General features: G+C 55.7%; 55 protein-coding genes, 1 tRNA gene and 3 pseudogenes (2 of these 59 running past the window's edge). 29 read left to right on the top strand and 30 right to left on the bottom strand.

Going from position 1 to position 57127, the window contains the following annotated elements; translation table 11 throughout:
* From ACM3N8_RS05365 to ACM3N8_RS05355, 3 genes are all read right to left on the bottom strand, one after another.
* A protein-coding gene (locus tag ACM3N8_RS05365) for a winged helix-turn-helix domain-containing protein (protein ID WP_290017231.1) crosses the window boundary here: on the bottom strand, positions 1-209 show its 5' portion. The gene continues 601 nt to the left of window position 1, outside the view; only the first 209 of its 810 coding nucleotides appear in the window; it begins with the start codon at positions 207-209; the stop codon falls past the left edge of the window.
* Positions 210-230: 21 nt separating this feature from the next.
* A complete protein-coding gene (locus ACM3N8_RS05360; protein ID WP_290017230.1) occupies positions 231-803 on the bottom strand; it encodes a TetR/AcrR family transcriptional regulator in 573 nt (190 codons plus the stop codon).
* Positions 804-1216: 413 nt separating this feature from the next.
* Positions 1217-2122 carry a LysR family transcriptional regulator gene (locus ACM3N8_RS05355; protein WP_290017229.1) on the bottom strand — a complete coding sequence of 302 codons (906 nt, stop codon included), beginning with the start codon at positions 2120-2122 and terminating at the stop codon, positions 1217-1219.
* A gap of 162 nt (positions 2123-2284) precedes the next feature.
* Between ACM3N8_RS05355 and fdhD the strand changes: the two genes are divergently transcribed.
* From fdhD to ACM3N8_RS05340, 3 genes are all read left to right on the top strand, one after another.
* Positions 2285-3091 carry a formate dehydrogenase accessory sulfurtransferase FdhD gene (fdhD, locus tag ACM3N8_RS05350; protein ID WP_290017228.1) on the top strand — a complete coding sequence of 269 codons (807 nt, stop codon included), beginning with the start codon at positions 2285-2287 and terminating at the stop codon, positions 3089-3091.
* Positions 3078-5366, top strand: a complete 2289-nt coding sequence (locus tag ACM3N8_RS05345) for an FdhF/YdeP family oxidoreductase (protein WP_290017227.1) — start codon at positions 3078-3080, stop codon at positions 5364-5366. The genes fdhD and ACM3N8_RS05345 overlap by 14 nt, the downstream gene beginning before the upstream one ends.
* Positions 5367-5763: 397 nt before the next feature.
* A complete protein-coding gene (locus ACM3N8_RS05340) occupies positions 5764-7116 on the top strand; it encodes a tyrosine-type recombinase/integrase (RefSeq protein ID WP_416015598.1) in 1353 nt (450 codons plus the stop codon).
* 85 nt (positions 7117-7201) lie between these two features.
* Here ACM3N8_RS05340 and ACM3N8_RS05335 read toward each other — a convergent pair.
* The 13 genes and pseudogenes from ACM3N8_RS05335 to ACM3N8_RS05275 form a co-directional block, all read right to left on the bottom strand.
* Positions 7202-8574: pseudogene (locus ACM3N8_RS05335) on the bottom strand (tetratricopeptide repeat protein).
* A 132-nt stretch (positions 8575-8706) separates the two neighbouring features.
* On the bottom strand, positions 8707-8883 hold the full coding sequence (locus ACM3N8_RS05330) for a hypothetical protein (protein WP_416015597.1): 177 nt from the start codon (positions 8881-8883) through the stop codon (positions 8707-8709).
* Complete coding sequence (locus ACM3N8_RS05325; protein WP_416015595.1) at positions 8880-10583, bottom strand: hypothetical protein; 1704 nt, start codon at positions 10581-10583, stop codon at positions 8880-8882. The genes ACM3N8_RS05330 and ACM3N8_RS05325 overlap by 4 nt, the downstream gene beginning before the upstream one ends.
* Positions 10584-10585: 2 nt before the next feature.
* A complete protein-coding gene (locus tag ACM3N8_RS05320; RefSeq protein ID WP_416015594.1) occupies positions 10586-11104 on the bottom strand; it encodes a hypothetical protein in 519 nt (172 codons plus the stop codon).
* Between the two features lie 115 nt (positions 11105-11219).
* The gene (locus tag ACM3N8_RS05315) at positions 11220-11723 is read right to left on the bottom strand and encodes a hypothetical protein (RefSeq protein WP_416015592.1); all 504 of its coding nucleotides are present in this window, start codon (positions 11721-11723) and stop codon (positions 11220-11222) included.
* On the bottom strand, positions 11716-12198 hold the full coding sequence (locus ACM3N8_RS05310; RefSeq protein ID WP_416015591.1) for a hypothetical protein: 483 nt from the start codon (positions 12196-12198) through the stop codon (positions 11716-11718). The genes ACM3N8_RS05315 and ACM3N8_RS05310 overlap by 8 nt, the downstream gene beginning before the upstream one ends.
* A gap of 282 nt (positions 12199-12480) precedes the next feature.
* A complete protein-coding gene (locus ACM3N8_RS05305; RefSeq protein ID WP_416015590.1) occupies positions 12481-13221 on the bottom strand; it encodes a DUF4123 domain-containing protein in 741 nt (246 codons plus the stop codon).
* 2 nt (positions 13222-13223) lie between these two features.
* Positions 13224-15317, bottom strand: coding sequence for a type VI secretion system tip protein VgrG (locus ACM3N8_RS05300; RefSeq protein WP_416015588.1), 2094 nt, complete (start codon positions 15315-15317; stop codon positions 13224-13226).
* Between the two features lie 11 nt (positions 15318-15328).
* Positions 15329-15616 carry a type VI secretion system PAAR protein gene (locus ACM3N8_RS05295; protein ID WP_416015586.1) on the bottom strand — a complete coding sequence of 96 codons (288 nt, stop codon included), beginning with the start codon at positions 15614-15616 and terminating at the stop codon, positions 15329-15331.
* 208 nt (positions 15617-15824) lie between these two features.
* Positions 15825-16343, bottom strand: a complete 519-nt coding sequence (gene hcp1 / locus ACM3N8_RS05290) for a type VI secretion system effector Hcp1 (RefSeq protein WP_104014546.1) — start codon at positions 16341-16343, stop codon at positions 15825-15827.
* 227 nt (positions 16344-16570) lie between these two features.
* A complete protein-coding gene (locus ACM3N8_RS05285) occupies positions 16571-17371 on the bottom strand; it encodes a LuxR family transcriptional regulator (protein ID WP_416015584.1) in 801 nt (266 codons plus the stop codon).
* Positions 17372-17490: 119 nt separating this feature from the next.
* Positions 17491-17895: an H-NS family nucleoid-associated regulatory protein gene (locus tag ACM3N8_RS05280; protein ID WP_416015582.1), complete on the bottom strand. Its 405-nt coding sequence runs from the start codon at positions 17893-17895 to the stop codon at positions 17491-17493.
* 106 nt (positions 17896-18001) lie between these two features.
* The gene (locus ACM3N8_RS05275; RefSeq protein WP_416015581.1) at positions 18002-19045 is read right to left on the bottom strand and encodes a CopG family transcriptional regulator; all 1044 of its coding nucleotides are present in this window, start codon (positions 19043-19045) and stop codon (positions 18002-18004) included.
* Positions 19046-19437: 392 nt separating this feature from the next.
* On the opposite strand from ACM3N8_RS05275, the gene ACM3N8_RS05270 reads away from it, so the two are divergent.
* A complete protein-coding gene (locus ACM3N8_RS05270; protein WP_416015579.1) occupies positions 19438-19650 on the top strand; it encodes an AlpA family phage regulatory protein in 213 nt (70 codons plus the stop codon).
* A 284-nt stretch (positions 19651-19934) separates the two neighbouring features.
* Entirely contained in the window at positions 19935-20867 is a 933-nt protein-coding gene (locus tag ACM3N8_RS05265) for an inovirus-type Gp2 protein (protein WP_416015577.1), read from the top strand.
* 200 nt (positions 20868-21067) lie between these two features.
* Here the strand turns inward: ACM3N8_RS05265 and ACM3N8_RS05260 are convergent, their stop codons facing one another.
* Positions 21068-21412 carry a helix-turn-helix domain-containing protein gene (locus ACM3N8_RS05260; protein ID WP_041216040.1) on the bottom strand — a complete coding sequence of 115 codons (345 nt, stop codon included), beginning with the start codon at positions 21410-21412 and terminating at the stop codon, positions 21068-21070.
* 281 nt (positions 21413-21693) lie between these two features.
* On the opposite strand from ACM3N8_RS05260, the gene ACM3N8_RS05255 reads away from it, so the two are divergent.
* The 13 genes and pseudogenes from ACM3N8_RS05255 to ACM3N8_RS05195 all read left to right on the top strand — a co-directional run bounded on the left by ACM3N8_RS05255 (position 21694) and on the right by ACM3N8_RS05195 (position 27733).
* Entirely contained in the window at positions 21694-22047 is a 354-nt protein-coding gene (locus ACM3N8_RS05255) for a hypothetical protein (protein WP_194758941.1), read from the top strand.
* A gap of 11 nt (positions 22048-22058) precedes the next feature.
* Entirely contained in the window at positions 22059-22211 is a 153-nt protein-coding gene (locus ACM3N8_RS05250) for a hypothetical protein (RefSeq protein WP_042034774.1), read from the top strand.
* Between the two features lie 11 nt (positions 22212-22222).
* Positions 22223-22897 carry a hypothetical protein gene (locus ACM3N8_RS05245; RefSeq protein WP_416015575.1) on the top strand — a complete coding sequence of 225 codons (675 nt, stop codon included), beginning with the start codon at positions 22223-22225 and terminating at the stop codon, positions 22895-22897.
* Between the two features lie 85 nt (positions 22898-22982).
* Complete coding sequence (locus tag ACM3N8_RS05240) at positions 22983-23546, top strand: lecithin retinol acyltransferase family protein (protein WP_416015573.1); 564 nt, start codon at positions 22983-22985, stop codon at positions 23544-23546.
* Positions 23547-23579: 33 nt separating this feature from the next.
* Positions 23580-24011 (top strand): DUF2787 family protein, encoded by a 432-nt coding sequence (locus tag ACM3N8_RS05235; RefSeq protein ID WP_416015571.1) that lies wholly within the window; start codon positions 23580-23582, stop codon positions 24009-24011.
* A gap of 322 nt (positions 24012-24333) precedes the next feature.
* Complete coding sequence (locus ACM3N8_RS05230) at positions 24334-24516, top strand: hypothetical protein (protein WP_416015570.1); 183 nt, start codon at positions 24334-24336, stop codon at positions 24514-24516.
* 208 nt (positions 24517-24724) lie between these two features.
* Positions 24725-25222, top strand: a pseudogene (gene radC, locus ACM3N8_RS05225) (RadC family protein).
* The gene (locus tag ACM3N8_RS05220; RefSeq protein ID WP_416015568.1) at positions 25219-25410 is read left to right on the top strand and encodes a hypothetical protein; all 192 of its coding nucleotides are present in this window, start codon (positions 25219-25221) and stop codon (positions 25408-25410) included. The pseudogene radC and the gene ACM3N8_RS05220 overlap by 4 nt, the downstream one beginning before the upstream one ends.
* A 24-nt stretch (positions 25411-25434) precedes the next feature.
* Positions 25435-25773 carry a hypothetical protein gene (locus tag ACM3N8_RS05215; protein ID WP_416015567.1) on the top strand — a complete coding sequence of 113 codons (339 nt, stop codon included), beginning with the start codon at positions 25435-25437 and terminating at the stop codon, positions 25771-25773.
* Between the two features lie 272 nt (positions 25774-26045).
* Positions 26046-26423, top strand: coding sequence for a hypothetical protein (locus ACM3N8_RS05210; RefSeq protein WP_416015565.1), 378 nt, complete (start codon positions 26046-26048; stop codon positions 26421-26423).
* Positions 26424-26468: 45 nt separating this feature from the next.
* A complete protein-coding gene (locus ACM3N8_RS05205) occupies positions 26469-26831 on the top strand; it encodes a hypothetical protein (RefSeq protein ID WP_416015564.1) in 363 nt (120 codons plus the stop codon).
* 26 nt (positions 26832-26857) lie between these two features.
* Complete coding sequence (locus tag ACM3N8_RS05200) at positions 26858-27178, top strand: hypothetical protein (RefSeq protein ID WP_416015562.1); 321 nt, start codon at positions 26858-26860, stop codon at positions 27176-27178.
* Positions 27179-27190: 12 nt separating this feature from the next.
* The gene (locus tag ACM3N8_RS05195; protein WP_416015560.1) at positions 27191-27733 is read left to right on the top strand and encodes a hypothetical protein; all 543 of its coding nucleotides are present in this window, start codon (positions 27191-27193) and stop codon (positions 27731-27733) included.
* 254 nt (positions 27734-27987) lie between these two features.
* Here ACM3N8_RS05195 and ACM3N8_RS05190 read toward each other — a convergent pair whose 3' ends face one another.
* The 4 genes from ACM3N8_RS05190 to ACM3N8_RS05175 form a co-directional block, all read right to left on the bottom strand.
* Positions 27988-28329 carry a hypothetical protein gene (locus tag ACM3N8_RS05190; protein ID WP_339330479.1) on the bottom strand — a complete coding sequence of 114 codons (342 nt, stop codon included), beginning with the start codon at positions 28327-28329 and terminating at the stop codon, positions 27988-27990.
* 89 nt (positions 28330-28418) lie between these two features.
* Positions 28419-28628 (bottom strand): hypothetical protein, encoded by a 210-nt coding sequence (locus ACM3N8_RS05185; protein ID WP_416015558.1) that lies wholly within the window; start codon positions 28626-28628, stop codon positions 28419-28421.
* The gene (locus ACM3N8_RS05180) at positions 28571-29155 is read right to left on the bottom strand and encodes a molecular chaperone (protein WP_416015556.1); all 585 of its coding nucleotides are present in this window, start codon (positions 29153-29155) and stop codon (positions 28571-28573) included. Before ACM3N8_RS05180 ends, ACM3N8_RS05185 begins: the two co-directional genes overlap by 58 nt.
* Positions 29156-29202: 47 nt before the next feature.
* The gene (locus ACM3N8_RS05175) at positions 29203-30492 is read right to left on the bottom strand and encodes a winged helix-turn-helix domain-containing protein (RefSeq protein ID WP_416015554.1); all 1290 of its coding nucleotides are present in this window, start codon (positions 30490-30492) and stop codon (positions 29203-29205) included.
* A gap of 552 nt (positions 30493-31044) precedes the next feature.
* On the opposite strand from ACM3N8_RS05175, the gene ACM3N8_RS05170 reads away from it, so the two are divergent.
* The 6 genes from ACM3N8_RS05170 (at position 31045) to ACM3N8_RS05145 (ending at position 37535) form a co-directional block, all read left to right on the top strand.
* Complete coding sequence (locus ACM3N8_RS05170; protein ID WP_416015552.1) at positions 31045-31647, top strand: fimbrial protein; 603 nt, start codon at positions 31045-31047, stop codon at positions 31645-31647.
* A gap of 3 nt (positions 31648-31650) precedes the next feature.
* The gene (locus ACM3N8_RS05165; RefSeq protein WP_416015551.1) at positions 31651-32370 is read left to right on the top strand and encodes a hypothetical protein; all 720 of its coding nucleotides are present in this window, start codon (positions 31651-31653) and stop codon (positions 32368-32370) included.
* A 33-nt stretch (positions 32371-32403) separates the two neighbouring features.
* The gene (locus ACM3N8_RS05160; protein WP_416015549.1) at positions 32404-33108 is read left to right on the top strand and encodes a molecular chaperone; all 705 of its coding nucleotides are present in this window, start codon (positions 32404-32406) and stop codon (positions 33106-33108) included.
* Positions 33109-33199: 91 nt separating this feature from the next.
* Positions 33200-35629: a fimbria/pilus outer membrane usher protein gene (locus ACM3N8_RS05155; protein WP_416015548.1), complete on the top strand. Its 2430-nt coding sequence runs from the start codon at positions 33200-33202 to the stop codon at positions 35627-35629.
* A 23-nt stretch (positions 35630-35652) separates the two neighbouring features.
* Positions 35653-36678, top strand: coding sequence for a fimbrial protein (locus ACM3N8_RS05150; RefSeq protein ID WP_416015546.1), 1026 nt, complete (start codon positions 35653-35655; stop codon positions 36676-36678).
* Positions 36679-36812: 134 nt separating this feature from the next.
* A complete protein-coding gene (locus tag ACM3N8_RS05145) occupies positions 36813-37535 on the top strand; it encodes a hypothetical protein (protein WP_416015544.1) in 723 nt (240 codons plus the stop codon).
* Positions 37536-37671: 136 nt separating this feature from the next.
* Here ACM3N8_RS05145 and ACM3N8_RS05140 read toward each other — a convergent pair.
* The 3 genes and pseudogenes from ACM3N8_RS05140 to ACM3N8_RS05130 form a co-directional block, all read right to left on the bottom strand.
* A pseudogene (locus ACM3N8_RS05140) lies at positions 37672-38527 on the bottom strand (IS3 family transposase); the annotation flags it as partial.
* A gap of 442 nt (positions 38528-38969) precedes the next feature.
* A tRNA-Thr gene (locus tag ACM3N8_RS05135) sits at positions 38970-39045 on the bottom strand.
* Positions 39046-39130: 85 nt separating this feature from the next.
* On the bottom strand, positions 39131-39871 hold the full coding sequence (locus ACM3N8_RS05130; RefSeq protein ID WP_290017226.1) for a phosphatase: 741 nt from the start codon (positions 39869-39871) through the stop codon (positions 39131-39133).
* Positions 39872-40337: 466 nt separating this feature from the next.
* Between ACM3N8_RS05130 and ACM3N8_RS05125 the strand changes: the two genes are divergently transcribed.
* The 4 genes from ACM3N8_RS05125 (at position 40338) to ACM3N8_RS05110 (ending at position 47663) form a co-directional block, all read left to right on the top strand.
* Entirely contained in the window at positions 40338-40991 is a 654-nt protein-coding gene (locus tag ACM3N8_RS05125; protein ID WP_043134650.1) for a TetR/AcrR family transcriptional regulator, read from the top strand.
* Positions 40992-41039: 48 nt separating this feature from the next.
* A complete protein-coding gene (locus ACM3N8_RS05120) occupies positions 41040-43364 on the top strand; it encodes an acyl-CoA dehydrogenase (protein WP_290017225.1) in 2325 nt (774 codons plus the stop codon).
* 174 nt (positions 43365-43538) lie between these two features.
* Positions 43539-46601: an efflux RND transporter permease subunit gene (locus ACM3N8_RS05115; RefSeq protein ID WP_290017224.1), complete on the top strand. Its 3063-nt coding sequence runs from the start codon at positions 43539-43541 to the stop codon at positions 46599-46601.
* A 15-nt stretch (positions 46602-46616) separates the two neighbouring features.
* The gene (locus ACM3N8_RS05110; protein ID WP_241280356.1) at positions 46617-47663 is read left to right on the top strand and encodes an efflux RND transporter periplasmic adaptor subunit; all 1047 of its coding nucleotides are present in this window, start codon (positions 46617-46619) and stop codon (positions 47661-47663) included.
* Between the two features lie 64 nt (positions 47664-47727).
* On the opposite strand, the gene pyk is transcribed toward ACM3N8_RS05110, so the two are convergent.
* Together pyk and ACM3N8_RS05100 are read right to left on the bottom strand one after the other, a co-directional pair.
* Positions 47728-49167 carry a pyruvate kinase gene (gene pyk, locus ACM3N8_RS05105; RefSeq protein WP_043134654.1) on the bottom strand — a complete coding sequence of 480 codons (1440 nt, stop codon included), beginning with the start codon at positions 49165-49167 and terminating at the stop codon, positions 47728-47730.
* 162 nt (positions 49168-49329) lie between these two features.
* A complete protein-coding gene (locus ACM3N8_RS05100) occupies positions 49330-50187 on the bottom strand; it encodes a MurR/RpiR family transcriptional regulator (RefSeq protein WP_042872984.1) in 858 nt (285 codons plus the stop codon).
* A gap of 346 nt (positions 50188-50533) precedes the next feature.
* Here ACM3N8_RS05100 and glk point away from each other — a divergent pair, with 346 nt between their 5' ends.
* A complete protein-coding gene (glk, locus tag ACM3N8_RS05095) occupies positions 50534-51502 on the top strand; it encodes a glucokinase (protein WP_290017223.1) in 969 nt (322 codons plus the stop codon).
* Between the two features lie 339 nt (positions 51503-51841).
* Here the strand turns inward: glk and ACM3N8_RS05090 are convergent, their stop codons facing one another.
* The 4 genes from ACM3N8_RS05090 to ACM3N8_RS05075 all read right to left on the bottom strand — a co-directional run.
* Positions 51842-53224, bottom strand: a complete 1383-nt coding sequence (locus tag ACM3N8_RS05090) for an ATP-binding protein (RefSeq protein ID WP_274452359.1) — start codon at positions 53222-53224, stop codon at positions 51842-51844.
* Positions 53224-53898, bottom strand: coding sequence for a response regulator (locus ACM3N8_RS05085; protein ID WP_043134657.1), 675 nt, complete (start codon positions 53896-53898; stop codon positions 53224-53226). Before ACM3N8_RS05085 ends, ACM3N8_RS05090 begins: the two co-directional genes overlap by 1 nt.
* A 114-nt stretch (positions 53899-54012) precedes the next feature.
* The gene (locus ACM3N8_RS05080; RefSeq protein WP_290017222.1) at positions 54013-56169 is read right to left on the bottom strand and encodes a type I secretion system permease/ATPase; all 2157 of its coding nucleotides are present in this window, start codon (positions 56167-56169) and stop codon (positions 54013-54015) included.
* A gap of 35 nt (positions 56170-56204) precedes the next feature.
* On the bottom strand, positions 56205-57127 hold the 3' portion of the coding sequence (locus tag ACM3N8_RS05075) for an HlyD family type I secretion periplasmic adaptor subunit (protein ID WP_290017221.1). It continues 442 nt past the right edge of the window; 923 of the gene's 1365 nt are visible here — the last part of the coding sequence; the start codon falls outside the window, past its right edge; its stop codon occupies positions 56205-56207.

The following is a 57127-nucleotide window of genomic DNA, read 5'->3' as shown; positions in this document are numbered from 1 at the left end:
AGATTGCTGTTCGATGACGTTAATCCGTTATCGTCCCAGACTTTTTTAAGCACCTCCTCGCGGCTGATGATCCCGGTATTTCGCAAGAAAAAATAAAACAGCGCATTGGCGGTGATGGACAATTGGCTATCCGGCTCAACACTTTCCCGCTGAGTCAAGGAACCATCGGTCGCGTCATAAATGAAGCGGGCATTGATGTGGTAGCGCATCTCGGCCTCAGCTCATGCACTTCACGTGGGAAGCGTCATATTATACAGGGTCTCCACCAGCGCCTGACGGTGCTCGGCGCTCATGGTGCGCCCTTCGGTCAATTCCGATAGCCAGATGCCGTCCGCGGCATAACGTACCAGTGTGCCGGTATGGCTATTATCCAGTTCATCGCCTTGCGCCAGATGCGTCAGCATCCAGTCACGCCAGCATTTTCGCAGCACCGGCTCATCCGGCATGGCCAGCGAGAGCACCATCAGCTGACGGCTCTCCTGGGTGTCCGTCAATTCAGGGGCGGAAAGATAGTGCAGGTAAGCGCGAGTAAAGCGGCCATAAGAAGTCGTATCCGTTGTCATCAGCGCTGAAATGGCGTCTTCCATGATGGCCAGCAGACGCGCAAACAGGGCAAAGATCAGCGCCTGCTTGTTGGGAAAATGGTGCAGCAAGCCACCCTTGCTCACCCCGGCTTCATAGGCAACTGCGTTCAACGACAGGGCGGCGATACCATCCCGGCCAGCAATGGTGGCTGCCGACTCCAGCAGTTGTCGATAAAGACGTACAGGGTCTTTTTTTCTATGTTGGGTTTCGATGCTCATGGCGCAATCATACCGACCAGACGGTATGATCATTCTTGATCGCCATCAATGTGAGGAAAGGGGGTCGGGAGTAAAAGTTGTTATTGTGTGGTGCTTCACAAATAACCTTTAAATAACGATAAAAGAGTCGGTTTAAATATTTAAATTGGATTCGATTGAGAGCTTTGATTGTCTGTTGATTACGACTTACTTATCTCCTTGTTAACGTATCTCCAATGAAGAATAACTATTTTAAGGAGTCGGGATCGGGATTAAGTTGTCATTTATTTACCTCATTTCAGCAATCATTTTTCTGAGGGTTTATCTCTTCGCTTTAATCACGGCGAGGCGGTTTTTTAGTGGGAAGGTATATATTTATGCCATCTTTGGCTATGGCGGAAATATAAAAAAGAAGTGTGCCTGTTGGCGTCACCTTATTTTTCAAGATTGTCGTCCGCCTCTTGCACCAGCTCAAGGAAGGCGCGTATGGCGGGGGTGATGCTGTGCTGGCGAGTAATAAAGACGGTGCTGCCGGCCTCGAGCGGCTCAAGAGGCTGGCAGACCAGATCCGAGAGCTGGCTGGCGGAGCGGGCGAGGCCAGCGCTGACGATGGCCCAGCCCAGCCGATGGCGCACCGCGCTCACCAGATGGAACAGGGAGTCTGTCTCCAGCACCACCTTGAGCGGGATCCCCGCCCGCTCGGCGGCGAGATCCAGGTATCTGCGAAACTGCATGGAGCGGCTTGGCAGCACCAGGGGTCTGTGTTGCAGACTGGCCAGGGTCATGGGCTCGGAGGAGGGGAGAGGCTCAGCCGCGTCTCGGTTCATCAACACGGCCATCCGGTTGTGACCCTGAGGGTAAACGTGGAAGGCGCGCCTGCCAGGTTCGCCCGGAGGCTCGTCAAACCCCAGGCCTATGTCGCACTGGTGCAGCGCCAACTGCGACAGCAGGGCCTCGTTGCTCAGCACCGACAGGCGAATGACGATATCGGGGTAGCGCTGCTTGCAGCGGGCGATGAGCGGCATTATGTCGACGTTGGACTGCGGCACTATGCCGATGCGCAAGGTGCCCGACAGCTCGCCGTGAAACAGCGCCAGCTCCTGCTTGAGCGCCTCCTGTTCCAGCAGCATCCGCTCGGCATACTGGCGCACCAGCTCGCCCGCCTCGGTGAGGGCGACGAACTGGCTGGTGCGCACCACCAGATCCGTGCCCAGGTTCTTCTCCAGCGCCGTGATGCTGGCTGAAAGGGTCGGCTGGGTGATGTGGCAGGCCTTGGCGGCCTTGGCAAAATGCCGATGCCTAGCCAGTTCGTGAAAATAGTGCAGCTGCTTGATGTTCATGGCGATCTTGCGGGTGAGCGGGTGGTGTTATTGCCAAAATTAATCAATTGAAAATTCATCGTCAATAGAGTGATTCTATCAGGAGATAGATTTAATTCATTGGTTTTGCCGGGGCGGTCTCTCTAAACTTGAATGCAGTTTGCATTTTTAGGCCAACCCTTCATGCCTGCGCCCTGCTTAGTCGACCCCCCTGCCAATCCACCTGTCTTGCCTTCGCTCGATCATCTGGTGGAGGAGGTGGCTGTTTCCATCAACATCAATGGCATCAACCACGCGGTGATGATGGCGACCCCGGACGATCTCGACGATTTTGCCGTCGGATTTCTGTTCTGCGAGTCGATCATCGGGCACAACCACGATGTGCACGATATTCAGGTATCCCCTGCTGAACATGGCTTTGTGCTGGATGTTACCATTGCCAACCGCTGTCTGGCACGGCTGCAGCTGCGTCGGCGCAGGCTGACCGGTGCGACCGGCTGCGGTATCTGCGGTGTGGAGGCGGTCGAGCAGGCATTTCCCGATCTTCGGCCATTGCCGCTGACGCCGCCTCTTGATGTTGCGCTGTTGGCCGAACTGCGGCCGCAAATCGCCCAGTGGCAGCTCAAGGGGCAACACTCCGGCGCCCTGCATGCGGCGCTGGCGCTGGATGAGCAGGGGCAGATCCTCCACTGCCGCGAAGATATAGGGCGTCACAATGCCCTCGACAAGCTGATCGGCCTCTTGCTGCGCCAGAAACGCCCCTGCGACACCCTGGTGGTGACCAGTCGCTGTGGCAGCGAGTTGGTGCAAAAAGCGGCGCTGTTCGGCGCTCGTCACCTCGTCTGCCTGGCGTCACCCAGCCAGCTGGCGGTCAGGTTGGCCCTCAAATACAACCTCAACGTCGTCCATATTCCCAAGTTTGATGCCCCGGTCAGCTACTCCAGCTATCGCCCGGCGGATCCCATCGGAGAGTGCCATGAGCCATATTGAAAAGCCTGCCAAAGCAGGCGGTTTTTCGTCCCTGCAGTCCACCATGAAGCAGGTGTTGCGCAGCCAGAAGACCCGCCAGAACATCAAGAATCTGTTGCGGGTCAACCAGACCGATGGCTTCGACTGCCCGGGCTGCGCCTGGGGCGACAACGATCACGGCGCCTTCCAGTTCTGCGAAAACGGCGCCAAGGCGGTGGCCTGGGAGTCGACCGGCAAGACGGTGGGGGCCGAGTTTTTTGCGGCCCACTCGGTGCGCCAGCTGGCCACCCAGAGCGATTACTGGCTGGAGTATCAGGGGCGGCTGACCGAGCCGCTGCGCTACAATCCGGCGACCGATCACTATGAGCCGATAAGCTGGGACGACGCCTTTAAGCTTATCGCCGATACCCTCAGGGGGCTCGACAGCCCGGACGAGGTGGAGTTCTACACCTCGGGCCGTGCCAGCAACGAGGCCTCCTACCTCTATCAGCTGTTTGGCCGCCTGTTTGGCACCAACAACTTCCCCGACTGCTCCAACATGTGCCACGAGGCGAGCGGGGTGGCGCTGACTCAGTCGGTCGGCATCGGCAAGGGCACAGTGGTGCTGGATGATTTTGACCGTGCCGAGGCCGTGTTCGTCTATGGCCAGAATCCGGGTACCAACCATCCGCGCATGATGAATGCCCTGCGCCAGGCGGCGCGAAATGGCTGCAAGATCGTCAGCTTCAACAACCTCAAAGAGGTGGCCCTCGAGCGCTTTGCCAGTCCGCAAAGTTCGCTCGAGCTGCTGACCCCGGCGGCCACCACCATCAGCCATCAATATCTGACGCCCAAGCTGGGCGGCGACATGGCCGCCATTCGCGGCATGGCCAAGTACATGCTGGAAGAGGCGCCACAGGTGGTGGATCGCGACTTCATCGCCCGCCACACCCGCCATTTTGACGAGTATGAGGCGCAGGTGCGCGCCACCGGCTGGGCCGAGATCGAGCAGCAATCCGGGCTGATCCGAGACGACATAGTGCAGGCGGCCCGGGTATTTGCCGCCAGCCGCAGCGTCATCAGCTGCTGGGCCATGGGGCTGACCCAGCATCTGCACTCGGTCGATACCATTCGCGAAATCGTCAACCTGCACCTGATGCGTGGCCAGATTGGCAAGCCGGGGGCTGGACTCTGTCCGGTACGGGGCCACAGCAACGTGCAGGGCAACCGCACCATGGGGATCAACGAGAAGCCGACCGCCGCCTTTATCGACCGGCTCGAGCGTCACCTGCGGGTGAGCCTGCCGCGGGCTCGTGGTCACAATGTCTATGAGGCGCTCAAGGCGCTGCACGAAGGCAAGAGCAAGGTGCTCATCTGCCTGGGCGGCAATCTGGCCGCAGCGGCCCCTGATACTGATTTCACCTACGGGGCCATGAAGAAGGCGCGGCTCAATGTGCAGATCAGCACCAAGCTCAACCGCAGCCATCTGCAGGTGGGCAAGGCGGCGCTGATCCTGCCCTGCCTCGGCCGCACCGAGCTCGATATCCAGCGCATGGGTAACCAGAAGATCACGGTGGAGGATACCTTCAGCATGGTGCACGCCTCGACCGGTGCGGCCGAGCCGGTGTCGCCGCTCTGCTTGTCAGAGACTGACATAGTGGCGCGGATGGCCCATACCACAGTGGGTAGCGAAATTGTCGACTGGCTTGCCCTGTGTGATGACTATGGGCGTATTCGCGATCTCATCGAGCAGACCATCGCCGGTTTCACCGATTTCAATGCGCGCATCCAGCAGCCGTGCGGCTTTCATCTGGACAACTCCGCGGCGCAACTGACGTGGAATACCGCCAGCGGCAGCGCCGAGTTTCGCGCCAGCACCCTGCCGCACTCTGTGTTGCCGGAGTGTACCCGCCATGCCGAACAGATGAGTGATCAGCCGGTGTTGCTGCTGCAGAGCCTGCGCTCCCACGATCAGTACAACACGACTATCTACGGCATGGACGATCGCTATCGCGGCATCAAGGGCCAGCGCAACGTGGTCTTCATGAACGGGGTGGATGCCCGCCGTCTGGGCTTTGCCGAAGGGGACAGGGTCGATATGGCGGCCATCTGCAGCGACGGGCGCGAGCGGATTGTTACCGGATTCAACGTGGCGATCTACGAGATCCCGCAGGGCAATATCGCGGCCTACTATCCCGAAACCAACCCGCTGGTGCCCATCGACAGCATAGGGGAGGGCTCATTTACCCCCACCTCCAAGTCCATCCCTGTGCTGGTGACGGCCACCCGTCAGCAGGACAATTTGTTGCTGATATAGACAAAGCCCTGGTTTGACATGCCAGCTGCTCGGTCAGGCAATCCTGTTCGCGTTGCTGGCCATAGAGGAAAATGAAAGGGCTCGTACGGCGGGGCATGTCCATACCGACCAGTACTATGCAAGCCTGAGAGTCGTACAAACAACAACGCCGCATAAGATATGCGGCGTTGTTGTTTGCGAGATCTGGTGCCGGTAATAGGAGTCGAACCTACGACCTTCGCATTACGAAGTCAATAAACTCATGTTTAACTCTGTCTTGATAGTTCCAATTATAAAAATATTTCATTTATATTCAGCGCTTTATTGGTGTTTCCTGTTCAATCTTGTCCAACTACATACAACCCTATATGATGCCAAGCGTGGTACCCCATGTGGTACCCCAATACGAGGTTTTAGGATGATTTCTCAAGATCGACAAGTCGCGGCAGCAGAGCTTAAAGAAGGGGCGACCGCAACCCGATTTGCTATCAGCTCTAAACATGGTAGCGGGTTATCACTCGAAGTTCGGGCCGGTAAGCAAAAGCGCTTCGTGTATAGATTTAGGCTACTGGGCAAGCAACAAACCATGGTCCTTGGGCTATACCCTGCGATGGGACTTGCTCAAGCTCGTGAGAGACATTGTATTGCGGTGGGGCAAGTCAAACAGGGCATCGATCCTCGTCAGGTTGTTGTAGAGGCTAGACAAAAGAACGAACAGATGCTCGTGCTTGATGAACTGTTTGAGCAATGGCTTAGCCACAAAGCCAGCGTAAAACGCCGTGATGGGATTCGATCTGAAATTAGCCTTCGGACAGTCACTGATTATCGTCGAATTTACCAAACACACTTGCAAAAGGACCTTGGTAAATATCGCATTTGCGATATCACCATGGCTGTCCTCCACCAACACTACCAGAAACTACAGAAGGTCTCTCTGGAAGGACTTCGCAAAGCAATGGGGATAATGAACCAAGTGATGGACGAGGCTATGCGACGGCAGCTTATCGAGATGAGTCCCACGTTGGCGCTCAAACCCAAAGTTTACAATGCGACCCCCAATCCACCTCGCGAGCGATGGCTACCAATCTCTGAATTACGAGCTTTGTGGCATGCATTGGAAGAGGGGGTCACAGGTGGCGGAGCTTTAGCTGCTGGTGGCCGTGGCATTGCCACTACTTCTGTGCTTTCCGGAAGTGTCGCTAACGCAATTAAAATGGTCATATTGAGTGCAGTTCGTCGAGGTGAAGTGATCTCGATGCAATGGGCACACTTGGATGGTGATCGCTGGACGATCCCTGAAACCAAAAGTGGGCGGCCGCACGTAGTTACATTGTCACCTTTGGCTCAGGAAATCATTACAGAGCAGCGGATGATAACATCGCCAACCAGTCCATATGTGTTTGAGTCGATGACAAAACGTGCCCATGCCATCACTGGTGATGCGCTTATGCGCGCTCTTGACCGGCTACAGAAGCGTAAGCTGGCTGAACTTGAGCCTTTTAGCGTGCACGACCTGCGGCGCAGTGTTGCAAACTGCTGTGGTATTGAACTTGGGGCTGGACCTCTAGAAATTGAGCATATGCTGAACCACCAGATCAGTGACAAGCTCCTACGAACTTATCAGGCTGGCGCTCTGCGTAACCCTGAAAAACTGAGGAGCCTGTTTCTTCGATGGGGGGAGTTTGTTAAACAACAAATATCCCAACATGAAGTGGAAAAATCACAGGATATTGGGGGAAACGTAATCCAAGGGAAATTCGGTAAACGTTGAGTTGTCGACTCAATTTTTCGCCCAAAATTTGTTGATATCGTTCACATACCAAAGAAGGAAGCGGCACGATGGCCGCATCCTTTTTTTACCCATTACGTGCCGCTGAGGCCATTTTGCTAAACCAATGCTCCGACAGCTTCTGAGCCTGCTTTACTTCTGGCTTGGTCATCATAGCCTCCAGCTCGTCACGAGCTTGTACTGCTTCGGTCATCCCTTCTGTCGCCGCCAGTGAGAGCCAGGCGTAAGCATGTACTCGGTTGCGAGGGGCGCCGAGGCCTTCTTCACGTAGTGTCCCCATTCGGTATTGGGCCATGCGGTCACCTTGCTGAGCAGCCAAGCGATATTGCTTAAGGGCCAGCGCGTAATCCTCTTTACCCCCTTGCCCCAGACGCAGCATTTCACCGTAGGTGTACTGCGCGGCAATGTGTCCTTGTTGGGCAGCCTTGGCATAACTGGCTCTGGCATGCTCCAGTGCCCCTTGCTTATGCTGTAGCTCCGCCAGCTCAAACCACGCCTTGGTTACACCGCCATCAGCAGCCAGCGTTAACCAGTGGAGCTGCTGCTCCTGGGCTACCTGTTGCAAGCTCAGTTGGTACTCGGCTTCGTGGGAGCCGTGACCAGCAGCCAAATCCAACCAGTAACGACCCAAGGCAAGGTCTGTGGGGACCTTTTCTCCCGCCAGAGAAGCCATGCCGAGCCAGAGTTCAGCCTCGGCAGAACCAGCATTAGCTGCTCGTTGATAGGCAGCAAAAGCATCAGCAGGTGCTGCCTGTTTAGCTTGCCGTAGCAAGGCATCTGGTTGCTCCTGAGCCGCAGCCTTGTCATTCCAACGTTGAGCCAGGTCTTGCCGTTTGGCTACCCCTCGCCCTTGCTCATAACGTTCGCCCAGCAGGTACTGGGCATCGCGGTTACCAAGCTCCGCAGCCTTCTCGAGCCACTTGATGGCATCTGCATCTGCGCCCGGTTGTTTGCCGTACCACTTGGCCAGGATCAACTGAGCTTCGGCATGATCCCGCTTGGTAGCCTGCTCGAACCAGTCGAGACATTCGCTCGCCAGTTTGCCCTGATGCTGCTCCTGGCACATCAGCCCCAACCGATAACTGGCATTCGTGTTGCCAAGGCGAGCCGAGCCGAGCGTTGCCACCACTGTGTGGCAAGCTCCGGATTTTTGGGCTCCCCGAGCCCTGCCTGGTACCAGGCTCCTACTTGCCAAGCAGCGTTAGCCCGGATCTTCTGATCGGCGGCCAAGGGCCCTGACTGCTCAGCAGCCTGTTGCATCCAGTGCATGGCGTTGGGGTAATCGGGTTGGTTGGCCAGTCGCTTGGCTAGCTCATATTGGGCGCGGCCATCCCCCTGCTGTGCGGCTTGGGATAACTTGGCGTCAGTGAGAGGCGCAGTGGAAGAACAGGCTGCAAGCATGCTGGCTGCAAGTGCCAGCCATAAGACTCGATGTGTCATGGGAAAATTCTTCGCAGAGTGAAAAGTGACGGATGAGGTACTGCTGTATTGCGGGCTAATCCGTTATGCTACGCAGCCACCTGATGGACACAAAGCTGATGCGGCGCCTTCCCTGGCCATTAGCCTTGCCTGTCAGGTGGTTTGCTGGAGGTGATTCTGATAGCTCTTCTGCCACTTGGAATGCTCGGCTTTATCGTCTCTGGCCTGCCAGAATGCACAGATACTCTCTGCCAATTCTGCGGCCATGGCATGATCGTTATCACGACGGCAAATCAGATACTGGGCCAGCCAGTTTTGATACTGCTTCACGCTGCGGCCTCCTCATCAGCTTCCACCGTCTCAATGCCACGGGGAACGAAGAAGTTGTTGCTGCGGAGCATCGTGTTGGCCTGAGCGTGGAGCGTAGCGTGCTTGAGCTCCTTCGAGCTGAAGTCATGCATGAAATAGTTGAAGAACGCGTCAACAACACGTGGAACTCGTAGCGATTCATTAAAGTTCAACACTATTTTGGCTGCTTGCACCGTCTTGCTCCAAGCCGGTTGATGCGCCACTATGGCATCTGCGTCCCTGCCAACCTGCTCAAGCCAGCCCCAACGTGCCTTGAGTTCATCGCGTTCACTACCACGAGCAACCTCGAGACGAGCCCCGTAGTCGAACAGCTTTTCTCCCAGCCAGATGCAGTAACAGTTCATATGCCGCTCGAACCCAGCCGGGGTCGGGTCGACCCGACCGGCCCACTTCTGGTAATAGTCGCTGAAATCCTGCACTGAGCGCCCAGCCAAATTGTCCAGCATGACGAAGTATTGAGCTACACGGGGGTTCTTTGCATCAAGAGTTCGGAAGTTGGGGAACGGCACCTGAGCCCGACGAGCTGTATCAAACATCTTTCTAAGCGGCACCCGGCAAAGCTCGGCACTGGGCCGCTGTTCGTTGGGCAGCAAGCCCCCAGTAACATCTTCGCTGATGCCAGAACAGAGTTCCTCCCGCCAACCAGATTTGAGCGGCCCAAGGGGCAGCAGTGGGCGATAGTCTCGCCGCTCGTGGGCAGCCACCAGATGCAGGGCTCGCTTGACGGCTGAATGGAGGGGCTTGTTATAGTCGATCACCTTGGCACCCGCCACCACGCCTAACGGCACACCAGCCGGGTTCTTGGTCAACAGACTTGCCCAGTCAGACACCTCAGCGACGGTATCCCCCATATCGAGCAGGCTACGCCGTGAACTGTCGAAGAAGCCCGCGAAGATCACCTCGACCTTGCTCTCCTCGTAACGGTACTCGTTGCCCACCTTGGTACAGACCGACTCCAGCAGCTCCTCGATAAAGCGCCGGGCCAGCGCCGCCCCCAGATCGGCCCCGAAGACAGACACCTGGATCAACTTGATGGGAAGCTGGTTCTCTTTCTTGCTGAGCGCAATGTTTTCTTTGAACCGGTTCTTGGCAAAATCGACCCTTGCATCCACCCCGGTCATAAACAAGTCGGCAACCCACGGGAGATCCCGGATGGGGGCAATGGCCTCGACCAGTGCTCGTTTGGCCGCATTTTTGGCTGTTGAGACGGATGCTTCGAAACTGCTCTTCAGGGTCAGCATATCGCCGAGCTTATTTGTCAGAACCTTGCTCCAATCCCCCTTGACAGCCTCGACCACCGTTTCTTTGGCCTGACCTTTCAGATCGTCAAGGTAATCGCCAGCCAACGCCTGCTGCCTTGCATCCAGAATGCTGTCTAGCCGCTCAGAGGTCGTATCGTTGAGCTCTGTGCCCAAGCCGGGAATGTAAACCTTGGCGTATGAATAGGACGAGATGAGTGGAGCCTTGATTTTATCCGGATGGGCTCGAAACAGACGTCCCACATTGGTCAGCCGCTGGATCTCTTCATCTGTGTAGATATTTCGCTTGGTTCCATCGAAGAAGAAACCTATTTGCAACGCCAGCGAGCAGGTGCCAATCCCTGCCTGATGAAGGCTCTCTTCTCGATCTACTCGGCACTTCAGATCATCCCTATCCACCATCACTATTTCCTCGTCCGATAGGTATCAATCACATCATTCATCACTGGTTCTGCCCATCCCCCCCATCGCACCATCACTTTGTTGTCGGGCAAAAATAGGACATGAAAGTTATCCTGCCCTTTTTCCCGCTTGGGCATGGGCAGAACAACGTTATGCACTTCTGGTCTATAACCAAGCTCGTCATACTGCTTACGGGTCATCGCCAATTCCCATTTGATCTCGACCGTATCGCCCTCAATCCGGTAGGGGCCCGCACTGCCGCCCCCGCCAGCACTGAATCCGTCAAACGCATCTGTGTTGCTCCCCATCTTGCCATTGACGTAGACGTAAGTGATGGGCCGGTCGATCACCGAATGGACCACGATAGCGGCCCCGCCATGTCGCTCCTGCAACAGAAATGTCCATCCCAGCCAGAGCACCAGCACAATGGCACTCAGCCAGCGTCCCCAGCGGGGCATCAAGTCCCACGCAGCCGTGGCCATCGTGGAGATAAATCGTGTCAGATTTCTTTCTACTGTCATGCTTGTCTCTTTTGTTATTCCTGGGCCGAATGCTCAACCAGCGAGCAGGTCCCCGCCTGATGAAGGCTCTCTTCTCGATCAATACGGCACTTCAGATCATCCCTATCCACCATCACTATTTCCTCATCCGATAGGTATCAACAATGCTATTCAGCTCAACAGGGCAGCTATGGGCCCAACGAATCATCGGGGTATTGTCAGGCAGCATCAATACACAGAAATCATCCTGCCCCTTCTCCCGCTTGGGCATGGGCAGAATGACAGAGTGTTTTTCTGGCCGCAGCCCTTCCTTGTCCAATAGGTCCCGCGTGGTGCTCAGCAACCAGTCGATTTTTACCGTATCACCATCGATCTTATAGGGACCCGCACTGCCGCCACCGCCAGCACCGAATCCATCAAAAGCAAGCGTGTTGCTCCCCATCTTGCCATTGACGTAGACGTAACTGATGGGGCGGTCAATCACCGACATGACCACAATAGCTGCCCCGCCATGTCGCTCCTGCAACAGAAACGTCCATCCCAGCCAGAGCAGTAGCACAATGGCACTCAGCCAGCGTCCCCACCGGGGCATCAGGTCCCAGGCCGCATTTATCATGGAAAGCCCCCATGAACTAGCCATGATGCGCTCTTGCCCTATACCAGTTGACCACCTCGCCGACTCGCCGCAATTCATTATTTTTCAACATGGCGAACACGCACAAAAAGGCGGCAGCACGCAACAAGTTGCACAGGGCGATAAATATAAACTCGGCAAGATAGATCAACTTCATCTTGGGATCATGAAGGTTCACCCAGCTATCGACACACTCCTGATATTTGAAGTCCAAGGAACCGACCTGCTCCTGATCCTGAATATCGGCACAGACCTCTTGGTTCTCTGCCTGTTTTCTTGCCTGCTGCAATCCATAGCCAGAAAGGGCGGAGCTAATATAGGTACTCTCTAGCAGTAGAAATAGTGCAGCCAGAGCGATCACAACGTATGCACTGCGCCCCCTTGCCATCAGCCATAAACTGAGGATGAAGAGGGTGGCATAGAGCCAGCCCTCCCACGACCAGTTGTCTGGCCTCAAAACCCATAAAATCTCATTGAACATGGGGCCTCCTTTTTAGCAGGACCAGCGACCCCATGATGATCACCATAAGGGTCACCCATTGGTAAATACTTTGACTCAGGGTAAAGAGAGCCCAGAAGGAAGGGATATATTTGGCTGAAAACAGAGCGTATATGCTGGGAAAGGCCATCAATAGCTGTAGACAGGATAACAGCCACAATCTGCGACTTCGCCTGGCGCAAAATGAAAAACACAAGGCCAAAGTCAGCGAAACAAATACATATAAATCACTATAAAGGGACATAAATCTCTCTTTTCCTCTGACTAACCGCAGCTCTGTTCAATCTCTTCATTGAGGGCTTTATTACCCCCCTCCAGCCATATCAGGGCCCAAAGTAGCCGGTCTGCCGCCGAGGCACCGCGCTTATCTGCCTTGCCCAGGGCCTTGAGCGCCTGAGTGGTACGCAGGCAGGCTGGGAATTGCGAAAAGGTGTGCCCTTCCCGCCACTGATTTAACAATCTGGGCAGATCCTTATCTCCCATCAGTGCAGCAAACAGGGGCTCGCTAAGCTGGATAGGCAACAGAGGCGCGACAATAGCTTCAATCTGATGCTCGGCCCAATTATCCTCACACTGCCATGTCCACCAACACTCTATTCCACCAAAGAGAGCGCCATACCAGGGCGCCTGACGCTCGGCCAGCATCAAAGGCAGCGCCTGCACTGTATAGAAACGCAGTAGTTGGCTATGCAGCCCCTTGGGCTCAACCACCATGCAACCCATTGCCAGTTGCTGCTGGAGTACATCCAGTGAACGCTGGCTGTGGATCAATCCCTGTACCAGTCCTTGCGCAACCATCTTCTCAAGCAAAGGGGCGGATGCTTGTTGGCAGTGCCAAAGCCACGGGCCCAGATTAATCAGTTCAAATACATCCGGGTGGATCAAGAGCGGGCGCAAGGCTCCGCCCTCGTTGGCTAGCAACGTCTCTCGTAATTCACCTTTCAACTCTGCGCCTTCGAACAACACGTAGCAGGCATCATCAGACCACAATTTGTCAGGTAGCATTATTATTCCCCCTGTACGACAGCATCACCCTGCCTCATTGCCCGCAGCATGCAAGGGATGCAGACAGGTTTCTCCATAGGCGGAAGCGTCTTTAACAAGGCTTCTGCACTCGTCTGTGTTGGTGTCATTGGTGCGACAATGACGTGTTCGGGAGAAGGCTCGGTCGCGACAGCTTTCGGCAATGAGGGGGCCTGACCACCCCAGCCAGAACCATTACCAGGACTACCACCGGAGTTCATTTTGATGGTAGGGCCGACCAGGGTGACGCCACTGGGGTCAACCTTCACAAAGCTGCCACCGACCTTAAGCGTCAGCTCGGAGCCCGCTTCCAGCACTATCTTGTTGCCTGCTTTGAAATGCACTTCTTGTCCAGCTTCCACCAATAGTGCCTGTGCAATCTTCTGATGAAGGGATGCATCAACGGTCAGCGAGTACTCGCCCTTGATCTGGTCGCGCTTCTCGCCCTCTACCGTCAGGTGGTCATTGGCCTTGATGCGGGTCACCCGCTCGTTGTCGATGTCTCTGTGTTCGTCATGCTTGATGTGCCAAGCCGCATCATTTTCGATGAGTACGTTCAGGTCTTTCTGACCATGGATGTAAATCTCTTCCTGCCCTGCCTGGTCTTCAAAACGCAGCTCGTTGAAACCCTCGCCCTGGTGGGTTTCGGTACGCAGCACGGTGCGGGTTTTGTTGGCAGGCAAGTCGTAAGGTGGCCGGTTGGTGGCGTGGAAGGTGCGCCCGGTGACGATGGGCTGGTCGGGGTCCCCTTCCAAAAAGCTCACGATGACGTCATGGCCGATTCGCGGGATGGCCATCATGCCGTATTGACCGCCCGCCCAGCCCTGGCTCACCCGCACCCAGCAGGAGCTCTGGTCGTTGCTCGAGCCATAGCGGTCCCACGGGAATTGCAGCTTGACCCGGCCATGTTCGTCGCAGTAAATCTCTTCGCCCTCGGGGCCTACCACAGTCGCAATCTGTGGTCCGTCGACCATGGGCTTGTGGGGCGCCTGTGGGCTGCCGATACGGGCGCGCCAAGTGGTGCTGGCTTTGACCACCCCAAACTCGTTGTGGTAGACGGTCGGGCCGCTGCCTCCTTCCTCTTCCAGCGCCTGCGGTTGTTCGCCTGTGTGACTGATATGAACGATTTGCCAGTCGGTGTTGAGGCTGCCGTTCGGATGCTCGGTCAGGGAGAAGCTTTGTCCCGGCAGCAGGGCTGCGCTGTTGGACTTGCCACTGCCCGCCACTGCGTCATTGCGCAGCGCATCCAGCCGGTGCTGGGTGAATGCCTTACCGCTCGGGTCTTGCTTGAAGCGGCCCGGATAGTCGAAGTGCTGGTAGGTGTCGCGCTGGTGCTCGAGTCCACTCCCCATCTTCTTTTGGGAGAGACTGTAGGCTGGGGTCTTGAAGCTGTAGTCCTTGAGCTCTACCTCTGCGGGACGAACCGATTCGCGGTAGTGGAATTGGCGGACATAGGGGCCTTGTTCCAGCGAGCGGTTGCCGAGGTTGAAGAACAGCTCTGGACCAGCGGTCAGCGCAGCTGCATCGTCGGCAAACACGATACGATGCTTGCCTTGCTCGAATTCATGGAAATAGAACAAGCCCTCTTCGGCAGCGAGGCGGTTAACGAAATCGAGGTCGGTCTCGCGGTATTGAACGCAGTATTCACGCTGGGCATGCTCGTTTTTCAGGGCAAAGGCGTAATCGGTGATGCCGTGTTCTTGCAGCAGGATGCTGAGGATTTCATCAGGCTTTTGCGCCTGGAAGATGCGGGAGTTTTGGCGCAATCCCAATCGCCACAAGGCCGGTTTCACCTCCAGGGTGTAACGGGTGCGGCGAAAACCACTGTCCCCTTGGGCAAACTCGCTCACTACGCCGCATACCCGGCGTTGCAGCTCGCCGTTGTACCACACCAGCAGCTCGCAGGGCTGGTCCAGCACAGCACCAAAGTCGATGTCCGGTTGATGGCTGGCGACGTCCAGCTTGAGGCTAAACGGGCTGTTCAAACCCTCTTCAAGTTTGAAGCTTGCCACCGCAAAGGCACTGTCAGCCAGTGCGCCAACCTTGACGGTAAATTGTAATCCTGTGCTCTGTGCCATGACTCTGTTCCTTATACTGCCTGCCCACTACCCGAACCAATCACCACACCACCACAATCAACCGCTGTACCGGTGACGGCGATGGGCTTGCCGTTCACCAATACCGACCCCACACCACCGGCAATGCTGCGCGGATGAATCGGGTTGTTGGGCTTGTCGTGCGGCGCTAGCGGGTCCCCCTGACGGGCCACTGGCTTGCCATCAAGAAAGACATCAGGGCTGGCGGCTATCACCGGGGTCGGTGGAAAGCCGTCGTGGTCGGTGCCAATGTCACCGAGCAATGCAATGGAGGGACACATAACGTAAAACCTCTTGTGTGCTTTGCCATCCCCCCGCACTTGCTACCACGGCAATCCCCATTACAACAGCGGCCAGACAGGGGGATGGCAAAACATAAAAGCTCCGGCAGCCAAAGACTGACCGGAGAAACACGGGATAAAGGCCGGAGCACACCGGCCACAAGATACAAAACGTAATACAAGGAATAGCGAAATCAGAAAGTAAGGCTTATGCCTCGCTAGGGGCGCGCCAGTCGTCAGAACCTGAGGTGCCGGCAACGGTGTGCTCCCAGTCAATCTTGCGGTACGCAAGAGAGACCTGGATAAGCTGGGTGAAGTCAGACTTAGCAGGGTCTTGGCAATGCGGCATCTTGCAGTCAATGTCGACGATGGTGGCATCGGTCAGCACGGTAGAGAAGAAGTGCTCTTGCTTACCTTCCACGGAAGTGCGGAACCACTTCAGGGTCACTTTCGGCAACATCTCGCCGGAGGCCAGGGCGTTGTACATCAGCGGCACGGCCTTGTTCAGCGCAACGGTGAATTTGAACGGCTTGTGGACACGCTGACCTGCAGGCTGACCGGATTGCGGGTCAGTCGGCACGGTGACAACGTGTTGGAATTCTTGTACCAGCATCTCGTCTTCGTGGCCCTGCACGAAGATGTTGCCGACGGAATCGGAGGTGAAGGCGGCGGCAGTGATGTTGCCCTGGGTTTTACCTTCAATGCTGATATAACATGGAGTTGGCATGTGTATGCTCCTAAATGGATGGGTGAAATGAGCTAGCACTCGACCAACCTTTAGCAGCGACCATGCCACTTCACTTAGTTGTTAATTATCAACAACTTATAAACACCCGCCACGACACAATTCCAATCGGCAGCAAGATGTTGCGCCAAGCAGAGCATCAAGCCAGCAAGAATTGTGTTGTCAGCATTAAACTCCACACATAGCGCAATAAATTGCGCCAATCAGTACTACTGACCACCCTCGTCAACATTTCCCACTAACGCTGCATCGATATTGAGCCGCACCAGCCCCTGCTTGAGCGCCCAGGATATCGCCTGGCTTTTACTGCTCGCCCCCAGCTTCTCGACGACCCGATTGAGGTGAAAGGTCACGGTTCTAGGGGTGATACCCAATATCTGGGCGATGTCACTGACTTGCTTACCCTCCGCTGCCCACTGACACACCTCCAGCTCCCGTAGACTCAGCGCCTCCCGAGGAGGCATATCGGACAAGCAAACCCGAGCTACCGCTTCAAAGACGTGCACCGACAGCCAGCTCAAGAATGGCGTGGCCGTCAGCCACTGGTGTTCCGTGCGGGATGTTCGGGTAATAAATGACAGCAACCCCACATGACCGTTGGCCCCATGCCAGGGGAAGGTGATGCCATCGCGTAATCCCGCCTCATGAGCCTGCAGCATCACCTCAAGCCCATCAGTATCCTGTCGGTCGCAACATTCGGTAATGAGGTTGGCCCACTGGATAGGCGTGCTCTGAGTCATCCCTTTGCGCACTACTGGGTCTACCGCAAAGAAGTGCTGCGCGTCATAGGTCTGCACCCACTCGGCTGGACAGCCATTGAAGATACGCACCTCGGGGCGCTGAATAGAACTTGGCGAAATTAACCCCAACCGAAAGTGGTCAAAGCCCATCTGCTGGCTGAGGGTGCGCAACAGCGTGACGATGGTGTGCTCGTCAGTTGCCGTATCGAACTGGGTGATGAGCGTCAGTGCGTCGGCAGTATTGAGGAAATGAAGCGGGGTGGTGGTCAAGCATTCAGCTTACAAGCAATAAAACGTTCTAGATTTTATCAAAAATCAAACAGATACAAAAGTGATACTATCGTCAATAATGGAGGCGACCATGCCAATAGCCGACATGGCCCACAGATTTAGATGAGGAACTCGTCCAGCTGACTGCCTTGCTCGATCTGCTCAGCCAGGAACTTGGGCGTGCGACCCTGACCAGTCCAGGTTTTCTCCACGCCATTCTCGACATAGCGATATTTCGGAGGGCGAGGAGCCCGCTTCACTTTAACCGCACCGGTTGACGTCGCAGGAGCACTACCGACCAACTCAGCCGGATCAATCCCGGCATCAGCCAACATCGCTTGGAACTCGGCCAGCTTATTCAGATGCTCCGCTTGTGCTGCCTGTTCTTTCTCTGCTTGCTCCAACCGTTCCAGATAAACAAGCTCAATCTTTTCGTGTGCTTCTTTTACCTGCTCCAGAGATAACTCACGCAGTGCTGCCCGCAAACTGTGCACATTCATTAACACCTTAAAAAATTCACTCATTGAATATCCTCATATTTTTCTTAAAAGAATCAACATTAAAAATACTGCAATGACAAATAGCCACTAATCGTAATTAAAATGAAAGTTGATGCTAGCTAAACTGGTATCAACTTTCATTGTTTGCATTTTCTATCAGTTCCTCGATTAGCGCTGACTTTGTCAATTTACGACGCGTCGCCATATCATCTAGTTTTTTCTTCACATCATCATTAAGATAGAATGATGATGGTTTAATCGTCTCTCTTTTCATTCTGGTTTTTTGTTGTGATGCAGCTTTTTTGAATCTCATCATAAATAATGCTTGTCGGTCTGGGTTCGTGAACATTAGATCCCATGCGATTACAAGTTGACGCCCAATGAACTCTTTGGGGCCGTCCTTACAGGCCCATAATGGTAATTGGTTATTAAATCCATTTGTTAATACGTACTCCCATGCCCACTTGTGCATATTCTGGTTCAACTTAACCCACTTGACCATATCAGTGAAATCCTTTTGGGCTCCCCATATTTCTGCCATGGCGGCTAGGTGCTTTGATTTCTCTGAAATACTGCAATCCCAACGATCAAAGAATCGAACAATATCGTTAAACCTATCTTTCTCATTGATGGATTGAGTTGAAATACATAACTGGTGAGACAATAGGTATCGCTCATGATAATTCTTATTTCGTGAAGTGTACATGTTAGGAGGCATGATTGGATTGAGCTTGGTAAGAGGTGAGAGCTTTAATTGTGACGTGCGACCGTCACGATAAGCAGCCTTATCAACTGAATACATGTGGAGCAGACTCCAAAAAAAGTCTATCGCTCGATCGTCCCTCTCTATAAATGTAAGTTTTTCCCGGTCAAGCATAAAGGATGCTGAAGCATTGAGTAAGGCCTTGTAAAAGGCATCTGGATTGTTTTCAGACGGTGGAATATCACCACCATTATATTCAATGTGATGAGTGAGCTTTTTTAGTTTTACTGTATTTTTTACCACCAACGCTATATCTTTTCGAAGAAAAACATCTTTAGATTGCTTGCTTTCAAATGCGTGAAAATCAGCATCCTTGTTAATTTTATAACAATAGTAAAAGTAGGCTATATCAATTGCTCTCTCGGCGCTATTGTCATCCCACTCAATACCATTAACGAAAAACCCAACCATAATCTACCCCGTAGAAATCAAGCTAGTAAACAGTGTAAATCTAGCAAAAATCAGGCTAATTTCAAGCGTTTTTCAGGCATCAATTTTATGAATTTAGTTGCGAATTAATAAGACTTGCATGTTCAAATTCACTTGATGAGGCTAAATGTGACTGACCATCCCTCTATCTTGTTTATCTAAAGATACAGAGCATGGCATATAAAAGACGGTCAGGGGGCCCTCAGGCTGGTGGGTGTGATAAATAAAATTTGGTTAGTGTTACCTCTATCTGCGCACATTTGCGCGTGCCGTGAATAAGCCATGAGACATCGATGCTGAAACCAAACGCTTAAAAATTACTGCGTGGATTATCTACTGAGCAAAACCCAACCCTAACACTCAGGAGTACATCCATGAATAACCCCATCAAAGTCCTGCGCATTAAAGACCTCATCAGTAAAGTCGGTATGGCGCGTTCTACCATATATGACCGCTTCAACCCAAAGTCGCCACGCTATGACAGTAGCTTCCCTAAACCCATCAAGCTGGGTTTGTCCGCTATTGGCTGGTTAGAGCATGAGGTTGACGAGTGGTTGGCCAACATAGCAACTCAGCGCCCCATCTAATTTATTCCTCTCTAATCCGCTCCATAAGTAGACATCAATTCTTACTGGCAATAATTGGCCGCACCCCCTCTTTTGTTGCCACGCTCTCTATATATAGCGAATAACAAAAACACCCCATAAATGCTTGGTCATCCAGACATTTCGTTTGGGTATTAATGTTATTTAATTTGCATTAATTTAATTTGCATTACTCATTACCCATTTAAATCACACTCCAATATTACCATCATCCTACATAGCCAGGTCTCCCAATAGACCTGGATACTGACTATAGAGAAACACATATGCCTATCGATATACTACCCTTCATCGACACCCTGAATAAGTCCACTCCGCCATACATTCTCATTAAGCGAGATGGCACCTACAATAAATTAGCTAGAAAGTTTCAGCGCATCATGGATACCGTGACTGAACACTATCGCGAGCATAGAGCACCTATTTCAGCACACCCCTCAGTTGAGTTGCTCTTGGAGCATCTCTACCCTTTTCGTGATTTAGATATATTTGACCACGACTTGTGTCTATCGGAGAGAGAGGAATTGGCTAATGAGCTAGATGGCGTTCTACGTGAGTTTATGGACAAGCTGCACTCACCCCAGCACAATAAGCGCCTGTGTAATCTCAGGCGCGATGAGGCGCGTAATACGCAGACATATCGTCACTACATAAACGACTTATTTGACATGCATGCTAAGTTGCTCTTTGTCAGAGTAGATATTCACTACGCTCAATCTATCAGTGCAGAGAAATCATTAGAGGAGGCCATCTCTGATAGAGACTCTTACTTACGCCACGTAAAGCGAGAGTTTCCGCATCTGATTGGATTCATCTGGCGGATGGAGTACGGCAAAGGCCGAGGCTATCACCATCATCTGATGTTTATCTTCAATGGCGCCAAGCTTCGCAATGATATTTGTCTTGGAAAGCAGCTCGGTGAGCTGTGGAAATCCCTCAGCCGTGAGCCCCGAACCTATTTCAACTGTAATGCTCGCAGAAATGAATACCAGCAGTGGGAGACGGATGGGATAGGGACTGTGACCTATGACGACACACATAAGAGGCAGTGCCTGCAGGACTATGCGCTGAGCTACTTGCTGGAGCATGACGAGCTGCTACTGGCAATGATGCAGGAGCGCCGTAAGAGCATCGGCAGGATGCAGCTACCGACACGGCATGGGCGCGGTGGCAGGCCAAGGATCCACCGTACCGAGTAATCGACGGGGCCGCCCGCGCATCCGCTGCTCAGCGTTGCCGGTGCTGCTCTAGTTCGATTTAAAAGGATCTCAGATAGATATTATCAGGGGGAGAGTAAACAGACATCGCTGTGAACCTGCTTGGGAGCGCCATTGCGGCCTCCCAAGTCATCGGCCTTGGCATCGGGTGTCAGTGAGTCACAGATGCTCACACAGAGGGACTAAGGCGCTAATCGTGCCACCAGCTTATCAACCACCTCCAACACCAGTTCTCTGTCAGCAGCCTTGAGTTTGGCTAACTGCTGGCTGAGCACAATGCCTTGCTCGGTAGGGCGGTTGCTGGTCTCACGCAGGAAGTCTGCCAGCTCACACTCAAACAGCTGGGCGAGCTCTGCCAACCGCACCACGGTCGGCACCACTTTTCCCCGCTCCATTCGGGAGACCGCTTCCATCCCGATATCCAGGTGCTCTGCGACTTGCTCCTGGGTCAGCCCCGCTTGCTGGCGTTGCCGTCCAATCGCTTTACCTACGCTCTTGGCCAGTTCTTCAAAGTTGACGTCTGTCATAAGTCCTCCAGTCAGCACGTATGCTTGACCATGGACTCGTTGACATTAAGGGTGTTTTAAGTTGAGACTGGGCGCCAGGGGTTGAGTTTGTTTGAATATATAGATTGAAATTGGAAAGGAGAGTCTTCTACACGGCATAAATTCCAACCCACTTTCGTCAGTGGCGCTTGGCTAACTGCCAGCGCACTCGCTGACATTACCTGTATTACCCCGCTTACCCGAGAGGCCTGCCTCATCGGTCAGGCACCCTTTTGCCCTTTTCATGTTACAGGAGACCACGCATGAAACGCTACCTTATCGCTGCTGCAGTGCTTGCTGCCTCAGCGGTTATCTATACCAGCGCCTCTGACGGCGCCAAGGCATCACCGCCAGAATTCAAACTCGACCTGTTCTACAACTCACTGGGCCGTCCCCAGTTACAGGTAACGTCCCTCAATGATGCAGTCACCATCAAGAAGATCCTCATCAACCGAGGAAAGTGTGTGGCTGTCGGCCCCTACGGAGTAGACCGCACGTTCCCGGTATCACTCAAATACAGCCAGCGTACCCAGCTCTCCCTGATCCCAGGCACCTGCAACTTGCTCGAAGCCACCGTGTTCACCGACCAGGGTGAAGCGGCTTACACATTCCAGTAGGAGAAGCATCCATGCCATTAATTCTGCTGTGGGTAGGGCTGGCGTTACTGCTGGGCTTTGTTGCTGCCGGTAACGGACGCTCATTCTGGGGCTGGTTCATTCTCGGGTTAATTATCGACCCCATTCTGGCCGGACTGCTGTACTGGCTTATTAGTAAAGACTGATGGAGAGACACATGACGACACTGTTCACCCGGACACTACGAGCGGCCACGCTGGGGCTCCTGCTCAGCTGTTCGATGGCAACCTTCGCTGCCGATAGCGCGCTGGAGATTGAGATAAAGGTGCCTGCCACCCTGAGCGGGAAGCTGAGTTACGCCAGCATGAAGTACTGGGTCGAGGTGCCTGGACAAGGGAATGTTGATGTATGGACCGATGATGAAGCTTACGCCGCCTTGATTGACTTGGTGGGGACACAGGTGTCGCTTGAGGGGGCCATGGTGACCTTCACCGATGGCAGCGTCTATTTTCAGCCCAAGCTGGCGAAACCCTCGACCGGATTTACGGTGCGAAAAAATGACGAGGTGAACTTCGATGTGCTGCTCAATGGTGAGCTACTGACTCATCACGACAGTTATGCCGGTGTCGATGTGGCCCACCAGTTTGCGATACAGGGTGGTCAGGTTGCGCTGGTTGAACTGTTCAGCGGGGGAGTGGGGTGCCCCGTGCTCTACCAGTTGGTTGTGGCCAGACAAGATTCACCCACCATGATATCGACCGAGTTTGGGACCTGTAGCGACCTGGGCAAGTTGAGCCCCGAACCCAACGGCTTTACCCTCAATCTACCCGGCAACCCCAGCGAGCGCTGGGTATGGGATGCAAGTAGCCTGACGCTACGGAAGCAATCCTGACCACCAGCCACCACACACTCACCACCATCAGGGCACCTTCGGGTGCCCTGTGTGTTTATGCCGCATCTCGTTTAAGGAACTGTCCATGCCATTACCACAACCGGGGGACCACCTCGTTTCCCCCCGTACCGGCTACCAGCACCACGGCCTCTATCTGGGAGACCATCAGGTCATCCACTACCTGGGGTTCGGTGCCGGTGAACTGTCCGGCCAGATAACCATCACCTCACTAGCTGAGTTTTGCCAAGAGCACGATTACCACATCCAACCCCATGGGGCTCGTGCCTACAACCGGGAGGAGAGTATCGACCGCGCCTATTCTCGCCTCGGGGAGACGCACTACAGCACGCTCTTTAACAACTGCGAACACTTCGTGCTCTGGTGTATCGAGGGCTTTCACTACAGTAGGCAGATTAACCAGCTCATCGCCACTGGCTATATCGCACATCAGGCTCTGCGCACCGTGGCGAGTCAGTCCACCACCTCAGCACTCGCAGGGCTGGCCACCAGCACCATGCTAAGTACGTCAACGCGCACAGTGCTCACAGCAACAGCGGGTTCGCTGCTGAGCACCACTGCTGTTCCCATCACACTTTCCCTCGCCGCCACTTATGGCCTCTACCGCGCCTGGCGTTGGCTCAGGGATTAACGGTTCTCACATTCGATACAAAAAGGACACACCATGATGACCATGCCATTTCACCTGGCAGGGATGGCCCTGTCGATTTCACCTGAACTACCTGACTTGCTGCGCAACGTCGTGCGGGAACAACGGCTCGACCTTACCCACCTCTCGACCCTGACCTTCAACTTTCGCAGCCCCGGCTACAGTGCCGAAACAGGTGGCGTCCATCCGGTAGAGCTGCGGCTTATTCGGGGATTACACGGCTGGGTCTTCGATTACATCACCGACTTCAGCTACCAGGGCCTGGGCCAGCAGGATGCCGAGCTCTGCAAGGAGCTCGACTTCAACCTCTCCTGCGACGAGCACTATCTGCAGGGCTGGGGGCCACTGCCCGGCGTGGAAGCGCGGGAACTGTTCGCAATGTGGCAGAGCAATTTCATTAGCTACGCCCGGTTGGAGTATTTCACCGTCACGGTCAGCGGGGATTAGGAGGTGTGTGATGACTAACGAACTGCCGCTCTCCCACACCTCACTCCTGGTAGCCCCAACGCCCGCACCGTCACGTTGCATCTGCGCTGGTCTGGTGTGCAGTGGCAATTGCTCTCCCTCACCAATGCCGAGGACTGGCACACCACGAGCCAGCTGGTGGATGAGCTTTGCGTTGACCCCAAGCGTCGGTGTTTCTGGCGCTGCCAGGCAGGACCGGTGCCACTCTCTGAGCAGCCCCGCGTGCTGAGTAGCTTTCTGAGCGACCTGCAGCGTACCTGCATCCATAGCGGCAGTGACCCCTTACCCCAAGAGGAGGCGCAAGATGCCCAAACAACCGATAGCCGTTGAACTTGAGGCCATCAATCGGGAGGGCGAGACGCAGGTAGTGCGTGACAGTGGCCTAACCGTACAGGGCTACAGCATCTATGTGCGGACCGTGGAAGCCAGCGGCCTTGCCCTGGCTACCTGGGTAGCAGACTTACGACACCATTGGTCCCGCCTATGAACTGGCAGAACGGCTGAGCCTCGCACTGGCTATCCCGCTAAACGTGTTGGTCCCCGAACCGCTGATGCCGGTGAAGCGGGAACCCGTAGCCACGGCAGGCCCCATCACAACGGCCAACTGAACTGCCCTTTCGAGCGAACCAACAACCTCTCTGCATTTAGCCCCGGCATGCCTCGCGCTGCCGGGGTCTTTCTTTTCAGGAGACACTATGCGTTATCACAAACTCAAAGCTGGGGAATGCCCCGGTACTTATGTCGTAACCGAACCTGTGACCGAGCAAGACCTGCTGCGTATCGCCAACCAGATTGCCCGCAAGCGTCTGGCCAAAGGCACTGCCATTACAAGTACCATAGAGGCCGCTGAGCGACTATAAACCCTGCTGCAGGACCGGGAACACGAGGTGTTTGGCGCACTGTTCCTCGATTCCCAGCATCGTGTACTGGCCTTTGAGGAGCTGTTTCGCGGCACCCTGGACAGCGCCAGCATCTATCCACGGGAAGTGGTCAAAAGGGCCTTGTTACTCAACAGTGGCGCCATCATCGCAGTGCACAATCACCCAAGCGGTGACCCTGAACCTAGCCAATCAGACCGGGTCTTTACCCAAGCCCTCAAAGAGGCCTTGGCACTGGTCGATGTGCGATTGCTTGACCATCTGGTGGTCGGTGCCGAGGGCGTAGTCTCGCTGGCCGAGAGAGGCCAACTATGACTCTGACCCTAGGTAAGTCAAACCTCACCGCCCTCGATATCCTCATCGAGCTGCGCTGCTGGCTTGAAGATAACGTTCAGATACAGGCCGAGCCCGCCATCGTGGCCCACCTACCCAACAGTTACCAACTCACCCAAGCCGACTGCATCGAGGCCATTGATGCGCTGCTGCATCAGCTACGCCATTAGCCAACCGAAGAAGGGGCAAACACCATGCGATTACCTAACCCCTATTCTCTGGAGGAAACGCTGGGCAAGCTGCGCCATGGCCTGGCAGCTACCTGCAACGAGGATGCGCTGGCGTTATTGGAGAAGGCCGTCACCAAGGCTCGTGATGACGGCCTTTATACCAAGCAGTTTGAAGAAACCTTGCTACATGGCTCCACCATCGAGATACGCGAATGTCTTAGCTGCTTTGGTGACTACTTCGAACGATCCAGAGACGCGCCGCCCTATTACCCGCATCACGATGCCGTCAATGGCATTGATTGTGCGCTCTACGCCATCCTGTTTGATGCTGCGCATCCCGACACATTCCAGGATCACCAATAACGAACCGTCGATCGCCCATTAACATTTATGCCGATCACGTTTCCGCCCGATACCCCGGATCATCAGGTTCAACACCATGATCCGGATATCCCGACACAACCCCCAGGGCTACCTCACCGAAGGTGGCCTTTTGCATTTCAAGGAGTCATCCCCATTTCTGCCTTCATGATTGACCGCCAGGATTACCTAGCCTTTGCCGTGCAGTTACACCGCTTTTGCAATGCCCCCATTACACCCTTGAGTTGCTGCGCACCCTCTGGTGGATACCGCCAATGGATGTCACCAGCATCTGGGCATGGCGGGTAGACCGGCTGGTACGGCTGGTGATGCTCGCCAATCGGCGGGCGGTCTGGCATCGCTATCAGCTGGGTCGTCAGCAGGACCACAAGGAACCACGTCAGCACCGCTCGACCAAGCTGAGTCCGCTTAAACCTGCCCATCGTTACCACCAGGCACCACTTACCGATGCCGAACTGGTGACGCTGTATAAATTCACCTGCTGCGCCCTGTACCAATCGAGCGAATGGACCGGTAGCCCTGAACAGGCCCCCCGGCTAGTGAAGGTGATACAGCAGTTGCAGCAGGCGCTGGCGCAAGACGTGCTGACCCAGTTGTCACTGTGGGAACAAGCCCCTTGGGGAGAGATGTGATGGCCAGAACCGTTACTCACTCCCTTCTTCATCAGGAGCAATACCATGATCGAATTCAACGACAGTTTTAGCCAGGCCGCCGTAGCGGAGGCAATGTGTGCCCATGCGGGACTTGCCAAGCTCATCAGCCAGCAGTTGATGCTGCCGGGCTTTGCCTATGCCCACGATGTGGAGGGGCGGCGAATTGGCGGTCCACTGGTTGCCCCCAACCCGGTGCTGCACAAGACCACGCTCTTTGTCAGTCCACGGGATATGCGTGAACACCTACCACGAGAGATTAATTTCGCCCGCTTTCGCCGCGCCTGTAATGCAGCGGGTCAGCCGGTTGGAGAGTGGCAACGGGTGATTGTTGGGGCTTACGTCAACCACGGCAGCAACGACGCGCCGGATTGGAGTAGCCACACGTGACCATGACAACGCCCACGGCATCCCCAATGGAGACAGAGGAAGCTCTCGTCAGGCTCCGAGCGCATATCGAGGAGTTCATTGCGCTGGAGCTGACCCACAAGCTCGATACGCAGTTGGCCAGTCTGGTGCATTCCGGCGTGCTGACTCTCGACAACTGGGATGGGGCAAATCTGGTCCTGCCTCGCACCGTCACTACCGCGCTACTGGAGGCCGCCGCCGAGCGGGTGATTTGGCATAGCCACCGCCGTCGCTATCAGCGAGACATCAACCGCCTCAAGCAAGCGCTGCAGACAATCCTCCCCCTAACCCCATGCAGCCCCTCAATCCGAGGGGCTGTTTGCATTTAAAGGAATTCCTCCATGTATGATCTGCGTGATTACAAGACCCTGTCTGCTCGACAGCTCACCGCAGCTATCGGCCAGCTCAATCACAACACCACGCCGAAGATAATGACCCACCTTGCATTGCGGGCCAGGCAGCCACTCCCGCTCAGTAATGGCCGCAGCCGGGCCAAGGCCCTTAAGCTGCTGCGCCGGGTCAAGAAGGCTAACAAGACTGGGCGTATCCCGCTTGAGCTCACTGTGACGGGCTGCCGCATCGACCGGGGTTGCCATCAGGCAGACCGCTACTACTACGACCGGACACTGCTGGCCCAAGGCTGGCAGCAGTACGACACCGAGGAGGATGTCTGGTACTTCGGTATCTGGATTAACACCGAGAAGCTGGAGACCTTTACCTATGCCGAGGGGGATACCAATCATCTGATTGCACCAAACGTCGCGGCGTTTCGTGCCGAACTGGCGCGACTCTACCAGCACCACCCGCAAGCCCCGGCGTTTATCAGCATCGACACGGAAGCGGGCGTTGTGACCCACCATTTTGAAGTCAAACCGGAGATGTGACGTGGCCAAACACATCACTATCAAAGTACCTAGAAAACATCCGCAAACCGGCGATCTCACCACCTTCGAGCTCAAGAGCCAGCGGATGGAGATCGACATCGGGAGATAGGTCGTGCCATTCCTCATTCACGGGCGGTGTATCGGCACCTCACTCATCCACATCCCGAGCGGCTATCACATCGCTCTGCTCGGTGGCTGACTCACAGGGCACTATCCTGTGGGGGGGGGGATAGATCCTGGCGTGTGGCTAGGCACTACTCGGCTGGGATCCTGCGCCAACAGCTTGCTGTTGCCTGCGGCCCTGAGTATTTAATGGTGACTTTGGACTCGTTTGCCTGAAGATTACTGTCCTGTAGGCGTGCCATAAACAGCTTGGCTGGTGTGGCGGCTAAATAAGCCAGCTCCTTCAAAAGAATGCTTTGAAAATTGACATCAGTGTTATGGCCCTTCGGCACAATCTGACTAGCAGATTTGCGCAAGGTATCGCTGATGTTGAGCGTTACGGTATCTGCAGCATTGGTCCCTTGACCGGCAAGCAACATGTCTAAAATAGAGGTCGATGCCACAAGAGCGAGCGTTTGATACCCGTTTTTCATCCTGTCGCTTCTTACAAGAATTTGTTCTTAATTGCCACCCCCCGAAGATGGCTGACTTAATCTCGGCAAGTAAATGGCAACTCAATCCGCTATGACTTAGCTGGTAGAACCTTGCAACTGACCGCACACTGGTAGTTGAGCTGACGACGATTGCCGTAGTCATCAACATAGATAAAGCTGGGTGTATTACCGAGCGTCTTGCCACTCAGACTCAGCGTGCTACTGCTGGTGGGCTCCAGTATCACCCCTTCAAAATCGGCAATGGCCTTTCCCTTTGCTGAAGTGGCGGCTTCGACCACAGTGACGTAATAGGGGTCGGGTTATCGAGCCGGTAGCTACTCCCTTCTGGATGGAGGGTCAGCTGCTCTTGCCATGGGGCTTTGCCACTGCCTGAAGGCACCAGCAGCGCTTGCGGGCGGTAGAAGAACATCACTTTTGTCGGCAGGATCAGTGGCAACACACTTACCTTACCACTCTTGAGCGGTATTTCCCGCAAATTGAAGTAGAAAAGGCTCTCCTTATCCTGCGGCAACAAATTGACCATCGGCAGGTAGATAACCTGCAGAATGGCAGAGCTGTCTGGCTCGACCCGCTGGATAGGAGGCAGCACGATAAAGGGACGGTTGATCTTGTGGCCGTACTCATCTTCTATCCAGGCCTGAGCCAGATAGGGTTGCTCTTTATTCTCGTTGGTCACCTTCATGCTGAGCGTATTGCTATCACCAGGGAAGATAACCCGGGTACGATCCAAGGTTATCGCTGCATTAACAGCCGATGTGGACAAGCTACAGATGGTCAACAGGGCCAGTTGCATCTTTTTTTTCATATTTTAACTTTCCCCCTTGGATCATTATTGAAGTTTGTCATTTGTCACTAAGAGAGCGTCTCAGGGGAAGAGGTGACCATCCCAGTAACGCCCAATCTTATACCTTGTGAGAGGGTGCCATCAAAAACTGATGAAAGCACTGTTACGCTCTTGCCATCTTTACTAGACATCAACGACCTGACAAATATGTCATCTTCCTCATATTCATTGAAAATGATATTGATATATTTATTGTTGTTTATTTCCCCCTGGTCAATAGATTTTATTTTTATTGACTTGTTATGGAGGCTAACAAAGAAATCGGACTCATCTTTACCCACTTGAATGTGGTTAACTCGAAACACCTTGGTAAAGTGAAATACGGGTTTTGTTTTATTGTCATAAAACAAAACATCTTGAATTAATGAAGATGGCAACTTGAACTTAGGATGACCACTAGGATAATGAGTTGAGTTGATAACCATTTCCCCAATATAGTCAGGCTTGTTATCTTTGCATGAACTATAAAACCGTTTTTTATGGAGAACTGGACCTTGTTCAGATATAGTGGGTGTATATAATGGAGTAACATCATTGCCGACAGTGCTAGAATTGTCATTTATATAATCAGCGATACATGTCAGTTGCTTATTTATGTTAATGTTATGATCCAAAATAAACACTTTGCTCCAGCTTTTTTGGCCATTTTTATCGCCAATAAATGAGATGGCGGCATTAGATAAACTAACCTGCATATCATGATTTTTCGGCAGGTGACTGATCAACTCTGGATAGTTGACTGACCGTTTCAGGTCAGCCATCTTGATAATGGTTAATGAGGGGGTTTCATATGCTATTTTATAGGCAAGCGGCGTCACCTCTTGGCCCATATAAAAACTATATGCTAATAGTAGCCCTATGACTGTTAAGACCAGATATGGAATGCTGAGTTTAACTCGTGAACCCGTATTGTTTTCTCTGAATAATATGGTTGATATATTATCATCCGGCTTCTTTACAACCTCTTTCTCTTCTGCAGTCACATCAATTTTGAGTGTGTTTAGACGCAACATATAACCAACCCGAGTCACGGTCTTTATTGCACCAAGGTAGCCCAGTGAATCAAACTTCCGGCGCAAGCTTAGTATGCTTTTGTTAAGACTAATGCCCGCCCCCTCTCTGTCACCCCAGATTTCCTGAAGAAATGCCTTTCGCTCTACCACCTGCTGTTGATAGGCACAGAGAAGTTGCAATACCTTAGTCTCTTTGTGACTAAGTTGTATTTCTTTTCCATTGTAAATAAATCTGAAACTGGCGGGCTGGAAAAGTATAGCAGCCTCTATATTGTACTCAATCATCTCAAATACCAAACATATATTTAACACTCATCATTGTAGGCTTTATTTTAATTTAAATAAACATAAAATTTTTCTTTTATGTTTCAATTTATTTCCATCACCCAGCCTTTAACAAGAATTTATATTGTTTGATCGTGTTATCACTACTTCAGGTATGACGTCAAAATTGAGTGTTATAGCTCGTTTTAAATTGGGATTTATAGCTGTCACTTTGTGTAACACTGTGAGTCAGCGCCAAATTTAAGCTGGTTTTTGTGTACCACACCAGATAAACAGGAAAGCATTTATTCTCAGTTGAGAAATAAAATACCCCTCCTCGCTCACACCTCTAAGAGCCCTTGTTATGTCATTGTTTTTTAAGGGTTTTGTGTGGAATAAAATGGAGCTTCCTCTTGCTGTATTGGTCATGTAAATTTCTATCGTCAATTTGGCCCAGTCAGAACGCTTAATTCATGCGAGGGCATGCCAGCCAGAGACATTTAAAATATGTTGTACAACTTGCCTTTCCTTTGAAGGTACTTACAACAACCTTAATAACTTCGAAATGGAAAAATGAAATCAATGAAAAGAAATATTATGGTGCTGACCACATTGGCAACTCTTGGCGCAACCGCACAGGCTGCCGATACAGAATTACCAAAACCTCCCACTGTTCAAATTCACATGTTAAATATCAAGGGCAATGTGGTGATGGATGGTTGCGCCATTGACAGTGATGCGCTAAATGGCGGAGAGCTCTATCTGCAGCTGGATCAGGTCCCCTTAGCGTCTGTTAAACAGACACCGACCACTATCCTAAATAGCTTGGATGCCAGTGCCAATAGTACCCTCGTTTGCCCTTCAGGGATCGACACTGTGCAGTTGGCGTTGATGCCGAGACCTGGTGAGTATTCGGGCGACCTTATGCATAACACTGCCGAGGCGGATGCGGCGAAAGGGATTGGTTTCAAGGTGGCGGCGGCGTTTGGTGAAGATCTACCAGCTACTCCTACCTGGGTTGATTTCTCCATAAACACACCATATACAGCTCAACCCGACGCTAATGGCAAAGTTGCTATCAATTTTGGTGCCAACTATGCACTGACCGGTACTCCGGAGAACGCTTCCGCTGGTGGGGTAGAGGCCAAACTACCGTTTAAAATCTCCTATATGTAATCAATGCCTACCTCATTAGAGATGAGGGCATTTAACGTGATATTGCTAATACCTCCATCATTAAAGATGGAGGTATTCAATGTGTTTTTTATCTCCAAAAACATTGATGGAGAAATTTATGGATATTTACTGCGCATGAAGATTGGTTTAATTTTCATTTCTATTTTCCCGATAATGGCGTTAGCCGCTAACGATAGAACCGTTACTATAAGTGTATCTGGAGTTGTAGAGGCCCCCACGTGCTCCCTAATAGAATCAGAATATGGGAATTATGAGTATGACTTTGGAATAATTCCTCTCTCTCACCTAAGTGAAATGTTGGATGGAACGAGAGTTAATGGTTCCTATACGGCTGATAGGAATATTCAGTTTAAATGTGATGGGGCTGCAAGCTTTGTCAATTTCCAGTTTAAACCAACGTCAAGAAAAATCTGTCCATCTGGTACTAAAAAAGCTACGTGGAATTACTTTTGCAACGAAGTGGAGGGTGGTTCCACACTAGGGGTGGCGTACCTATTTACTTGGGTCGATAAAAACAAATCAGAAAAGGTCGAATATCTTTATTCTGATCGAAATTTCGATAGCGTAGAAAGTGGAATTATAGAAAATGGTGTGTTCAATCTTAATCTAAAGCATTTTTATTGGGCCCCTTATAAAAACGGAATTCAAGTGTTGCCTGGCGAATCAAAATATACGATGGGAATAACTGTGTGGACTCAGTGATAGTTAAATGCTTCTGGTTTTTTGAGAGTTAATATGAATAAAGTAATATGTTTTGTATATGGGATCGCCTTATCACTGGCTAGCTTTATGGTTCATGCATCCATCCAGCTCTCCACTACTCGCTTGATCTTTGAAGAGGGGGCGAGAGAGACGTCGGTGACGGTGCGCAATAAGGGGGACACTCGCTTGATCCAAAGTTGGCTCGATAAAGACCAACCTGAACAAATAGCACCTCCCTTTGCTGTGACACCGCCCTTGGCAAAGTTGGATAAAGAGGGGCAGCAGTTGCTGCGGGTGCATTACGCCGGACAGGGATTACCCAAGGATCGTGAGTCGATGTATTGGCTGGCGGTGCAGGAGATCCCGCAAAAGGCGCAGGGAGCGAATGTGGTGCAGTTTGCGGTGCAACAACGGATCAAGGTGTTTTATCGCCCTGCCGGTTTGGTCGGCAAGGCAAGTGAGGCACCACGTTCACTCAACCTGACCCTGACGGATGGCCAGCTGACCCTGAGTAACCCGACTCACTTCTTTATTAATCTCACATCGGTTGAGGCTGGGGGGAAAAGGCTCGGAGGCGCGACGATAGCCCCCTTTGACAAGCTGACTCTACCCTCAGCCCAGTTGCAGGCCGATGGAAAGCTTGAGCTGACAATCGTCAACGATTATGGGGCGCACCTGCGCTGGCAGGGACAGTTAAGCCGGGGGATTGGGCAACCACTTACCCTTAGCAAATCTTGAGTTTTCACTGACGTATAGCGATGTGAAGATCGATAATCACTGACCCTTTATACAGGTTTTTATGCAGTCTCTTTATATATCAGGGACAGTGATGTGCTTTTCGCTGTTCTTTGTGTCACAAGTACTCGCCAACTCAACAACTTCGGACAGCGATAAGCTGAACTTTAGCAGCGGTTTTATGCATGGGCTGGAGGTCGATCTCGATAAGTTTATGGCCCAGGGGGCGCTGCAGCCTGGCCACTATCGAGTCGATCTTTTCCTGAATCAGAGGCTGGTAGCTCGCGATGAGCTGGCGTTTGTCGAACGGGACGACAGAGTGACCCCATGCCTTGCTCCTGAGCTCTTTGCACGCATTGGCGTGGATATGGCCGCTCTAGCAGAAGCATTGAACCTGCCTGCTAGAGCGACCCTGCCCGAGTGCATTGATCCCAAACAAGTGGAGTATGGTGATTGGCGTTATGAGGTTAGCAGTCAACGGCTGGAAATCAGCTTGCCGCTGCAGCTGGTGCCCAGGGTTGATCGCCAAGAGGTGCCGGCTAACCTCTGGGATGAGGGGGTGGCAGCGGGCTTTGTCACTTATCGCTTCAGCAGCAGTTGGCGTCATTCTGACACCCAGGGAGGCAGCGAGATCCATGACAGCAGCTTTACCTCTGGCCTTAATGTAGGCCCGTGGCGGCTGCGTAACCATAGTTCAGCCACCTATGCAGAGGGGGACATCCGCTGGAACAGCGAACAGAGTTATGCCGAGCGGGACATCACGGGTCTGAAGAGCCAGCTGGCGGTTGGCGAGGTCTATGGTCAGTCTCAATTATTTGATGCACCACGACTGCTGGGGTTAACGATGGGCACAGATGAGCAGATGTTGCCCTCAAGTATGCGCGGCTATGCCCCCGTGGTGAGCGGTGTGGCCGAGAGCAATGCCAAGGTGGAGATCCGACAGGGGGGCGAGCTGCTGCTGCGTACCGATGTGCCGCCCGGCCCCTTTACATTGCGTGATATTCCCACTCGGGGAAGTAACGGTGAGCTGGAGATCACTATCATCGAAGCCGATGGTAGCCAGCGTACCCAGACCCAGGGGTACGGCATGGATGCTGTCATGGTAGCTGAGGGGAGTACCCGCTATCGCGTCAACCTGGGTGAGCTGGATTATCCCGAACTACTAGGCGATCGCTGGTTTGGTTCTGGTGAGGTGATTCATGGCCTTAGCTCCAATCTGACGATTGGTGGTGGCATCCTGGGCAAGAAGGACTATTTTGCCCTGAATATGGTACTGGGTGTGGGAACTTCATTTGGTGCCATGTCATTCGATGTCACTCATTCCGATAGCCGGGGGCGCCTTGGCGATCACGTGCGAGGGCAGAGTTATCGGGGCCGTTTCTCCCGCCAGTTTCAGGAGACAGGCACCACTCTGGGAGTGACGGCCATGCGTTACTCAGATGAAGCCTATCGAAGTCTGAGCGACCATCTGACTGAAAATAAAGTTCTGAGTGACGGTAGCCCTTCACGTAGCAAGGCCCAGCTCTCTGCCGCCATCAACCAGTCGCTGCCTGAGCAGTATGGTAGTGTCAACCTATCGTTTAATTACGATGAGTTTTGGGGAGATGAGCGGGCGCGAACCAGCATCTCAGCTGGCTATGGTAATAGTTGGAAAAGCCTGAACTACAGCCTGAATCTAGAGAAGAGCCGCACCAGCCGGGGCGAGGATGAGAATCGGATGTCGGTCAATCTCTCAATGCCGCTGGCATGGGGTGATAAACGAGGCCGATTCACCATGAACACGAGTCGCAGTGGAGATCGCAGCAACAGCAATGTGGGTATCAATGGTGGCTATGCCGATTTCAACTATGGACTAAGGGCTAGCACTGATCACCGTGATAACCAGAGCTGGTCTGCCAACGGCAGTGCTCGTAGCCGGTATGGCGATGGTTCGCTCGGTTTTAGCCAAGGTAGAGATTATCAGGCGTTACATGCTAGTTGGAATGGTTCGCTGGTGGCTCATGAAGGTGGCTTAAATCTCGCGCCGGCACTTGGCGATGGCTTTATTCTGGCCGAAGTAGAGGGGACGCCGGGGGTCGGCTTTGTCGGCAATGAGGCCAGAACAGGCTACAACGGTTATGCGGTGTTGCGCAACTTTACCCCCTATAGCCGCAACTGGGTCAAGGTCGATAGTAAAACACTGCCAGATGGAGTGGAGCTGGTGGGCAATGATAGCGAGGTTGTTCCTCGTCAGGGGGCGGTGTCCAAGGTTCACTTTGGTGCTAATAAAATTCTACGAGCTCAGTTCGAGTTACGCGACTCCACAGGGAAGGTGCTGCCATTTGGGGCTCAGTTGGAGCTAACCAACGGAGAGTTGCTGGCCATGGCTGATCCTTACGGGCGGGCACTGGCCTTGCTGACCGAGCCAAAAGGGGAGTTGGTAATCAAGTATGACAAAATGCGCTGCGTGGTGCCTTATGAGATATCGGACATGCCCAACGAGGGGCAGAGCTATGAACGTCTGATATTGCAGTGCTCTCACTGATTACAGCCAAAACCAACAGATAGATGGGCAACAAAATTATGCTGATTAAGCAAGATATTTTCTGGGTGGCAGCCCTTGTAGCTGCGATGTTATATCCCTGGCAGGCAAGCGCGGAGTGCCGGGTAACTGGGGGGCCGAATATGAGCCTCAGCTATGACTATCAGCGCGATAGGGCAGTGGGTAGCCCTGACCCTATCGCAACGGTTCGCTTTGATACTGAGTTGTACTGTGATTCAGAACCGGAAATATCACCACCCGAACTGATTATTGGGCAGGCTGCACACGGTTATAGCAACCAAGTCACTCGCAATATAGGGAAGATCAACATGTTAGCGGGTGGACAGGATTCGGTCGGATTTATCTGGCGCAACAACATCAATGGGGAGGAAAAGCATATACCACTCGGCCAGAGTAACCCCGTGACGCGTAAGCTGATAGCAGATGGAACTGCAATCCGGGTACAGGATACCTTTCACTTCCACTATGTTGCCGGCGCACTACAACCAGGACGTGATATTGCTCCAGCACCTCTCGAAGTAAGTTACCAGGGTGGAGACGGGGTAGTACCTCTCTATGAACTAGTGTTTCCTTCGATCCCCCTATTTGCACGGGCCTGCTCAATCCGAAGCGAGCATATGGATATCGATTTTGGCCATGTGGAGATGAATGAGATTCGCAAGGTCGGAGAGGAGCCCTCATCCAAGGTGGTTCGCAAGCAAGAGCTGGAATTGGTATGTGATCCCGGTACTAATGTCGGGTTTCGTATCACCCCCGCCAGACAGCAGGATAGTAATATCTTGCTTGGCACAGAAACTCTCGACAGTGCAGCCAAAGGTGTGGGAATAAAAATGCGTTACAGCAGTTTTGCCCGTAAGCTTCGTGATGTGCGCTTTGGTGAAACCCTATCTTGGGGGAGAACAACTGAAGGCTACTCTGCTACCGAACAGTCTGTGAATATTCCGTTCGAGTTTTATCTGGTGAGAACTACACCTGATATTGAGGCAGGAAAGTTTGAAGCACAGGCAACGCTGGAAATGCGGCATGAATAGTATTGGTTTGCCAGTGTGACATCGAAATAATGAAATATAAAAAAAGAGTGTTGCAATTTACACAATAAATATTGTGAACCTTTATGTAGTGGTTAATCAAAATGTCGTTTAAATGCTTGAGTCAATCAGGATGGATGTCAGGAATAGTTTTATGTCTTTCAATGGTGACAGAGTTTGCGTATTCGCAAGATGGGCATATATCTATTATTGACTATCAAGAAGAAACACAGCTGTTATCTTTGAATATAGTTTCTCCTGTCACAGGCGAAGATAAACTTTTTTTGAGTGCAGATGGAATCACTTCTGAACTCAGGCGATTTACTCGGGTTGGTGAGCACAGGATGGTAATTTACCTTCCCTGCGGAGAATTAAAGGACGGTAATTATCTTCTCTACAGGACAAGCGATGTCGCGCTGCCGTTGTTACTAGAGCATATTTCTTGCACATCGGATAATGAAAAATTACAGCAGCCACGCATTATTTATAGCAATACTGGATGCATCATTGAGCCCAAGGGCACTACTCTATGGCGAGTCGGCTCACTGATGGCGCAAAAAAATGGCTATTCTGTATACCAGAATATGTTTGCCGTGTTTCTGACCAATCGCAACAACTTTATCGATGCTGATATCACTATGATGCGGGATAAGCTGTTGCTCTGCCCGACGGAAGACCTGATCGCTTCTATTGACAAGCGCCATGCGATCGAGATGTTTCAAGATGCAGAGGCGTTTCGTCTAGACCGTATCATGAAAAAGGCTACACCGCTGGGGAACAAGTCGGATGACTCGTTTGAAGAAGATACAGAGCAGTTGGCACAGGTTATAGCTCCTGAGGGAGTAGCTGTTCAGAGGTAGTCTGACGCCAGATTGCTCGATATTGTAGTAGTCAACTAAATCCGAACATCTGGTTAGGTTGCACCTTGGCTTATGCTAGCTGTATCCCGTCATTGGGCTGATGTGGGCGCCGCCAGTTGCTGTGATCCATCGGTTAATAAGTGATATCCCGCCTTTCTTCCTACTGGCTCATGTATCCCGTAGCTAGGAGCCACTTTTACTTCAGGCTCCAGAACAATTGTTCCATCGGCGCGTTGACGCTCCCAACAGTTACCGCGCCGGGTCATGCGATAGTGCCAAAGCCTTTGCCGAAATGCATTACCACCAGTCGAAACATCAGTGATATCGCTACACCACACCTGATGGCGGAGCTGGACATCAAATTCACGCACATGCAGATTGGGAAAATCGGGTTGTTCAGACCGGGTGACCTAATAACGATGTGTTCCAGGCGGTTTGGATGCCAGTTCAGATTCCTTTATCAGGCTGAGTATTTTGAGCCGATACCCAAACTTCCACATCATCGACATCAAGGCACTGCTGCTAGCTGAGTTCCGGTTCTCTTTGAACAGGCGCTGCAACTCGCTGCGTTGCTCTACCCGCTTGCGATCAATGATGTGTTGGCGAGCCAGATAATTGTAAAAACAGGGCGTTGGAGCATCGAAAGCGCAGCCGTCTAGGTTGATTGTGGCTTGCTTCCTTAATCGGTTTATCAGCGATTATATGTGAATTCGTCCGCCATCAAGAATTAGCCTTGGAATATCTTTTTCGTGCTCGAAATGGTTCATGGAGGCTTCCCGCTACTGGATTTTCGGCTGCTCATGAGTTTGCGCTTTGCTGATTGGAGTTGTGCCGCTGCATTCGGATTGGTACTGCTGAATCCTGCGAAGAAGCAGTGTTTCATTGACATCCTGTAAATGGCTGGCTTTGTGGACAAAATATCCTTTGCCAAGCACCATGGATGCGCCTTCCTGCTTAAACTCGGCAGCGAATGAGCTACATTGTCTTGTCATTTAACTCCTCTGGTGATAGTGACGACTGCTCCACCTAAAATGGTGTCCGGGATGATTAGACCACTACACGGTGTGAGTTAAAATGTGGGTTCAAAACTAAAAAAGCACTTCCGATTTAACGAAAGTGCTTTTTTCAATGGCTTAGTATTTTGACTTAGTTCATGCCGTAGAGAACAACATGTTTTATCACCCTTAATGTCTTAGCCGCCAAAAGTGGTTGCGGGAGAAATGGGTTACCTTGGTGCAGTAACACTTTCCTTCATGAACACAGCTTTACCCGACTAAGAGAATACATTGAGATAATGTGGCGCTCGCCGTTAGGAGGTACCTTCGGAAGTAAGGTTAGTTCCTACCGTGTGCCAAATGTGGTACCCCATGTGGTACCCAGGGCAAAAATCTATAATTTGTCAGGCAAGATGAAATCATAAGCGACTGTTTTTAATGGTGCCGGTAAGAGGAGTCGAACCCCCGACCTTCGCATTACGAATGCGCTGCTCTACCAACTGAGCTATACCGGCGTGGCACTAGATTCCCGAAAACAGCGGGGCAAGTCAATGAGCTGATATCAATTTTATGAGTTAGCTCATGGAGTTACGGGCAATGTCAGAGGTTGGCAAACTCCGGAATATGGGCGCGGCCGCGGCTCTCGAGAAAGTCGAGCAGGGCGCTGGGAGATCGCGCCAGGATCCGCTCTTCGGGGAAGTTTGCCTCGGTCACCAACCGATGACAGTGCTCGAAATCCCCCAGGCTGAAGGCCACGTGGGAGTCGGAGCCGAAGGTGAGATAGGCACCCAGATCGCGCGCCGCTTCGACGATGGCACGGCAGTTGCTCTCGCTACCCGGACGGGAATGGCTGAAGGAGGAGTTGTTGAGCTCCAGCGCCACTCGGTATTCGGCGGCGGCCTTGACCACGGCCTGGATGTCGATGGGGAAGGCGGGGTTGCCAGGATGGCTTATCATGTCGACCCGACCGCTCCTGATGGCGTTGATCATGGCCTGGGTATGGGTAGCCTGATCGCAGGGGGGAAATACAGGTTCGTGGAAGCCGGCCATTATCATGTCGAGCCGAGACTCGTAGCGCTCGGGGAAGTCTATTTCACCGTCGATATTTTTGATGTTGGCTTCGATGCCACGCAGTATGCCGACGCCGTCGACCACCCGCGGCAGCACATGCAGATTGACGAAGTGCCAGAAGTGGGGAGCATCGGCCATGTCGGGGCCGTGATCCGTGGTGGCGAACAGCTTGATCCCCTTCGCCCTGGCGATGGGCAGATAGTCGTGAATGGTGCTGTAAGCGTGGGTGCTGGCGACGGTATGGGTGTGGGTATCGACCGTATACTTCATCTTCTCTCCCCTTCTGGCGTGAGGCGCCAGCATAGCAAAGGCGGCGGGTCGAGACCATGTTGTGGCTTGTCATACTTTGTCACAAATTGCGGGGACGTTGACAAAGTTTGAACACGCTTGGCCGCCATGATGGATGAATCGATGAAAGCCTGAACTCGCATCGATGGGTTGGATCAGGATGGTGCAACCTCTTTTCCCCGCCGTCGCTCCCTGCGACGGTTTTTTTTTGCCCGCGCATCGTCACCAACACCAACAGGGCAAAAAAATGCCCAACTAGCATGCAGCAGGTTGGGCGAGACTTAATGTTTAATTGCAGTGGCATAGATATAGAGTGTTGTTTGTCAGCTAAGTTCCCGCCTTGTTCTCCATTTTTAGCAAAAACATTCCACTAACACCCGTTCACATTCTCTTGACATAAAAGGTTGTGAAACGTACTTTTTAAACATTCGTTTAAGTGAGGTGTCCTGTGAGTAAAATCGATACCAAGAACCGTATTCTCGATGCCGCCGAGGTGTTGTTTGCCGAACGGGGGTTCGCCGATACCTCTTTGCGTCTGATCACCAGCGAGGCCGACGTCAACCTGGCGTCGGTCAACTACCACTTCGGTTCCAAGAAGGAGCTGATCCAGGCGGTGCTCGATCGCTACCTGAGCCTGTTCATGCCCGAGCTGGATGCGCGCCTGAACACCCTGATGGAGCAGGAGCAGCTGACCCTGCTGCAGGTGTTCGAGAGCTTCGTTGATCCCCTGATGAAGCTGGTGGCGGTGCGGACCAACGGTCCCGCCATCTTCATGCAACTGCTGGGGCGTGGCTACATCGACAGCCAGGGCCACCTGCGCCGCTTCATCACGGCTCACTACGGCCCCATTTTGCTGCGGATCACCCAGGCGATCTCCAAAGCCAATCCGTCTCTGTCACCGGCGGATCTGTTCTGGCGGCTGCACTTCACCCTGGGCACTGTCGTGTTCACCATGGCCTCCGCCGATGCGCTGCGCGACATCGCCCTGGCCGACTTTGGCCAGCAGCTCGATGTGGAAGGGCTGGTGCGCAACGTAATTCCTTATCTGGCGTCCGGTGTCGGGGCGCCCGTGGAGTCGACCAGGCTCTCCCTGGCCGTGTAACAACCAACAATAAATCAACGGAAACAGTGAAATAGAAGGAACTTGAGTATGATCACATTGCTTATCCTGCTGGTGCTGGCGATAGCCGTTGTGCTCGGCGTGCCCTCCATCCGCAAAAAGGTGGTAACCCGTCCCGTGTTCGGCATCTTCAAGAAGATACTGCCGCCCCTGTCGGCCACCGAACGGGAGGCCATGGAAGCCGGCTCCGTCTGGTGGGATAGCGAGTTGTTTCGCGGCAACCCCGACTGGAAAAAACTGCACGGCTACGGCAAGGCCGAGCTGACCGCCGAGGAGCAGGCCTTCATCGACAATCAGGTCGAGACCCTGCTCGCCATGGTCGACGACTTCAAGATCGTCAATGAAACCAAAGACCTGCCGGAGCCGGTGTGGGACTATCTGAAGAAGGAAGGCTTCTTCGCCCTGATCATCCCGAAATCCTATGGCGGCCGCGAGTTTTCGGCCATTGCCAACTCCACCATAGTCACCCGCATCGCCACCAAGAGCCTGAGCGTGGCGGTTACCGTCATGGTGCCGAACTCACTTGGCCCGGGCGAGCTGCTGATGCACTACGGCACCCAGGCCCAGAAGGATTTCTGGCTGCCGGGGCTGGCCAATGGCAAGGAAGTACCTTGTTTCGCCCTGACCGGCCCGGAAGCGGGCTCAGATGCGGGCGCCATCCCGGACAAGGGGATCGTCTGCAAGGGGATGCACAAGGGTGAAGAGGTGCTTGGCATCCGTCTGAACTGGAACAAGCGCTACATCACCCTGGCCCCCCGTGCCACAGTGCTGGGTCTGGCGTTCAAGATGTATGACCCGGAAAAACTGCTGGGTGACAAGGAAGAGCTGGGCATCACCTGCGCCCTGATCCCCACCAGCCACCCCGGCGTGCGCGTGGGTGATCGCCACTACCCCATGGGGCTGGCGTTCCTGAACGGTCCGACCTTCGGCAAGGATGTGTTCATTCCGCTCGACTGGATCATAGGTGGCCCGGATTACGCCGGTCGCGGCTGGCGCATGCTGGTGGAGTGCCTCTCCGCCGGTCGCGGCATCTCGCTGCCTGCACTCGGTACCGCCTGTGGTCACATGACGAGCCGTACCGTGAGTGCCTACTCCTATGTGCGCAAGCAGTTCGGCATGTCCATCGGCAAGTTCGAAGGGGTGCAAGAGGCGCTGGCCCGCATCGGCGGCCTGACGTATCAGCTGGAAGGGGCCCGTCGCATGACGGCCGGTTCGCTGGACTTGGGGCAGGCACCGGCTATCGTCACCGCGATTTCCAAGTACCACATGACCGAAATGGCGCGCCAGGTCATGGATGATTCCATGGACATACATGCTGGCCGAGCCATCCAGCTGGGTCCGAAGAACTACACCGGCTACGCCTACATGGGCATTCCGGTGGCCATCACGGTGGAAGGGGCCAACATACTGACCCGCAACCTGATGATCTTCGGGCAGGGCGCCACTCGCTGCCATCCCTATGTGTTTGCCGAGCTGGAAGCGGCCGCCGACACGGACGTGGAGCGCGGCCTCGAGAAGTTTGACGCCCTGCTGCTGAAGCACATCGCGTTCGGTACCGGCAACTTCTTCGGTTCCCTGTTCCAGGGGCTGACCCTGGGCCAGTTCAACGGTTCCCCGGTGAGCGGCGAGACCGCCCGTTACTACAAGCAGCTGTCACGGATGAGCAAGGGGCTGGCACTCTGTGCCGACGTCTCCATGCTGATGCTGGGTGGCGATCTCAAGCGCAAGGAGATGATCTCCGCTCGTCTGGGGGATGTGCTGAGCCACCTCTATCTGGCCTCTTCCACCCTCAAGCACTACGAGGATCAGGGCCGCATGGTCTCCGATCTGCCGTTCGTGCAGTATGCGGTGGAGCGCAACCTCTACCTGATCGGCAAGGCGTTCGAGGGCTTCTTCCAGAACTTCCCGAACAAGGTGGCGGGTGCCGTGCTCAAGCGGGTGGTGTTCCCGTTCGGCGTGGGTTACCAGATGCCGGCGGACGATCGCTGCCACGCCATCTGTCTGGCCATGATGACGCCGGGCGAGTTCCGCGACCGTCTGACGGCGCTGTGCTACGTGGGCAAGGATGATGCGGATCCGGTCGGTCTGATGGATCGCGCCTTCCTGGCCATGGTGGCGGTACAACCCATCGAGAAAAAGCTGGTGCAGGCCCAGAAAGAGGGCAAGCTGCCCCGCAAGATGGCCCTGCCCGAGCTGGTCGCGGCTGCCCTGTCCCAGTCCATCCTGAGCAAGGACGAGGCCGACAAGCTGCTGGCCGCCGATGCCTTGCGCTATGAGGCGATCCAGGTGGACAACTTCGCCCCTGGCGAGCTGGAAGGTCTGTCTCAGCCGAACCCTGTGGTGCATGCCGCCTGAGTCTATTGCCATCACTGAACCTGATGAGAAACCGGCCAAGTTGGCCGGTTTTTTTGTTTGTTAACCATTCATTTACAACCTCGATTAATTCCAGTTTAATGCAATGGCCCCCACCCTTGGGGCAGGAAGCAAGGCCAGCGGAATGGCCGACAACAACAAACTCAGGAAGAGTGAATGAACCTCGCCAAAACGGCGATCGAACGCCCCATCTGGGTGGCGGTTTCGATCGTGCTGATTTTTCTGCTGGGCCTGCTCAGCATCCGGGGGCTGCCGATCCAGCTGTTCCCCGACATAGACCGCCCGCACCTCAACATCTCGGTGGACTGGCGCTCGGCCTCGCCCCAGGAGATGGAGTCGGAAATCACAGACCCCATCGAGCAGGAGATGCAGGGGGTTCAGGGGCTCAAGAACCTCACCAGCAACAGCTTCCCCGGCTTCACCGAAATAGACCTGGAGTTTGCCCTCGGCACCGACATGCAGCGGGCCCAGCTCGACGTCATCTCCCGTCTGAACCGGGTCTCCGGCCTGCCGGACAAGATTGGCGGCCCCTACGTCAACAACTACAGCAGCAACGACACCCTCACCTTCTTCTTCATCCAGCAACTGCCCGGCGCCAAGGGGCAGATCGACGATCATCAGGCACTGATCGAGGCGCGGGTCAAGCCGGAGCTGGAGCGGATCCCCGGAGTATCGACCGTGGAGGTGGAGGGGATCAACGAGCGCCAGATCCAGATCCGCTTCGACCCTTACCGCGCCGCCGAGCTGGGGGTGGAGATCCCCGTGCTCGCCAGCCGGGCCAGCACAGGCTGGGACGTCTCCGCCGGCACCCTCGACATAGGTCGCTGGGAGTACAAGCTGCGCTTCGCCGGTCGCTATGATGTGGAGACCTTGGGGGACAAGGTGGTGGACTGGCGCGACGGCCTGCCCATCTACCTGCGCGATGTGGCCGAAGTCAGGCTGGCCCGGGAGGAGAACCCTGTGCTGCGCATCCAGAACGGCAACACCGCCATCGCGGCCCAGATCTTCAAGGAGAGCGGTGCCAACGCCCTGGCGGCGCTGGAGGCGATCAAGCTCAAGGTGGGCGAGCTCAACCGTGAGGTGCTGGAGCCGGTCGGCCTGCACATGGAGCAGTCGTTCGACGCCTCCCTCTACATCAATCGGGCGGTGGGCATGGTGACCGCCAATCTGGGGCTCGGCGTGCTGCTCTCCTGCGCCATCCTCTGGGTCTTCCTGCGCCAGCTCAAGGCGACCCTGATGATAGCGCTCGCCATTCCCATCAGCATCATGCTCACCTTCTGCCTGCTCAAGGTGATGGGCAGAACCCTCAATGTCATCTCGCTGGCGGGGATCGCGTTTGCGGTCGGCATGGTGCTCGATGCCGCCATAGTGGTGCTGGAGAGTATCTACCGGCGCCATGAGCGCGGGGATCTGAGCAAGGCGGAGGCGGCGCTGGAGGGGACCCGACAGGTGTGGACCGCGCTGGTGGCCTCCACCCTGACCACGGTCGCCATCTTCTTGCCTGTGCTGCTGCTCAACGACGTGGAGGGGCAGCTGTTTGCCGATCTCGCGCTCACCATCGCCTGTGCCGTGACCGTCTCCATGCTGGTGGCGGTGACCGTGCTGCCGGCGGTGGCGGCGCGCTGGATGGGGCGCGAGCGACTGGTCGATCCCTATGACTCGCTGTGGCGGCGTACCACCCGCCATGTGATCCGCGGGACCAGTACGGCCCCTCGCCGCTGGACCGTCATCACCCTGATGATGAGCCTGCCTGCGCTGGCCACCTGGGCTCTGTTGCCCAAGATGGACTACCTGCCGGATGTGAAACGCGATGCGGTGGACGTGTGGATGAACTTCACTCCGGGCTTCAACCTCAAGGCCCAGCGTGAGGAGGTGATAGATACCCTGATCGCCCGCCTCGCCCCCTATATGAAGGGGGAGAAGGAGCCGGCCCTCAAGAACTACTACATATTGCGTTACCCGGGTGGCGCCCAGATCGGGGTGCGGCCCAAGGATGAAACCCAAATCAAGGCACTGGAAAGCCTGTTGATGAAGCAGCTGCTGGTGGGCATTCCCGATACCCAGATATTCGGCGGCCAGGGTTCGCTGTTCGGCGGCTTTGGCAGCGAGAACGGCATAGCCCTGCTGTTGCAGGGCGGCTCTTTGCCTGAGCTCTACCAGGCGGCACGGGCCGCCATGGCCATCGTCAAGCAGGACTTGCCGGGGGCTCAGGTCAGGCCGCAGCCGGATCTCGACTTCACCGCCCCCGAGCTGCGACTGGTGCCGCAAGACAGGCGTCTTGCCGAGGTGGGCTGGGATCGTACCCCCATGCCTGCCATCATCCAGACCTTCGGCGATGGACTGCGGGTCGGCGAGTATTTCGATGGGGAGGACAGGCTCGACATCATGCTGATGGGGCAGGCCTCCGCCAACCCGGATGAGCTCAAGGCGGTGCCGCTGGCGACCCCATCCGGTCGCATAGTGCCGCTCGGTGAACTGCTGCGGGTGGAGCACGACATGGGCCCGGCCAGCATCTTTCGGGCCGACGGCAGGCGCAGCATCAGCCTGCAGATCTCGCCGCCAGAGGGGATGAGCATGGAGCAGGTGCTCGATACCCTGCAGAGCAAGAGTTTTGCCGCCATCCGGCCGCTGCTGCCCGCCGGCGGCGAGCTGAGAGTCTCGGGCAATGCCGACAGCCTGCAGCAGGCGCTGGACAATCTGGGGGCCATCTTCCTGTTTGCGGTGATGATCCTGCTGATCTTGCTGTGGGGCGTGTTTGCCTCCCTCAAGGATGCCGTGCTGGTGCTGCTGACCCTGCCGCTCGCCACCGTCGGCGGTGTGCTGGCGCTGCACCTGAGCGGCCTGCTGGTGCCGTTGCCGATGGATCTCTTGACCATCATAGGTTTCGTCATCCTGCTGGGGCTGGTGGTCAACAACGCCATCCTGCTGGTGCACCAGACCCGCATGGCCGAAAGGGACGGCATGAGTCGCCAGCTGGCGGTGGCCGATGCCCTGCAAAGCCGGATGCGGCCCATCGCTATGACCAGTCTCACCAGCATCTTTGGCATGTTGCCGCTGATGCTGAGCCCGAGCGAGGGCAGCGAAATCTACCGGGGGCTGGCCACCGTCATCGTCGGCGGCATGAGTTGCAGCACCCTGTTTACCCTGATCCTGTTACCCGCCTTCCTGCGCCTGGGAGAGCGTGCCGATGTGCCGCTTGCCCTGCGTCAGCGGGCCTGAGCAAGGAGCTCATCGATGACACACGGTTTTACAAGGATGGTTGTGGGCGCGGCGCTGCTGGCGGGGGGCGTGTTCCCCGTGCTGGCTCAGGGCAAGATGGTGACCCTGGCGGATGTGACCCGGGGGGATGCGGCGGCCAGCATCTGGGTCAGCGGCACTGTGGCGAGCCGTCAGCAGGCGGCCTTGAGTGCCGAGGTGAGCGGGAGGGTGGAGTGGATTGCCGAGTTCGGCAGCCGGGTCAGGGCGGGGGATGAGCTGCTGCGCCTCGACAGCGCTGCGCTGCGGCTCTCGCTGGAGCAGGCCCAGGCCGAGCAGGCGAAGTGGGCCAGCAACGTGCGCTTCGCCCGCGCCGAGTTTGACCGGCTGGCGACGCTGCACCGCCAGAAGAGCACCTCCCAGAGCCAGTATGACAAGGCGCGCTACGAGGTGGAGCAGGCAGAACTGGCCGAGCGGCTGGCGCGGGTGCAGGTGCGCCAGATTGAGGAGCAGCTGCGCAGAAGCCACATCTTCGCGCCGTTCGACGGGGTGGTGAACAACCACTTCATCCAGCCGGGAGAGCATGTGGATGCCGGTGAGCAGGCAATGGAGCTGGTCAATCCGGATCAGCCCGACATACGCCTGCAGGCTCCCATCATCTGGGCCGGTCAGCTGGCGCCCCGGACCCGGCTGCGGGTGGAGGGGGATCAGCTCAGCAGCCACGGGGTTTACTACCAGCGGGCGGCGAGCGCCGATCCCAAGTCGCGTCTCATCGAACTGCGCCTCAAACCCGAGTCGGGCCGCTTCATCATAGGATCGCCGGTGCGGGTGGCGCTGCCGCTGGGTGAGCAGCAGACCATGCTGTTGCCGCGCGATGCGCTGGTGCTCAATACCGAGGGGAGCGTTGTCTATCAGGTGGAGCAGAGCGGCAAGGAGCTGAAAGTGAACCGGGTGCCGGTAACAGTGCTGTTTGGTGACAGCCAGCAGGTGGCGGTGAGCGGGGCGCTCAAACAGGGGGACAGGGTGGTGGTGCGCGGTGCCGGCAGCTTGCGCCATGGTGACAAGGTCGAACTGTTTCGCGGTTGAGGCGGCGGTTTCACCATAAAAAACGGCTCCCGCGGGAGCCGTTTTTGGTGCCGGTGAAGGGCGATCACTCGACCATCATCACCTTGCAGGTGTTGGTACTGCCGACGGTTTCCATCTTGTCGCCGTGGGTCAGCAACACCATGTCGCCGCTTTGCACCAGCCCCTTGGCCTTGAGCACGTCCAGCGCCTCGCGGCACACTTCGTAGACCGGCTTGGTCTCGTCGCCGTCGAACAGCACGGGGGTGACACCACGGTAGAGGTTGGTCCAGGCGAGGGTCTTGTTGTGGGGTGACATGGCGAAGATCGGCAGGCCGGAGCTGATGCGGGACATCAGCAGCGGTGTGGTGCCGGATTCGGTCAGTGCCACGATCGCCTTGACCCCTTCCAGGTGGTTGGCGGCGTACATGGTGGACATGGCGACGGCCTCTTCCACCGAGGTGAAGGTGTAGCTCATGCGGTGGTTGGAGACGTTCAGGCTCGGGTGCTTCTCGGCGCCCACGCAGACGCTGGCCATGGAGGTGACTGTCTCGATGGGGAACTGACCGGCGGCGGTCTCGGCGGAGAGCATCACCGCATCGGTACCGTCCAGCACGGCGTTGGCCACGTCCATCACTTCGGCACGGGTCGGCAGCGGCGCGTTGATCATGGACTCCATCATCTGGGTTGCTGTGATGACCACCCGGTTCAGACGGCGGGAGTGGCGGATCAGCTTCTTCTGCACGCCGACCAGCTCGGGATCGCCGATCTCGACGCCGAGATCGCCACGGGCCACCATGACGGCGTCGGAGCCGAGGATGATGTCTTCCATCGCCTCGTCGGTGGCGACGGTTTCGGCGCGCTCGACCTTGGCCACTATCTTGGCGTTGGAGCCGGCCTCGCGGGCCAGTTCGCGGGCGTAGCGCAGGTCATCGCCACAACGGGGGAAGGAGACGGCCAGGTAGTCCACGTTCATCAGGGCGGCTGTCTTGATGTCTTCCTTGTCCTTCTCGGTCAGGGCCGGGGCGGAGAGACCGCCGCCTTTCTTGTTGATGCCCTTGTTGTTGGAGAGGGGGCCCGCCACGGTGACAGTAGTGTGGATGCGGGTGCCTTCGACCTGCTCCACCTTCAGCTGCACGCGACCATCGTCCAGCAGCAGTATATCGCCGGCGATCACGTCATCGGGCAGGCTCTTGTAGTCGATGCCGACCTGTTCCTGACAGCCTTCGCCCTTGCCGAGCGCCGCATCGAGAATGAACTTGTCGCCGATGGCCAGATAGACCTTGCCATCCTTGAAGGTGGAGACGCGGATCTTGGGGCCCTGCAGGTCACCCATGATGGCGACGTGACGGCCCAGCTTGGCGGCGATGTCGCGCACCTGGTTGGCGCGCAGTATGTGGTCTTCAGCGGTGCCGTGGGAGAAGTTCATCCGCACCATGTCGGCGCCGGCACGGATGATCCCCTCGAGGATCCCCTCGCGATCGGTGGCCGGACCGAGTGTGGTTACAATCTTTGTACGTCTTGGCATGAAAGACTCCAGTTTGAAGTTGATATGACTTGAAATACTGCCCCGTCAAGCGCATGGCCCATTGCACCCGCTTGCAAGCCATCTGGGTGGCTTTTGTTACTAAATTACAATACTACACCAAGGAAGGTGGCATAGACAGCCGGGGGCCAGGGCCCCCGCTCGTCAGGAAGAGTGGGGGGTATCAAAGCGGGATTCGCGCAAACCTTCTTTGACTTTCTTCAGGTTTTCGCGAAATTTCATGCCACGGCGCAGGGTAAAACCGGTTGCCAGCACGTCTACCAGGGCCAGCTGGGCGATGCGCGACGCCATCGGCATGTAGACATCTGTGTCTTCCGGCACGTCCATGGAGAGTACCAGGTTGCATTCGCGGGCCAGCGGGGAATCCTTGGCGGTCATGCCGATGACGGTGGCGTCGTTCTCGCGGGCCAGCGCGGCGATCTCCACCAGCGCCTTGGTGCGGCCTGTGTGGGAGATAAGCACCACCACGTCTCCTTCGCTGCTGTTGATGCAGCTCATGCGCATCATGACGATGTCATCGAAGCTCACCACGGGGATGTTGAAGCGGAAGAACTTGTTCTGGGCATCGCGGGCGACGGCGGAGGAGGCGCCCAGACCAAAGAAGCTGATCTTCTTGGACTGGGTCAGGATATCGACGCAACGATTGATGGCGGAGATATCCAGGCTGTTCTTGGCGGCATCCAGACAGGCCATGGTGGATTCGAAGATCTTGGCGGTATAGGTATCGGGCCCGTCGTCCGCTTCCACGTGGCGGTTCACATAAGGGGTGCCGTTGGCCAGGCTCTGGGCCAGATGCAGTTTGAAGTCGGGAAAGCCTTTGGTATCGAGACGGCGGCAGAAACGGTTGACGGTCGGTTCACTGACGTCGGCCATCTTGGCGAGGGTGGCGATACTGGAGTGAATGGCCGTCTGCGGGGAGGCCAGAATGACCTCGGCAACTTTACGCTCTGATTTACTGAAACTTTCCAAATTATTAGTAATTTTATCAAGGGTATTCATCATCACCACCAGGCATTTTTGTAATTTAGCTTCAGTGTCTTTGCACTAAATTCACGGCTAAGCAGGTTTCCAATCAACTTGATGACTATACAAGACAAGCTCTTATCGAAACTAATCTTGGCCCTGCAAAGTATGACTCATGTCTAATTATTTCGTATTTTTGGTTACAAACTTCCACCCATCCCGTGAAAGCGCTTACAAATGTTGCAAAGCAACAACACTGTGAGCGGGCGCACACTTGCATCCATCAAACGCGCAGCGGGGGGAGGGGCTCGGGTAGAATTGTTGCCAAATAATAATTGCGGGACGGTAAGGGCCGCCCCGACCCAAGTAACGAAGGAGTTGTTTTATGCAGCATACCCATGCGCTGGTCGGCGACGTAGGCGGCACCAATGCGCGGCTGGCCCTGTGCGAGCTGGCGACCGGCACCATTTCCCGGGCCAAGACCTATTCCGGGCTGGCCCACCCCAGTCTCGAGGCCGTGGTGCGCCTCTATCTGGATGAGCATCAGGTGCAGGTGAGCCAGGCCTGTATCGCCATCGCCTGCCCCATCAAGGGCGACTGGGTCGCCATGACCAACCACAGCTGGGAGTTCTCCATCGGCGAGATGCAGGCCAATCTGGGCCTGACCCGCTTGCAGGTGATCAACGACTTCACCGCCGTCTCCATGGCGGTGCCCGTGCTGGACACGGCTGACTGCATCCAGCTGGGGGGCGCGGCGCCCGTGGCCGGCAAGCCCATCGCCATCTACGGCGCAGGCACAGGCCTCGGCGTCGCCCACCTGGTGCACACCGGCGAGCAGTGGCTGAGTCTGCCGGGCGAGGGCGGTCACGTGGACTTTGCCGCCAACAGCGAAGAAGAGGATGCGGTGCTGCAGGTGATGCGCGCCGAACTGGGTCATGTCTCGGCCGAGCGGCTGCTCTCCGGGCCCGGTCTGGTCAACATCTATCGCGGGCTGGTGAAGTCCGATGGCCGCGAGCCAGAAGCCTTTGCCCCCAAAGACATCACAGAGCGGGCGCTGGCGGGCGAATGCCTGGATTGCCGTCGCACCCTGAGCCTGTTCTGCGTGCTGATGGGGCGCTTCGCCGGCAACCTGGCGCTCAATCTGGGCACCTTCGGCGGTGTCTATATCGCCGGCGGAATCGTGCCGCGCTTTCAGGAGTTCTTCATCGGCTCGGGCTTTCGGGTGGCGTTCGAAGACAAGGGGCGTTTCAAGTCCTATCTGAAGGATATTCCCGTCTTCCTCATCACCCACGAGGGGCCGGGTCTGCTCGGTGCCGGCGCCTACCTGCGCCAGTCGCTGGGTATCAAGCTGTAAGCCGAAACAGGGGGCTGGATGCCAATCATCCCATGGTTCAGCCTTGATTCAGTGACCATGGGATAGAGTAACAACACGTACTCAAGAGGCCAGGGCCCCATAAGGAATTGGGACTTGTCTTCATCCGCTGGGTGCGTTTGTCACCTGACAAGCCTGAACTGTTTCACCGGTCCTTGTGGCCGGTTTTTTTTATCTTCTGATCTCCTCCCGGCTTTCCGATTGTCGCTTCCCCTGCGTCATGTGATCTCGCTGTGCTGTGTCAGCTTGGGAAAGAGGGCGGGAGAAAGCACGACGCCTGCGGGCGGGCAGGCGTCGTTATTAGTCGGGGCTGAGTCAAACTCAGGGCAGGTCCAGGGTGAAGCGGGCGCCCCCCAGCGGCGATTCATCCACCATGATCTGGCCGCCGTAGCTGTGCACTATCTCGGTGACCACCGCCAGACCTATGCCCTGGCCGGGTGAGCTGTCGGCGCGCACGCCGCGCTGGAAGATCTGCTGCGACTTGTCCGGGTCTATGCCCGGGCCATCGTCTTCAATCTCGATCCGCAAGCGGTCGAGGCGGCGACTTACAGTCACCTGGATCTCGCTGATGGCGAACTTGAAGGCGTTGTCGAGCAGGTTGCCCATCAGCTCCATCAAGTCCCCCTGCTCACCGGCGAAGAAGACGTCGTCATCGAACTTGAAGCGGGTCTGCAGCTTCTTGTGGCGATAGACCTTGGCGAGGCTGGCCAGCAGCTTCTCGATGAGGGGCACGGGTTCCGTGCCCTTGCTGGCGAGGCGTTTGCGGCCGGTGACGGCGCGGCGCAGCTGGTACTGGATGATCTGATCCATGGTCAGGATCTGTTCACTGATGTTGTCGTGGATGTCGCGCCCCAGCTTGATCTCCTGCGCCGTCATCTGGATCAGCGCCAGCCGGGTTTTCAGGCTGTGGGCCAGATCGTTCAGTGCGTGCTGGTAGCGCTGGGTCTGCTGGCGTTCGTTCTCCAGCAGCTGGTTGACCGACTCGGTCAGCGGCGTCAGCTCCCGCTCGTAGTCATTGGAGAGCGCCTCCCGCTTGCCCGCCCGGATCTCGTCGATCTGGCGCGCCATGGTGCGCAATGAGGTCAGGCTCCAGAAGCTGGTGAGCAGCAGCAGGGCGCCGAGCAGCGAGTAGGCCAGCAGGGCCTGACGGATGCACTGATAGAGGTAGCTGCGGGTCTGGGCCAGGTAGCGCTTGGCCGAGTCGACCATCACCACGTAATAGGTGGTGGGCCCCTCACCGTGATTGCGCAGAAAACGCAGGCTGTAGATGAAGTAGCTCTCGCCGTTCTTGATGGTGTGGCGCTTGAAGAAGTAGTCCTGATCCAGCCCGCCGAGGTACTTCATCAGATCCTGACAGATGGTGCCCTTGGAGTGGATCACCTCCGGCATGTGCAGGCTGGACCAGCTCAGCTGGCCGTCGGCCCGGCAGATCAGGGTATCCAGATTGGGGTCGATGGCATCCGGCGTGATCTTGCCGAGATCCGTGGTGGCATGGAGATCCGGCAGCTTGGAGGAGAACAGCTTGGAGAGGTTCTCCTGCATGCGGGTGCTGGCCTTCTGGGCCTGCTCCTCGGTGTGGCCCAGATAGAGGATGTAGACGGAGAAGGCCATGATGAGCGCTATGACCAGCATGGCGCTCAGCATCAGCTTGATGTGCAGCGAGCGACGGATCAGTCGCATGGGCCGAGGCAGGCGAAGGCGCATCAGTTGCACGAGAGGTTGAAGATGTAACCCTGGCGCCGGATGGTGGAGATGGGCTGGATGCTCCCCTCCGGGTCCAGCTTCTTGCGCAGTCGGCTCACCATCACCTCTATGGTGTTGGGATCCCCTTCGCCATCGCCGTAGAGCTGGTCCAGCAGTTGCTGCTTGGAGACCACCTGGCGGGCGTTGCGCATCAGGTACTCGAGGATCAGGTATTCGAAGCTGGTGAGCACGGCCGGCTCGCCGCCTATGGTCAGCTCCTTGCGGGAGAGATCCAGCTCATAGTCGCCGGCCTTGACCTTGGGCGAGATGAAGCCGGCGCTGCGGCGCACCAGGGCATTGAGCCGTGCCAGCAGTTCGTCCTTCTGGAACGGCTTGACCAGATAGTCGTCCGCCCCGGCCTCCAGCCCCTCCACCTTGTCCTGCCAGTTGCCACGGGCGGTCAGGACTATGATGGGGAAGGGGATCTGCCGCTCGCGCAGCTGTCTGATGAGTTGCAAACCGTCCATGTCCGGCAGCCCCAAATCTATGATGGCTACGTCTATGGGGTAATCGGCGGCGTAATGCAGGGCCACCTGGGCACTGTCCGTGCTGTGGACCTGATTCTGGGCCTCGGTCAGCAGGGTAGAGAGGTGGTGATTGAGCAGCTTGTCGTCTTCGACCAACAATATTTTCATAAGGTGCGCGATCATGGGGATCCAGGCTGTCAATTAGAGGGTTTATGCCGGGGAGAGTCAATCCGGATCCTAGCAGGAGTGCCTGTATCGGGACTGAATCAGGGCATTCTTTATTCACTGGTTAATCATTAACGGGCGAGGACCTGGGTGCTCAGCCTCTTCCCCCGTCTGCTGGCGCCACAGCCGGGCATAGAGCCCCTGTTGTGCTAGCAGCTCATCATGGCTGCCGGACTCCACTATCTGCCCCTCATCCATTACCAGGATGCGGTCAGCATGGCGGAGTGTATTGAGGCGATGAGCGATGCTGATCAGGGTGCGGCCACGGCGAATGGCAGCCATGTTGGCCATGATGGCAGCCTCGGATTCGTAATCGAGGGCCGAGGTGGCCTCGTCGAGCAGCAGTATCCTGGGGTTGGCCAGCAGGGCGCGGGCCAGGGCGATCCGCTGGCGTTGCCCGCCAGAAAGGCGTGCGCCCTTCTCGCCCACCTGTTGCCCAAAGCCCTGGGGCAGCTCGCGAATAAAGCCGAGTGCGCCGGCCAGCTGCGCCGCCTGCTCCACCTCGGCCTGGCTGGCATCGGGGCGACAGATGCGGATGTTGTCGGCGATCGAGCCACAAAACAGAATGCTCTCCTGCAGCACCACGCTCATGTTGCGGCGCAATGAGACGGGGTCGGCGATGGCGAGATCCATGTTGTCGACCAGCACCTGGCCGTGCTGGGGCACGTAGAGCCGTTGCAGCAAGCGGGTGAGGGTGCTCTTGCCACAACCCGATGGGCCCGTGATGCCGATGAACTGCCCGGGTTCGATGGAGAGGGAGAGATTGGCCAGCACCTCGGGGGCATCCGGCTGGTAGCGAAAGCGGATGTGACGAAACTCGATGGCCCCCTCGAGAGCGGGGACGGAGGCGAGTCCGCCATTGCCGTGCTCGGGCGCCTCGTCGAGTATGTCCCCCACCCGGCGCAGGGCGATCAGGGTATGCTGGAAGTCCTGCCACACCTGGGCCAGCCGCAGCACCGGCTGGGTGACATGGCCCGCCAGCATGTTGAAGGCCACCAGCTCCCCCGGACTCAGCCGGCCGTTCAGCACCTCGCCGACCCCAAGCCAGAGCAGCAGGGCGGCGGTAAGCTTTTGCACCAGATCTATGCCTTGTCCCGCGACAAGCCCCACCTTTCTGGCCTGAAATCCCCGGCGCAACTGGCGCGCCAGCAGACGCTGCCACTCCTGATAAAAGCGTGGCTCCGTGGCCGTGGTCTTGATGGTTTCGATGCCGGTGACTGCCTCCGTCAGGAAGCTGGTAGCATCGGCATCTGCCTGATACTCGGCCTCGACCCGCTTGCGCACCAGGGGGCCAATCAGCAGCCACAGCAGAAAATAGATGAGCAAGGAACCCAGCACGCAGCCGGTCAGCACGGGGGCGTAATGGAACATGACGCCGACAAACAGCAGGATGAACACCAGGTCCAGCACCAGCATCAGGGTGGAGCCGGTGAGGAACTGGCGGATCTGGGCCATCTCCTTGACCCGGGCGATGATCTGGCCGGTCTGGCGCGCCTTGAAATAGTCGATGGGCAGGCCGACCAGATGGCGATAGAGCTTGCCGGACAGCTCGGCGTTGACCTGGTTGGCCAGATGGCCGAACACCTGGCCGCGCAGAAAGCTGTAGAGCGGCTCGGCACAGGCCAGTGCCAGCATGGCCAGGGCCAGCACCTGCAGGCTGCCAAGGCTGCGCCCCACCAGTACCTTGTCGATGATGTTTTCAAACAGCAGCGGGCTGGCGAGGGCAATGAGCTGCAACACAATGGCGAAGCAGAAGACGTCTCGCACCTGCTTCTGCTGGCGCAGTACCGCCGGGCTGAACCAGCCCAGCCCGAACTTGACCTCGGCCGGGGTGAGATCCTGCTGGGCCAGCAACAGATAGTGCCACTGCGCCGCCTGTGTGGGGTTCGGCAGCGGTTGCAGGCTGCTGGTGCCGGTCGCCGGATCAAACAGCTGCCAGCCCTCAGGTTCTATTGCTGTGATGGTGTACCAGCGCCCCTCCCGCTTGAGCAGGGCCGGCAGTGGCAGCGCCGCCAGCGGGCAGCCTGGCCCCTGTGACAGGGCGCTGCGCAGGCCGAGCCGGGCAGCGGCCTCGCGCACTGTCAGATCTTCCGGCGCCAGATCGCAACCCATGGCGTGGGCCAGTTGCCCGGCATCCGCGGCCATCATCAGCTGATGGGCCGCGTGGGCGAGGGCTGCGAGGGCGCCATTGGCGATGGGGGCTGACTCGTTCACGGGGGCCTCTAAGGCCGGCAAAGCCTGTGTCATTGTCATCGCTCCCGCAGTGCCTCGGCCTGGTACTCACGGATCGGGCTCAGCAGGTAGTCGATCACCCGGCGCCTGTCCGTCTTGACCTCGGCCACCACCGACATACCCGGGGTGAGCCGCACCGGCTGATTGTCTATCTGCATCTCGCCCCGGCTTAGCTTGACCCTGGCGGGAAAGACCAGCCCCAGTTGCTCATCCGTGGTGGCATCGCGCGACACGCTGACCAGCTCGCCGTCTATGGTGCCGTAACGGGTATAAGGAAAGGCATCCACCTTGATGCTGACCGTCTGCCCTTCGTGCACGAAGCCTATGTCCTTGTTGAGGATCTTCACCTCGGCGTACTGGACTCCCTCGTTGGGCACTATGACCAGCAACTGCTGGGCCGGCTGCACCACGGCGCCCTGGGTGTGGATGGCCAGCTGCTGCACTGTGCCCGCCACCGGGGCGCGAATGACTTCCAGGTGCTCCCGCTCGCTCAGCTTGGCGAGTTCCTGCTCGATGGCGGTCAGCTGCAGCTGGGCCTGCTGGCGTTTCTCTATCCACTCCCGCTGTTTCTGTGCCTTGAAGCCGGCCAGCCGCTCCTGCAGGCTCTGCTGCTGGGATTGCAGCACCTCGAGCTCGGCTCTCTGCTGGGCGAGCTGGCGCTGGGTTTCCAGCAGCTCCTTCTCCTGCTCCAGATACTCCACCCGTGAGATGGCCTGGGACCGACTCAGGGTCTGGCGCGCCTGCAGGCGGGGCCGGATGTTGGCCAGCAGGGTGGTGAGGGAGGCCATGTCTCCCCGTCGGGCGGCCTGATTGGCCTGATTGACCCCAAGCTCGGCCTGCAGGTTGTTGAGGGTGCTCTGGTATTCGTGCAGCTCGCTCTGGTGGTTCTCCGCCAGCGCCTGCTGCTGCGCCTGGGTGAGCCTGGCGTAGTCGGGGTGCA

Origin of the sequence: Aeromonas sp. A04, assembly GCF_047780465.1 — a bacterium.
Classification (GTDB): Bacteria; Pseudomonadota; Gammaproteobacteria; order Enterobacterales; family Aeromonadaceae; genus Aeromonas; species Aeromonas bestiarum.
This window is presented reverse-complemented; position numbering and strand designations above follow the sequence as displayed.

Coding starts and splice junctions, on each gene's coding strand:
- ACM3N8_RS05360 (WP_290017230.1), bottom strand. CDS start 803: ATGAGCATCGAAACCCAACATAGAAAAAAAGACCCTGTACGTCTTTAT.
- ACM3N8_RS05355 (WP_290017229.1), bottom strand. CDS start 2,122: ATGAACATCAAGCAGCTGCACTATTTTCACGAACTGGCTAGGCATCGG.
- fdhD (WP_290017228.1), top strand. CDS start 2,285: ATGCCTGCGCCCTGCTTAGTCGACCCCCCTGCCAATCCACCTGTCTTG.
- ACM3N8_RS05345 (WP_290017227.1), top strand. CDS start 3,078: ATGAGCCATATTGAAAAGCCTGCCAAAGCAGGCGGTTTTTCGTCCCTG.
- ACM3N8_RS05340 (WP_416015598.1), top strand. CDS start 5,764: ATGATTTCTCAAGATCGACAAGTCGCGGCAGCAGAGCTTAAAGAAGGG.
- ACM3N8_RS05325 (WP_416015595.1), bottom strand. CDS start 10,583: ATGGTGGATAGGGATGATCTGAAGTGCCGAGTAGATCGAGAAGAGAGC.
- ACM3N8_RS05320 (WP_416015594.1), bottom strand. CDS start 11,104: ATGACAGTAGAAAGAAATCTGACACGATTTATCTCCACGATGGCCACG.
- ACM3N8_RS05315 (WP_416015592.1), bottom strand. CDS start 11,723: ATGGCTAGTTCATGGGGGCTTTCCATGATAAATGCGGCCTGGGACCTG.
- ACM3N8_RS05310 (WP_416015591.1), bottom strand. CDS start 12,198: ATGTTCAATGAGATTTTATGGGTTTTGAGGCCAGACAACTGGTCGTGG.
- ACM3N8_RS05305 (WP_416015590.1), bottom strand. CDS start 13,221: ATGCTACCTGACAAATTGTGGTCTGATGATGCCTGCTACGTGTTGTTC.
- ACM3N8_RS05300 (WP_416015588.1), bottom strand. CDS start 15,317: ATGGCACAGAGCACAGGATTACAATTTACCGTCAAGGTTGGCGCACTG.
- ACM3N8_RS05295 (WP_416015586.1), bottom strand. CDS start 15,616: ATGTGTCCCTCCATTGCATTGCTCGGTGACATTGGCACCGACCACGAC.
- hcp1 (WP_104014546.1), bottom strand. CDS start 16,343: ATGCCAACTCCATGTTATATCAGCATTGAAGGTAAAACCCAGGGCAAC.
- ACM3N8_RS05280 (WP_416015582.1), bottom strand. CDS start 17,895: ATGAGTGAATTTTTTAAGGTGTTAATGAATGTGCACAGTTTGCGGGCA.
- ACM3N8_RS05275 (WP_416015581.1), bottom strand. CDS start 19,045: ATGGTTGGGTTTTTCGTTAATGGTATTGAGTGGGATGACAATAGCGCC.
- ACM3N8_RS05270 (WP_416015579.1), top strand. CDS start 19,438: ATGAATAACCCCATCAAAGTCCTGCGCATTAAAGACCTCATCAGTAAA.
- ACM3N8_RS05265 (WP_416015577.1), top strand. CDS start 19,935: ATGCCTATCGATATACTACCCTTCATCGACACCCTGAATAAGTCCACT.
- ACM3N8_RS05260 (WP_041216040.1), bottom strand. CDS start 21,412: ATGACAGACGTCAACTTTGAAGAACTGGCCAAGAGCGTAGGTAAAGCG.
- ACM3N8_RS05255 (WP_194758941.1), top strand. CDS start 21,694: ATGAAACGCTACCTTATCGCTGCTGCAGTGCTTGCTGCCTCAGCGGTT.
- ACM3N8_RS05250 (WP_042034774.1), top strand. CDS start 22,059: ATGCCATTAATTCTGCTGTGGGTAGGGCTGGCGTTACTGCTGGGCTTT.
- ACM3N8_RS05245 (WP_416015575.1), top strand. CDS start 22,223: ATGACGACACTGTTCACCCGGACACTACGAGCGGCCACGCTGGGGCTC.
- ACM3N8_RS05240 (WP_416015573.1), top strand. CDS start 22,983: ATGCCATTACCACAACCGGGGGACCACCTCGTTTCCCCCCGTACCGGC.
- ACM3N8_RS05235 (WP_416015571.1), top strand. CDS start 23,580: ATGATGACCATGCCATTTCACCTGGCAGGGATGGCCCTGTCGATTTCA.
- ACM3N8_RS05230 (WP_416015570.1), top strand. CDS start 24,334: ATGCCCAAACAACCGATAGCCGTTGAACTTGAGGCCATCAATCGGGAG.
- ACM3N8_RS05220 (WP_416015568.1), top strand. CDS start 25,219: ATGACTCTGACCCTAGGTAAGTCAAACCTCACCGCCCTCGATATCCTC.
- ACM3N8_RS05215 (WP_416015567.1), top strand. CDS start 25,435: ATGCGATTACCTAACCCCTATTCTCTGGAGGAAACGCTGGGCAAGCTG.
- ACM3N8_RS05210 (WP_416015565.1), top strand. CDS start 26,046: ATGGATGTCACCAGCATCTGGGCATGGCGGGTAGACCGGCTGGTACGG.
- ACM3N8_RS05205 (WP_416015564.1), top strand. CDS start 26,469: ATGATCGAATTCAACGACAGTTTTAGCCAGGCCGCCGTAGCGGAGGCA.
- ACM3N8_RS05200 (WP_416015562.1), top strand. CDS start 26,858: ATGGAGACAGAGGAAGCTCTCGTCAGGCTCCGAGCGCATATCGAGGAG.
- ACM3N8_RS05195 (WP_416015560.1), top strand. CDS start 27,191: ATGTATGATCTGCGTGATTACAAGACCCTGTCTGCTCGACAGCTCACC.
- ACM3N8_RS05190 (WP_339330479.1), bottom strand. CDS start 28,329: ATGAAAAACGGGTATCAAACGCTCGCTCTTGTGGCATCGACCTCTATT.
- ACM3N8_RS05180 (WP_416015556.1), bottom strand. CDS start 29,155: ATGAAAAAAAAGATGCAACTGGCCCTGTTGACCATCTGTAGCTTGTCC.
- ACM3N8_RS05175 (WP_416015554.1), bottom strand. CDS start 30,492: ATGATTGAGTACAATATAGAGGCTGCTATACTTTTCCAGCCCGCCAGT.
- ACM3N8_RS05170 (WP_416015552.1), top strand. CDS start 31,045: ATGAAATCAATGAAAAGAAATATTATGGTGCTGACCACATTGGCAACT.
- ACM3N8_RS05165 (WP_416015551.1), top strand. CDS start 31,651: ATGCCTACCTCATTAGAGATGAGGGCATTTAACGTGATATTGCTAATA.
- ACM3N8_RS05160 (WP_416015549.1), top strand. CDS start 32,404: ATGAATAAAGTAATATGTTTTGTATATGGGATCGCCTTATCACTGGCT.
- ACM3N8_RS05155 (WP_416015548.1), top strand. CDS start 33,200: ATGTGCTTTTCGCTGTTCTTTGTGTCACAAGTACTCGCCAACTCAACA.
- ACM3N8_RS05150 (WP_416015546.1), top strand. CDS start 35,653: ATGGGCAACAAAATTATGCTGATTAAGCAAGATATTTTCTGGGTGGCA.
- ACM3N8_RS05145 (WP_416015544.1), top strand. CDS start 36,813: ATGTCAGGAATAGTTTTATGTCTTTCAATGGTGACAGAGTTTGCGTAT.
- ACM3N8_RS05130 (WP_290017226.1), bottom strand. CDS start 39,871: ATGAAGTATACGGTCGATACCCACACCCATACCGTCGCCAGCACCCAC.
- ACM3N8_RS05120 (WP_290017225.1), top strand. CDS start 41,040: ATGATCACATTGCTTATCCTGCTGGTGCTGGCGATAGCCGTTGTGCTC.
- ACM3N8_RS05115 (WP_290017224.1), top strand. CDS start 43,539: ATGAACCTCGCCAAAACGGCGATCGAACGCCCCATCTGGGTGGCGGTT.
- ACM3N8_RS05110 (WP_241280356.1), top strand. CDS start 46,617: ATGACACACGGTTTTACAAGGATGGTTGTGGGCGCGGCGCTGCTGGCG.
- pyk (WP_043134654.1), bottom strand. CDS start 49,167: ATGCCAAGACGTACAAAGATTGTAACCACACTCGGTCCGGCCACCGAT.
- ACM3N8_RS05100 (WP_042872984.1), bottom strand. CDS start 50,187: ATGATGAATACCCTTGATAAAATTACTAATAATTTGGAAAGTTTCAGT.
- glk (WP_290017223.1), top strand. CDS start 50,534: ATGCAGCATACCCATGCGCTGGTCGGCGACGTAGGCGGCACCAATGCG.
- ACM3N8_RS05090 (WP_274452359.1), bottom strand. CDS start 53,224: ATGCGCCTTCGCCTGCCTCGGCCCATGCGACTGATCCGTCGCTCGCTG.
- ACM3N8_RS05085 (WP_043134657.1), bottom strand. CDS start 53,898: ATGAAAATATTGTTGGTCGAAGACGACAAGCTGCTCAATCACCACCTC.